The organism is Ruminococcus flavefaciens 007c (assembly GCF_000571935.1).
Classification (GTDB): Bacteria; Bacillota; Clostridia; order Oscillospirales; family Ruminococcaceae; genus Ruminococcus; species Ruminococcus flavefaciens_F.
Genome location: NZ_ATAX01000035.1, coordinates 114,595 through 172,265, shown reverse-complemented (window position 1 = coordinate 172,265; position 57,671 = coordinate 114,595). Strand labels below are relative to the sequence as shown.

The 57,671-nt window shown below is 45.0% G+C and carries 49 protein-coding genes, 1 tRNA gene and 1 pseudogene (2 of these 51 only partly in view); 21 read left to right on the top strand and 30 right to left on the bottom strand.

Annotated features, from left to right (window positions below; translation table 11 throughout):
• Positions 1-143 (top strand): annotated as a pseudogene (locus RF007C_RS18120) (IS3 family transposase) (its annotated part extends 289 nt beyond the left edge of the window); the annotation flags it as partial.
• 333 nt (positions 144-476) lie between these two features.
• Here RF007C_RS18120 and RF007C_RS14690 read toward each other — a convergent pair.
• The gene (locus tag RF007C_RS14690; protein WP_037301105.1) at positions 477-1,259 is read right to left on the bottom strand and encodes a ZIP family metal transporter; all 783 of its coding nucleotides are present in this window, start codon (positions 1,257-1,259) and stop codon (positions 477-479) included.
• A gap of 296 nt (positions 1,260-1,555) precedes the next feature.
• Between RF007C_RS14690 and RF007C_RS14685 the strand changes: the two genes are divergently transcribed.
• Positions 1,556-2,365 (top strand): hypothetical protein, encoded by an 810-nt coding sequence (locus RF007C_RS14685; protein WP_037301104.1) that lies wholly within the window; start codon positions 1,556-1,558, stop codon positions 2,363-2,365.
• Between the two features lie 119 nt (positions 2,366-2,484).
• Here the strand turns inward: RF007C_RS14685 and RF007C_RS14680 are convergent, their stop codons facing one another.
• Complete coding sequence (locus RF007C_RS14680; RefSeq protein WP_037301101.1) at positions 2,485-3,051, bottom strand: haloacid dehalogenase-like hydrolase; 567 nt, start codon at positions 3,049-3,051, stop codon at positions 2,485-2,487.
• A gap of 608 nt (positions 3,052-3,659) precedes the next feature.
• On the opposite strand from RF007C_RS14680, the gene RF007C_RS14675 reads away from it, so the two are divergent.
• On the top strand, positions 3,660-5,966 hold the full coding sequence (locus tag RF007C_RS14675; RefSeq protein ID WP_037301098.1) for an SGNH/GDSL hydrolase family protein: 2,307 nt from the start codon (positions 3,660-3,662) through the stop codon (positions 5,964-5,966).
• A gap of 268 nt (positions 5,967-6,234) precedes the next feature.
• Positions 6,235-7,320, top strand: a complete 1,086-nt coding sequence (locus RF007C_RS14670) for a dockerin type I domain-containing protein (protein ID WP_037301096.1) — start codon at positions 6,235-6,237, stop codon at positions 7,318-7,320.
• Positions 7,321-8,918: 1,598 nt separating this feature from the next.
• On the opposite strand, the gene RF007C_RS14665 is transcribed toward RF007C_RS14670, so the two are convergent.
• From RF007C_RS14665 to RF007C_RS14655, 4 genes are all read right to left on the bottom strand, one after another.
• Positions 8,919-9,992 carry a hypothetical protein gene (locus RF007C_RS14665; RefSeq protein WP_152537179.1) on the bottom strand — a complete coding sequence of 358 codons (1,074 nt, stop codon included), beginning with the start codon at positions 9,990-9,992 and terminating at the stop codon, positions 8,919-8,921.
• A gap of 311 nt (positions 9,993-10,303) precedes the next feature.
• Positions 10,304-10,624: a hypothetical protein gene (locus tag RF007C_RS17335; protein ID WP_152537178.1), complete on the bottom strand. Its 321-nt coding sequence runs from the start codon at positions 10,622-10,624 to the stop codon at positions 10,304-10,306.
• Positions 10,625-10,682: 58 nt separating this feature from the next.
• Positions 10,683-11,900 (bottom strand): leucine-rich repeat protein, encoded by a 1,218-nt coding sequence (locus RF007C_RS17090; RefSeq protein ID WP_082316787.1) that lies wholly within the window; start codon positions 11,898-11,900, stop codon positions 10,683-10,685.
• A 14-nt stretch (positions 11,901-11,914) separates the two neighbouring features.
• Complete coding sequence (locus RF007C_RS14655) at positions 11,915-12,145, bottom strand: hypothetical protein (RefSeq protein ID WP_037301090.1); 231 nt, start codon at positions 12,143-12,145, stop codon at positions 11,915-11,917.
• A 750-nt stretch (positions 12,146-12,895) separates the two neighbouring features.
• Here RF007C_RS14655 and RF007C_RS14645 point away from each other — a divergent pair.
• On the top strand, positions 12,896-14,749 hold the full coding sequence (locus RF007C_RS14645; RefSeq protein ID WP_037301084.1) for a leucine-rich repeat domain-containing protein: 1,854 nt from the start codon (positions 12,896-12,898) through the stop codon (positions 14,747-14,749).
• Positions 14,750-14,955: 206 nt separating this feature from the next.
• On the opposite strand, the gene RF007C_RS14640 is transcribed toward RF007C_RS14645, so the two are convergent.
• From RF007C_RS14640 to RF007C_RS14570, 14 genes are all read right to left on the bottom strand, one after another.
• Positions 14,956-17,148 carry a glycoside hydrolase family 11 protein gene (locus RF007C_RS14640; RefSeq protein WP_037301081.1) on the bottom strand — a complete coding sequence of 731 codons (2,193 nt, stop codon included), beginning with the start codon at positions 17,146-17,148 and terminating at the stop codon, positions 14,956-14,958.
• 651 nt (positions 17,149-17,799) lie between these two features.
• The gene (locus RF007C_RS14635) at positions 17,800-18,894 is read right to left on the bottom strand and encodes an alpha/beta fold hydrolase (RefSeq protein ID WP_037301079.1); all 1,095 of its coding nucleotides are present in this window, start codon (positions 18,892-18,894) and stop codon (positions 17,800-17,802) included.
• Between the two features lie 229 nt (positions 18,895-19,123).
• The gene (locus RF007C_RS14625; protein WP_037301075.1) at positions 19,124-19,588 is read right to left on the bottom strand and encodes a GNAT family N-acetyltransferase; all 465 of its coding nucleotides are present in this window, start codon (positions 19,586-19,588) and stop codon (positions 19,124-19,126) included.
• Between the two features lie 289 nt (positions 19,589-19,877).
• Positions 19,878-19,954 (bottom strand) — tRNA-Met (locus RF007C_RS14620).
• Between the two features lie 107 nt (positions 19,955-20,061).
• Positions 20,062-20,562, bottom strand: a complete 501-nt coding sequence (locus tag RF007C_RS14615) for a GNAT family N-acetyltransferase (RefSeq protein ID WP_051456698.1) — start codon at positions 20,560-20,562, stop codon at positions 20,062-20,064.
• Positions 20,563-20,573: 11 nt separating this feature from the next.
• The gene (locus RF007C_RS14610; protein WP_019680754.1) at positions 20,574-21,008 is read right to left on the bottom strand and encodes a GNAT family N-acetyltransferase; all 435 of its coding nucleotides are present in this window, start codon (positions 21,006-21,008) and stop codon (positions 20,574-20,576) included.
• Between the two features lie 98 nt (positions 21,009-21,106).
• Positions 21,107-21,919, bottom strand: coding sequence for a hypothetical protein (locus RF007C_RS14605; RefSeq protein WP_037301071.1), 813 nt, complete (start codon positions 21,917-21,919; stop codon positions 21,107-21,109).
• A 295-nt stretch (positions 21,920-22,214) separates the two neighbouring features.
• Complete coding sequence (locus RF007C_RS14600; RefSeq protein WP_037301069.1) at positions 22,215-22,895, bottom strand: dockerin type I repeat-containing protein; 681 nt, start codon at positions 22,893-22,895, stop codon at positions 22,215-22,217.
• A 215-nt stretch (positions 22,896-23,110) separates the two neighbouring features.
• On the bottom strand, positions 23,111-23,557 hold the full coding sequence (locus RF007C_RS14595; protein WP_051456697.1) for a GNAT family N-acetyltransferase: 447 nt from the start codon (positions 23,555-23,557) through the stop codon (positions 23,111-23,113).
• The gene (locus tag RF007C_RS14590) at positions 23,557-23,907 is read right to left on the bottom strand and encodes a cupin domain-containing protein (protein WP_019680758.1); all 351 of its coding nucleotides are present in this window, start codon (positions 23,905-23,907) and stop codon (positions 23,557-23,559) included. Before RF007C_RS14590 ends, RF007C_RS14595 begins: the two co-directional genes overlap by 1 nt.
• A gap of 280 nt (positions 23,908-24,187) precedes the next feature.
• Positions 24,188-24,901, bottom strand: a complete 714-nt coding sequence (locus tag RF007C_RS14585; RefSeq protein WP_037301068.1) for an NAD-dependent protein deacylase — start codon at positions 24,899-24,901, stop codon at positions 24,188-24,190.
• A gap of 3 nt (positions 24,902-24,904) precedes the next feature.
• On the bottom strand, positions 24,905-25,300 hold the full coding sequence (locus RF007C_RS14580) for a secondary thiamine-phosphate synthase enzyme YjbQ (RefSeq protein WP_019680760.1): 396 nt from the start codon (positions 25,298-25,300) through the stop codon (positions 24,905-24,907).
• Positions 25,301-25,409: 109 nt separating this feature from the next.
• Entirely contained in the window at positions 25,410-26,045 is a 636-nt protein-coding gene (nth, locus tag RF007C_RS14575) for an endonuclease III (protein WP_037301066.1), read from the bottom strand.
• Positions 26,042-26,401, bottom strand: coding sequence for a hypothetical protein (locus RF007C_RS14570; RefSeq protein WP_019680762.1), 360 nt, complete (start codon positions 26,399-26,401; stop codon positions 26,042-26,044). The genes nth and RF007C_RS14570 overlap by 4 nt, the downstream gene beginning before the upstream one ends.
• A 304-nt stretch (positions 26,402-26,705) precedes the next feature.
• Between RF007C_RS14570 and RF007C_RS14565 the strand changes: the two genes are divergently transcribed.
• On the top strand, positions 26,706-28,937 hold the full coding sequence (locus tag RF007C_RS14565; RefSeq protein WP_037301064.1) for a glycosyl hydrolase: 2,232 nt from the start codon (positions 26,706-26,708) through the stop codon (positions 28,935-28,937).
• Positions 28,938-29,060: 123 nt separating this feature from the next.
• On the opposite strand, the gene RF007C_RS14560 is transcribed toward RF007C_RS14565, so the two are convergent.
• The 5 genes from RF007C_RS14560 to RF007C_RS14540 all read right to left on the bottom strand — a co-directional run bounded on the left by RF007C_RS14560 (position 29,061) and on the right by RF007C_RS14540 (position 33,792).
• Entirely contained in the window at positions 29,061-29,468 is a 408-nt protein-coding gene (locus RF007C_RS14560) for a hypothetical protein (RefSeq protein WP_037301061.1), read from the bottom strand.
• 100 nt (positions 29,469-29,568) lie between these two features.
• Positions 29,569-31,020, bottom strand: a complete 1,452-nt coding sequence (locus RF007C_RS16705) for a hypothetical protein (protein ID WP_051456696.1) — start codon at positions 31,018-31,020, stop codon at positions 29,569-29,571.
• Positions 31,021-31,032: 12 nt separating this feature from the next.
• Positions 31,033-31,596, bottom strand: a complete 564-nt coding sequence (locus RF007C_RS14550; RefSeq protein ID WP_037301132.1) for an RNA polymerase sigma factor — start codon at positions 31,594-31,596, stop codon at positions 31,033-31,035.
• A 155-nt stretch (positions 31,597-31,751) separates the two neighbouring features.
• Positions 31,752-32,348, bottom strand: coding sequence for an AAA family ATPase (locus tag RF007C_RS14545; protein WP_019680767.1), 597 nt, complete (start codon positions 32,346-32,348; stop codon positions 31,752-31,754).
• Positions 32,349-32,439: 91 nt separating this feature from the next.
• Positions 32,440-33,792: an SLC13 family permease gene (locus RF007C_RS14540; RefSeq protein ID WP_019680768.1), complete on the bottom strand. Its 1,353-nt coding sequence runs from the start codon at positions 33,790-33,792 to the stop codon at positions 32,440-32,442.
• A gap of 297 nt (positions 33,793-34,089) precedes the next feature.
• Between RF007C_RS14540 and RF007C_RS14535 the strand changes: the two genes are divergently transcribed.
• Genes RF007C_RS14535 through RF007C_RS14525 form a run of 3 tightly spaced genes read left to right on the top strand, consistent with a single transcriptional unit; the run spans position 34,090 to position 35,830 of the window.
• A complete protein-coding gene (locus tag RF007C_RS14535; RefSeq protein ID WP_037301059.1) occupies positions 34,090-35,028 on the top strand; it encodes a calcium/sodium antiporter in 939 nt (312 codons plus the stop codon).
• Positions 35,029-35,040: 12 nt separating this feature from the next.
• Positions 35,041-35,424 carry a hypothetical protein gene (locus tag RF007C_RS14530; protein WP_037301056.1) on the top strand — a complete coding sequence of 128 codons (384 nt, stop codon included), beginning with the start codon at positions 35,041-35,043 and terminating at the stop codon, positions 35,422-35,424.
• Positions 35,425-35,461: 37 nt separating this feature from the next.
• A complete protein-coding gene (locus RF007C_RS14525) occupies positions 35,462-35,830 on the top strand; it encodes a zinc ribbon domain-containing protein (protein WP_037301053.1) in 369 nt (122 codons plus the stop codon).
• Positions 35,831-35,945: 115 nt separating this feature from the next.
• Here RF007C_RS14525 and RF007C_RS14520 read toward each other — a convergent pair whose 3' ends face one another.
• Both RF007C_RS14520 and RF007C_RS14515 read right to left on the bottom strand, forming a co-directional pair.
• Positions 35,946-38,384: a beta-propeller domain-containing protein gene (locus RF007C_RS14520; RefSeq protein WP_037301051.1), complete on the bottom strand. Its 2,439-nt coding sequence runs from the start codon at positions 38,382-38,384 to the stop codon at positions 35,946-35,948.
• Positions 38,385-38,402: 18 nt separating this feature from the next.
• Positions 38,403-38,912, bottom strand: a complete 510-nt coding sequence (locus RF007C_RS14515; protein ID WP_019680773.1) for an RNA polymerase sigma factor — start codon at positions 38,910-38,912, stop codon at positions 38,403-38,405.
• Between the two features lie 307 nt (positions 38,913-39,219).
• On the opposite strand from RF007C_RS14515, the gene RF007C_RS14510 reads away from it, so the two are divergent.
• Complete coding sequence (locus RF007C_RS14510) at positions 39,220-41,385, top strand: substrate-binding domain-containing protein (RefSeq protein WP_242836312.1); 2,166 nt, start codon at positions 39,220-39,222, stop codon at positions 41,383-41,385.
• 174 nt (positions 41,386-41,559) lie between these two features.
• Here the strand turns inward: RF007C_RS14510 and RF007C_RS14505 are convergent, their stop codons facing one another.
• Both RF007C_RS14505 and RF007C_RS14500 read right to left on the bottom strand, forming a co-directional pair.
• A complete protein-coding gene (locus RF007C_RS14505; RefSeq protein WP_037301048.1) occupies positions 41,560-42,846 on the bottom strand; it encodes a galactokinase in 1,287 nt (428 codons plus the stop codon).
• Between the two features lie 23 nt (positions 42,847-42,869).
• Positions 42,870-43,604, bottom strand: coding sequence for an MBL fold metallo-hydrolase (locus RF007C_RS14500; protein WP_037301045.1), 735 nt, complete (start codon positions 43,602-43,604; stop codon positions 42,870-42,872).
• A gap of 208 nt (positions 43,605-43,812) precedes the next feature.
• On the opposite strand from RF007C_RS14500, the gene RF007C_RS14495 reads away from it, so the two are divergent.
• Positions 43,813-44,832 carry a glycoside hydrolase family 130 protein gene (locus tag RF007C_RS14495; protein WP_037301044.1) on the top strand — a complete coding sequence of 340 codons (1,020 nt, stop codon included), beginning with the start codon at positions 43,813-43,815 and terminating at the stop codon, positions 44,830-44,832.
• Positions 44,833-44,870: 38 nt separating this feature from the next.
• On the opposite strand, the gene RF007C_RS17825 is transcribed toward RF007C_RS14495, so the two are convergent.
• Positions 44,871-46,040 carry a hypothetical protein gene (locus RF007C_RS17825; protein ID WP_037301041.1) on the bottom strand — a complete coding sequence of 390 codons (1,170 nt, stop codon included), beginning with the start codon at positions 46,038-46,040 and terminating at the stop codon, positions 44,871-44,873.
• Between the two features lie 350 nt (positions 46,041-46,390).
• Here RF007C_RS17825 and RF007C_RS14485 point away from each other — a divergent pair, with 350 nt between their 5' ends.
• The 10 genes from RF007C_RS14485 to lysS all read left to right on the top strand — a co-directional run.
• The gene (locus tag RF007C_RS14485) at positions 46,391-47,464 is read left to right on the top strand and encodes a D-alanine--D-alanine ligase family protein (protein WP_037301039.1); all 1,074 of its coding nucleotides are present in this window, start codon (positions 46,391-46,393) and stop codon (positions 47,462-47,464) included.
• A 31-nt stretch (positions 47,465-47,495) separates the two neighbouring features.
• Complete coding sequence (locus tag RF007C_RS14480) at positions 47,496-47,918, top strand: DUF1934 domain-containing protein (protein WP_019680780.1); 423 nt, start codon at positions 47,496-47,498, stop codon at positions 47,916-47,918.
• A gap of 24 nt (positions 47,919-47,942) precedes the next feature.
• Entirely contained in the window at positions 47,943-49,712 is a 1,770-nt protein-coding gene (argS, locus tag RF007C_RS14475; RefSeq protein WP_037301037.1) for an arginine--tRNA ligase, read from the top strand.
• Between the two features lie 243 nt (positions 49,713-49,955).
• A complete protein-coding gene (locus RF007C_RS14470) occupies positions 49,956-51,041 on the top strand; it encodes a helix-turn-helix domain-containing protein (RefSeq protein ID WP_019680782.1) in 1,086 nt (361 codons plus the stop codon).
• A 76-nt stretch (positions 51,042-51,117) separates the two neighbouring features.
• On the top strand, positions 51,118-52,125 hold the full coding sequence (gene ftsE / locus RF007C_RS14465) for a cell division ATP-binding protein FtsE (RefSeq protein WP_037301034.1): 1,008 nt from the start codon (positions 51,118-51,120) through the stop codon (positions 52,123-52,125).
• On the top strand, positions 52,122-53,033 hold the full coding sequence (ftsX, locus tag RF007C_RS14460) for a permease-like cell division protein FtsX (protein WP_019680784.1): 912 nt from the start codon (positions 52,122-52,124) through the stop codon (positions 53,031-53,033). The genes ftsE and ftsX overlap by 4 nt, the downstream gene beginning before the upstream one ends.
• Before the next feature lie 102 nt (positions 53,034-53,135).
• Positions 53,136-54,512: a murein hydrolase activator EnvC family protein gene (locus tag RF007C_RS16700; protein WP_051456694.1), complete on the top strand. Its 1,377-nt coding sequence runs from the start codon at positions 53,136-53,138 to the stop codon at positions 54,510-54,512.
• A gap of 68 nt (positions 54,513-54,580) precedes the next feature.
• Positions 54,581-55,750, top strand: a complete 1,170-nt coding sequence (locus tag RF007C_RS14450) for a S41 family peptidase (RefSeq protein WP_019680787.1) — start codon at positions 54,581-54,583, stop codon at positions 55,748-55,750.
• 500 nt (positions 55,751-56,250) lie between these two features.
• Entirely contained in the window at positions 56,251-56,721 is a 471-nt protein-coding gene (gene greA, locus RF007C_RS14445; protein ID WP_019680788.1) for a transcription elongation factor GreA, read from the top strand.
• 20 nt (positions 56,722-56,741) lie between these two features.
• Positions 56,742-57,671, top strand: partial view of a lysine--tRNA ligase gene (gene lysS, locus RF007C_RS14440; protein WP_037301032.1) — the 5' portion only. It continues 654 nt past the right edge of the window; only the first 930 of its 1,584 coding nucleotides appear in the window; the start codon lies at positions 56,742-56,744; the stop codon falls past the right edge of the window.

Here is a 57,671-nt window from a genome sequence, read left to right as displayed (position 1 = left end):
GGCTGAATGATCAGCATTTCAAAACAAGAGAAGAAGCTAAAAAGGCAGTATTTGAATATATCTGCATATTCTATAATCGTATACGAATTCACGCTTCGAACGATTATATGACACCAGAAGAATACTATTCAATATCTGCATAGAAAGTGGTGATTACGATGCAGAAATAATAAAAAAATATAACTGCTAAAAAATATTGTACATAAAGATTTTTAGTGTTACCGTCGCTGAAAATGAACAGCATCGTCGCAGTAATTGTACATTGACATCATAAAACTTGTATGATACAATAATTATGCTTTACTCACAGGGAGGATAAGGACGAACTGCGCATTGCAGACCTAAACTCTGTTCAGAACTATGCCGCCTGAAATGAAGTCAATATGCAGACAACTAATAGATGACGGCTTACTCGAACCGACCTTGCTGCAAAGCTCAACCGCGCTTTCAATATAAAGTGAGCTTATTCACGTTTTTCATCCCAGAGCAACGTCAAGTGCCATCATTATCGTGAATCCAACTGAAAACATAACTACTCCCATGTTTGAACGCTCGCCCTCATGCATTTCGGGTATAAGCTCCTCAACTACTACATATATCATCGCACCAGCCGCAAAGCTCAGAATATACGGCATTGCAGGTATTATAACTCCTGCAAGGAATACCGTAATGACTGCGGATATGATTTCAACAACACCTGAAAGCACACCGTCAGCAAAGGCTCTGCACTTGCTCTTGTTCTCTGCGTGAAGAGGCATGGAAATAATTGCACCCTCAGGAAAATTCTGTATTGCTATACCCATTGCAAGTGCAAAGGCAGTTCCTGCGGTTATGTCTGCCGAGCCCGAAAGATAGCCTGCATATATAGCTCCCACAGCCATTCCCTCAGGAATATTGTGAAGCGTTACTGCAAGTACAAGCATCGCTGTTTTTGAAAGCTTGCCTGAGCTTATGTCGGCTTTGGCAGCATTGTTGTTTAATCGCGGAATGATATGGTCAAGCAGCATAAGGAACAATATTCCGCCCCAGAATCCTGCCACAACAGGAATGAACGACAATCTCCCCATTTGCTCTGATTGTTCTATGGCCGGAATAATGAGGCTCCATACTGATGCCGCCACCATTACACCGCCTGCAAAGCCAAGAAGGGCTCGCTGTACTCCCCTTCCCAGCTCATGCTTCGTAAAAAACACACAGGCAGCACCTAATGCTGTACCAATAAACGGGACAAGTATCCCTATAACTGCATTTCTTATCATGTATATGTTTCCTTTCCCACCAATTGCAGTAAAACCGGCTGTAAAACAACCGCCTGTTTCATAGTATTGCATTGATATGAAAAAGGTTCATGGACATAATATCGCAGCTGCGCTGTTGTCTGCTCTGCTCTGACTTTTTTGCACACTAAGCCGTCGTAAACGGCGGCTCATGAGATTTTCAGAAATTATTTTTTTAAATTCAGAAATTTATGTCACATTTCATTTTTTCGCTCCGATTAGTATTTATGAACGTTCAATTTAGTTTTGAAACCTATACATATAAAGGAGTAACAATTATGAAAAAGTCAATTATTATCACACTTGCAGTCACACTTTGCGCACTCACATCATGCGGAAAGGACAATGTCTCTTTCCCCGAAGTTGCTACTTCACCAGCCGATAAACCAAACGCAGTAGCTATTTCTGCAGAAATAACAACAGAACTCACCTCTGCTAAACCGTCAGAAACTACTGTCACAAGTGTAACAAATGATACCACTATTGTCTCTGCTGAGACAAATAACAAAGAAGCTCAGGTAACATACACAAATACTGCTCAGCTTGAAAACGAAACTGCTGAGAATAATGCATTTTCCGCAGGAATATCCAACGGAAACGTCTATACCTCAGAATTTGCAGACATAAAGATTACTATACCCGAAAATGTTCATTTCCTGAACAGTGACGATCTTAATACTCACTATATCATGCCCACAAGATTCATGAGCGAAGCAGAAAAAGAGACCTACTTCACAGGCACACTGGACGCTTCTGCCTGCTATGGCGAGGATATGGAAAATGTAAAGTATGTCGATGTATGGTTCTTTAACACAAAACTCAGATCCCCAGAAGCCCCCGATATTACCGCAGCAGAATTCATGCAGCGCAATGAGCTGAGCTTCTCGCCTGATATTGAGGCAACTGATATAAGTGCTCCCGAAACTGTTGAACTCTGCGGCAAGAGCTACATCAAAGCAAGCTACACCGTTTTTGATCAGAATCACATAAACTATGTCAGAAGAATTAATGATGATTACATAATGTCGATCAGAGTATCAGGCTTTACCCCTGAAGATTTTGAAAGCAGACTTGAAGCTGCAAACTGATAACTTCAGTTTTTTACAACACTCCAAATAACTGCAATAAATACTGTAAAAGCAAATAAAACAAGCTCACATAAAATATGAAGGCGGCTCTAAAGCCGCCTTCATTCTATTTCACTAAATTATTTTATTCTGGTGAGCCTGCCTTTTTTTACTATAAATACCCTGTCGGAAATTTCCATAAGTGCCTTGTCATTATAGGAATCGGTGTAGAAGCATTCTATTCGTTTATCCCCATATAATGCCTTATACCCTTTGACCTTGTTTTCACCGAAATTGAGATATCTGACCTTCATTTTTTCAGAGTCTATCCTGCTGCTGATAATATGGTCAGTGTTGATAATACCGCGTATCCCGTTTATCAGAAAATCAGGTCCGGCAGTAATAATAACATCGTCATGACTGATTTTTGCAAGCATTTTTCTGTCCAGCTTGTGACCGTTTTTCCCCCAAAATCCCTCTACTGCCTCATATATCTCATTTTTATCACGAAGGGCATTTCTCATAAAGTCGTTGATAGCGCGAACCATTTTCTCTTTCCTGACAATGCAAAGCTTGTACTTTATGAGATTTATGAATATCTTAGGCAGATACAATATGATCCTCCTGTTATTTTTTATCATAAACAGAGCAAGGTCTACCGCACTCTCTCCGTGATATAGTGTGTTATCAAAATCAAATACCTTCAAGTTTACCTCCACGTGTGGATAAAGAATTTGCGCTCCAGCGAACGAAGTTCTGAGCAATGGCCGCCATAAGGCGATTAGAACAAATATATTATAGCACACATATTCCTATTTGCCAATATGTTTTTTAATTCAGCCTGTCAGATTATGTTGATCAAATACATTATCTTCTTAATTGATATTATCCACCCAATGTGTATTAATTAAATTAAGTGCACTGATAGCCAGTCTTTTTTCAGAAGTTACGAGCAGTTAAGAAATAAATATAACTATACCCAATCTGACCCGAAAATGATATTGTTAGCACGATTTGAATATGGATTTTTTGTTACGAATCCAGCTCGTGCGGTAACAATTTTGATATATTTTTGCATATAACATCAATATATTACCTTTTATCACCAATTATTGCTGTTTGTTGACCAAAAATTGCTCTTTTGTTCACAAACTCTTTACAATTCGCGGTTGATTAGTGTATATTGTTGTCAAAGGCAATTCACAATTATGTTATATTATGCATAATAAAATTATGCATTCTGCCTTGATAAAAACAAAAGACGGGGAAACAAAAAGCACACATTCATTTAATTAATTTTATTTGGGAGGTACTTATGAAAAAGCACTTTATTGTCGGGGAAACAATAAAACGTTTTCTCAGAATCGGCACATCTCTTGCACTTTCGATTTCTACACTAAGCCTGCTTCCCTCTGCACCGAGGCTGAGTTCAGCAGCCGGCACCATCAAGATCATGCCTCTGGGCGATTCTATCACATACGGTATGGCTGACGAGGGCGGCTACAGAAAGTATCTCAGCTACTTTCTGCAGCAAAAGGGCTACACAAATGTTGATCTCGTAGGACCTGAGGGAAAGGACAGCGCTTCCTTCAATTACAACGGTCAGAGTGTCAAGTACGACGACAATCACGCAGGATACAGCGGCTATACCATAACCAACCTGCCGGGCGGCTGGTTCGGTCAGCTCAACGGTATCCTTGAGACAATGCAGGGCGGAGATTATATAAAAAAGTACTCTCCCGATATAATACTTCTTCAGATAGGTACAAACGATGTTTCAAACGGTCATCTTGACGGCTCAGAGGAACGTCTGCACAAGCTTCTTGACTATCTGAGAGAAAATATGCCATCAAACGGAAAGGTTTTCCTTACTACTATCCCAGACCTGGGCAATTCAGGCTGGGGCGGCAATTCAAACGGCGACATTGCGAAATACAACGAGCTCATAAAAAAGGTTGCCAATGATTACAGCAGCAAGAATGTAATTTATGCTGATATCCACAGCGTAATAGACGCTTCAAAGGACCTTGCGGACGGAGTTCACCCCAACGCAGGCGGCTATGAGAAAATGGGTAAATACTGGCTCGAACAGATCGAGGGCTATTTAAAAGCTTCTGATGGTCCGCAGCAGACACAGCCAACTCAGCCGTCACAGGGCAATAGCGGTCCAGAGCTTATTTACGGTGACCTTGACGGAGATAAGACAATAACCTCCTTTGACGCTGTTATCATGCGAAAGGGACTCATAAACGACTTCAAGGATAACAACGTAAAGAAAGCCGCTGATATAGATCAGAACGGCAAGGCAGAGGTAGCGGACCTTGTCCAGCTCCAGAGCTTTATAATCGGTAAGATAAAAGAGTTCACCGTGGCCGAAAAAACTGTCACAGAAAAGCCTGTTTTTGAAAAGAGCTACAACTTCCCTGCTGTAAATCAGCTGAAAAGCTCAAAGGATATTCCAGATCCTTTCATATTTATGGACGGTTCAAAGGTAGAATCCACCGACGACTGGTGGAAGCGTCAGAGCGAGATAAGCTGTATGTATGAGTACTATATGTACGGCAAGTGGATAGACGGCTCTGATGACGAAACCACCTACAGCATAAGCGGCAACAGCATGACCATAAACGTTAAGCGCAAGAGCACAGGTAAGACAGCTTCATTCAAGGCGGTTATAAATCTTCCTAAGAATGTTCGCCATGAGGGCGGAGCTCCTGTTATACTTGGTATGCACAAGGGCATTTCCGAGAGCACAGCTACCTCAAACGGCTATGCTGTTATAACCTACGACAGTGACGGAATGTTCAGCGCTCCTGGAACTGCACAGGATAACAACCAGCACAAGGGTGCTTTCTATGATCTCTATCCTTACGGAAGGAACTGGGACGAGCAGACAGGCGACCTTATGGCGTGGTCATGGGGAATCAGCAGGATACTCGACGCTCTTTACAACGGAGCCGCAAAGGAGCTGAACATCAATCCTGACAGCTCTATCGTTACAGGTGTTTCAAGATACGGTAAAGCAGCTTCTGTATGCGGAGCATTCGATACACGTATCAAGATGTGTGCTCCCTCATGCTCGGGCGCAGGCGGTCTGGCACTGTATCGCTACAGCTCAGTGGGAAAGACCTATGACTTCTCCAGCAAGGGCGGATCTTCATCGTATACATATAAGGAAAATGAGCCTCTCGGAAGCTTACAGGCTTCGGGCGAGCAGGGCTGGTTCAACGGAAGATTCATGGAGTTCAGAAACGCCGAACAGTTCCCAATGGATCAGCATATGCTGGGCGCTCTCTGCTGTGATCCTGACAGGTATCTGTTTATAATCGGCTCATGCGAGAGCGAGGACTGGGTAAATGCTCCGTCAGTATGGATGGCTTACCTCGGTATGAAGCACGTATGGGATTATGTCGGTATCAGCGATCATCTTGCTATAAATATCCATAAATCAGGCCACGCAGTCATAGCAGAGGACGTCGAGAAAATGGTACAGTATTTCGACTATCACGTATACGGAATACAGCCGAAAATGAACCTTGAAGAACTTCAGACATCTGTATTTGCTCTTCCAAAGAATAAAGACTCATTCGCAGATACATTTGCTTCAAAGTGGCTTTACTGATCCATACACATCAATAGCTGATGTTATAATTCTTTTCCGATGTTGATCTGTGCGGCGCATCTGCACATAGCACTGCACAGATTGATATAATTTCTAATATAAATTGTAAGGGACAAATCAGAACAGAAAACGTATCTGAACATTACAACAAGGCAGTCCGTTGGACTGCCTTGTTCTATATATATATTCTTCCATAAAAGGTATTGACGCATTGCAGAAATTATGATAATCTGTTATTACTGAATTGCCGTGTAACAGGAGGTCAATTATGAAAAATAGACTATTGACTCGCTTTATATCATTAATAACAAGTCTTGCACTGGTCTTATCGCTTTATTATTGCTTTCCCGACAGCATCATAAAAGCAAATTCAACAGATCTCACCGAAGCAGAAAGTGTCGCTGATACGTCTGATACGATATCAGATAATCCCTTTGACAAACAGGACGACATGGAAGTCCCCTACGACAGAACTCGCTGGATACAGCCGAAGGATTGGAATACTCCGAAGATAGATCCCAGGGATTATGATGGCGGCATTATGCTCTATTTCGATAAGATAGGACTTGACCCCGAATATGCAAAGGGCAAGGTCCAGCGAGTTTATTTCAGTATTACAGGCGCAACGGAACCGGTCAGCTACATCAAGTTCCACGTTTTTTATGACACTCGTCTGACTGTCAAAGAAAACACAGCAGGTAAGTTCATAACACCAGGCAAAGGATTAAACGGCTTCACTACAGGCTCGGCAAAGATCGAAGACGGACAGCTGGCATTCTATGCATATGCCGAGGATACTCTGCTGAATCACAGCTGTTTATTCACCATTGATTTTATAGTTCCCGAAAATGCTGAGCAGGGTGAAGTCTATCCCATAGGCTTGGCGTATACAGACGACGGCATAGTAGCTGATACCTTTATAAACAGTCATAAGGACGAGGCAGGAAAACTTCAGATGACCTATGTATTCACTAAGGGTATATACAACGGCTACATCAGGATACTTGGCGAGAAAAAAACTACGACAACAACGCCAACCACTACAACTACTGTCACAACAAAGGCTAACCCTGATGAAACTACTGAGTATAAGCTTGGCGACGTAAATAATGACAGGCTGATAAATGCGGTTGACGCTTCTGAGGTCCTGACATACTACACCATGACCTCCACCAATAAGAACGGCGACCTCGATGCGAATCAGAAGCTTGCCGCAGACGTTGACCGCAACGGCAGTATCAATGCTGTGGACGCTTCAAATATTCTGTCCTATTATGCCTATACCTCAACTGAAAAGGAAGGAATAATATCAATGGAAGAATTTATGGGAAAACAGGCTCATAATTCTCCATAAATATAAAAATGCCATAGAGTTTTTAACTCTATGGCATTTGTTTTTTTCGTCAAGGCTAATTACTTGTTACCGTCGGCAGAATTAAGGCTAATTCAGTTCTATTCTTCGCAGAAAAAAGAAAAAGCATACCACTAATGCCACCTGTCAGCGGTGAATGTGGTATGCTTTCTTCATTCTCAAATATTTTTGTTTACCATGGTAAACAAGCATTTTTGTCTATTTTTCGTAATTTTGATTCAATTTGTTAACCTAAGTAAACAAACTCTATAGGAAACCTTCGGGTTCTACACCCAAAACTTTACTGCCGACGACAAAAAAATCTTGGAATTCCGTACTTTTCTCGAAAAATAGCGAAATATCCAAGTAAAACCTGACGACTTACCGCCGACGTACAGCAGCAAAACTACACTCGCCGACGGATTCGCCGACGAACAACAGCCAATGCGAACCTCAAGATCTCCGTGCGACAAAATGTGTGATTTTTGGCGATATAAAAATAAATAACCCCAATGTTCAAGCAAACATTGGGGTGTTTTCTGGTTGCGGCGGCTGGATTTGAACCAACGACCTTCGGGTTATGAGTGTTGAATTTTCAATTTTGCGACTTACAGCTACTATTCACACTTGCCTATATTTAGCCATTTTTCGATAGCAACCGTTCCATGATTTGTATCAAATACATATCTATTTTTAATGCAATAACGGAAATATAACGGAAACGGTTTGATCAATTAAAATTCCTAATGTTACTCGTTTCCTTCACATTATCATTGATACCATTTGGCTCTCACAGTTTCAGCTGTGAGAGCTTTTTTACTCTTTAAAGCGAATGGCCGCCAATGGCGGCCATCATGTTATAACTATCATTTGGTTTGCTCCACGATCTTCGGTACCACAAGCCGACGCTGACGGATTTTCGGCAGTTTCTCATGTTTTAATAGAATCCTGTTTTGCACCTATTTTTCGAGGACTAAAGCTGATTTGACGCTTATTGCCTTTGCAAAAAAATTCTTAAAATTGTAGGAAAAGTGTAGGAAAATATTAGCTCTCACAAATTAATTTGTGAGAGCTATATAATTTAAAAGTGTGGCATATTAGTAATATGATGTGTCCGGAACAACAATGGAAATTTACCCGAAACAGTATGAGATCTATGGAGCATAAAATTGAGCTTACATATTTAATGCAGGTCGGAATATAATAAGGTTAATGATTATAAAGGGACGGCATTACGCCGCCCCATAAGTATTTTTATAATTTACTCTTCTAAAAATCTCTCTATAACGACCATAATCTCCTCAAGCCGATTTTTGCATATACCTTTGATCTTATTCCGATTGCATCATTTATTCCTCATATAGTACCATGTTAATTCTTCTTTCTTGTTTTGCGATTGTGTTTTTATAACCTTGAATCTGTGATAAGCAAGGTTCATTTCGGTTATAGTTTTGTAAAACGTAAATGTCGTAATATCGTATCTTGACGGTTTATACATAGTTCTTTACTGTAAGGCGTGAAGTATTTGACCGTTTCAATTGTATGGAATACTAAATTGCTTCCTGTGTTTATTATACAGGGAGATTGCTTTTTAAGATAAATCATTTGGTAGATATCTTATTAAGCAGCTTGTCTGTATTATCATCAAAAACAAAAACATACTCGCCGCAGGTATCAAAAAAATAACTTCCGTCTTTTTTTATTTCATCAGCTTTTTGCGACTTTATCTCTTTCCAGTTATCTGTTGAATAGGTTATATAATTTCCGCGATAATATGTTATTGCCTTTTTAGTATCAGCGTATATGATCCTTTCGTATTTGCGTGTTTTATGCTGATTTATGATCTTTCCGCTTTTTATGTCTGTTAACACATAGATATCGTATTTATGCAGTTCAAGAGAAGAAATATCAAAATCTTTATGTCCACTTCCCAAAGATAGTTTTTTTGAAGTATCAGTTATGACCAGGCATAAGGCATCATCTTTAATATCAGCATATACAAAATACCCATTAAACATGTCGTAAAGATCAATATGAACTGTATCATTTGACTCAAGGTCGATTATCGTAAAATCAAGTGAAAAATAATCATCATTGTACGCAGCATATTTTTTACTCCTTCCGATATAATTTGAAGAAGTGTAATAGGTATTTTCTTCATCACCCGAAAACAAAAATTTGACATCGGAGTATTCATATTCGGGCAGATCATTATTGATCGTTTTGCCGTTCATATCAAATACAGCGGATTTTACATCATTTCCGTCGTCATATCTGCCATAAACACAATTATTGTCTATTGCAAGCACATTTGCATCAGGCTTATCCAGAATAAAAGGTTTACCCGTTAGAATTCCGTCAGGATCATATTTTGTGATGCTGGTCGACTTGTTAATGTTTACAGCAGTATATATACAGTTCTTTTCCCCTGTAAAAAAGGCCTTTGTATCTGGTTCATCAAATGGTATCAGACATTCATATTTTTGATTTTCGGAAGCTTTATACACACCGTCACTTTTTATATAGTATATCTCACCATTTATTTCAGCTTTTTGCTCCCAAAAACGACTATTGCTAACATCAATACTGTTTTGGGGAGCAAAGCAATGTAATAAGATAAATGTTGCAGAGACAATTGCTATAACTAAAACTAAGAATACTATAAATTTTTTCATAATAATACATGACCTCCAAATAATGCATCATTATCTTCAGTTCTAACTAATTCTTTCAAACTTTTTCTACGCCAACCGTACAAGCTTCCGCTTGCTCTATTAACTCCTACGAATTCAGAAGTTGTGGAATCATAGAAAACAAAAAATGTATGTACCGGTCCTAAAATTTCAATTGTCGAAATTATAGCAAATCCTTTATTATGTTTTATTTCATTTTCTAATGTTGATATATCAGATTTGAAACTGCCATAATCAGTAGAGTTTATGTTATATGCATCTAAACAACGTCTTATTCCATATGGCTTACTGCCTCAACGCCCAGTTTGAATACTCTGGCCAAACATTAAATCACTTAACTCGAATTCTAAAACTAATTTTGAATATTGATTTAAATCATTTGTTATTTTTCCGGAAGAATCCTTTATATCATAACAACCTGCTACTGAAAGCAGATTAAATGTTGCCATTATTTCACAACAAGAATAATCCATTTTTTTACTTGAATTCGCATTTACGAAAATCTTTTTTGGGAAATTACCACCATATTGATCGTAAAGAAGTTTATAGTTGCCGATACAACTACAAGATTCATTTCCTAATTCATTATATATGTTAGAAAACTCATATTTCAACGAACTTTTTTCTTTAACATATCTTAGTTCCTTAAGATTATTGTCAACATATATTTTCTTAGTTCTTTTTCATATATTCTTCCATTGACATAGGAGTTTCTTTTGTAGTCGATACATATGCATAGTACGCAAGAATACTCGATGCGTCAACGGCATTGATATCTCCGTCGTTGTTTACATCTGCTGCAAGCTTCTGCTCTTCATTATATCCGCCTTCTTGATTGGTCGATACACGGGCATAATATGCCAGCACCATGGAAGCATCTACTGCGTTCACATTCCCGTCAAAGTTCACATCTCCCATGTCAGAATCAACGGGTACAAAGATGCGATCGTACTTATTGGCGTAAGCCTCGGCAGTAGAGTCTCTGTATCCCTTGATAATACCTGTATAGGCATAACCAGCACCGTTGGTAAAGGTAGAATTCATGTCGCTTATATCACATTCGGGATTAAGTATGCAGACCTTTTCAAGAGAATTGCAGCTCTGAAAAGCACTCGGTTCTATTTTCTCTACCGATTCGGGTATTGTCACCGATTTCAGTGATCTGAATCCCTCAAAGGCATAGGCTTCTATTATCTTCACTGAATCAGGGATAACGACCTCTGTTACTGACCAATGTCCCCAGCCCTGAAAACATCTCCGACCTATACATTCAACTCCGTCAGGTATGACAAGTTCTTCCGTATCGAATCTTGTAGCAAGAAGAACACCGTTTATTACCACAAAGGGCGACTTCTCAAGCTGCTCCTTCTCCCATTTGGTACCTGAGAAAACACCGCCTTCTATCTTTGTATCTGTTGAGGAGATCGTTATTTCCGCATTACTGCAGGACTTAAAAGCTTCATGTTCGACTACCGTCACAGAAGCGGGTATTACGATAGAAGTGAGAGCGCTGCATTCAGAAAACGCAACAAAGCCAATGGTTTTCAGAGTATCGGGAAGGGTAACGGAAACAAGGTTCTTACAAGTATTAAAATTCTGATCTCCGACTCTTGTTATCCCATTGCTTATAACCACCTTTTTTATAAGATCTCTTTCTTTTACCCACGGAGTATTTTTGAAAGGACCTACATCGCCCATATCTCCCTTGCCTGTGACTACCAGGGTACCGTCACTGTCCAGTTCCCATCTGATATTCTCACCATAGTTGCCGCTGTCAACTATGGTTGCAGCTTCAGCCGAAAGAGTTAAAGGTACTCCAAGCGAAAGCGCTGTCGTTCCCAACGATATTACAGCACACATCAACGCTGCTATTATTCTTTTACAATTCATAGTATACCTCCTGTCTATTCGACATCTAAGAATTTCTCAACAACAGTCATTATCTCCTCAAGGCGCTTACCGCCGATACCCTTTATCTTACTAAGCTCAGCCTCAAGAGCCTGAAGATCTATTGTTTTGCCCTGTTCTCCGAGCAGTTCATCTCCGTACTGAAGAATGAACTTCGTAAGCTCCTCGCGGTTCATTTTCTTGATTTTTCGGTAAGTGTCCCTGTCGATGATCTCTTTCCGTCCCATATATAGCTCCTTTTCGTTTCTTGTAACATATTATACCATATCATCTATACAAAGTAAATGCATTAGAAGAAAGCTCCTCCTTTCGGAGGAGCTTTTGTATTAGGAATTATTTGCTTGGTTCAAGACTGCTTATGATCTTGAGAAGGTATTTCTGTATCATAAACCGCCAAATAATTGTTCCCTCAAAGTCACATAATTCGGAGCAATCAATTTCATCATCTAATACAAAGATCATTTTTCTTGATTCAATCTTTGTCTTTTTATGATTCAAAACTGACCGGTCAAATTCAATCTGAAATGGCCTATTCTGTTCTTGCCCTTTCAAAGCATTAAGCATTAAATCCAAACCGTTTTTGTCAAATATCAAATAAATCGAAGCACGATTAGTCCTTAGAAATTTAATCATGATTAGTCCTCATACCAATGGCACATGAATATTCTTATCCATTTTGAACTCCGACCCTGCTGCATTTTCATAACATTTTTCACATTTGCCCACTTACCATGCCCATACCGCAGTGGTAAGTTGCATTATTTTTGCGGTAAGATGCAATTTTCAGGGGGTAAGTTGCATTGACATATCCTTAAAAATCATGTTATCATTAATATATAATTCAAGCACAAGTTCAATGTTCCTGAAAGTGATCTGTGTGCGCACCGCCTCTGAGGTGAGATGCTGTCAGGTGTAATTTGTGCGGGTTTTTATGAGGGACGAAATTTACTCAAATATAAAAAATCAGGAGGAATACTATGAAACATAGTTTACGCAGATTTATCGCAGTATCCGCAGCAGCGCTCACTATGATCTCAGCACTGCCCGCAAGATACGGAAAAGAAAAAATTATCAGAGCTGTCACAGCATCAGCAGCAAGCAGCAAAGACTCAGGCGTGAAAGGTCTGGCGGTTCAGGTCTCATCAAATGCGACTCTTTACTTTTATTTCAATAAGAACAGCCAAAGCTTTGAGGTTTGCGGCAGTAAGATCACGGGAGATAATGTTTATGTAGAGATCCCTGACACTGTTTCCTACAACGGAAAGAAATATACCGTTACTTCTATCTTTCCTCACGCTTTCGATGATCAGACAAATCTCGGTGAAATAAGAGGCAGCAGTGAACATATAACCTCTATCGGTCAGGGAGCTTTTTATGGCTGCTCTAATCTGAAAGAAGTATACTTCGCAAACGGCGGCGGCTACAGCGCTGTTGAATACATAGGTGCAAGCGCATTTAATGGATGTTCATCACTTAATAATATTATATTTGCAAGCCAGACAGATGAGATAGGTGCTCATGCATTCTGGGATTGTACAAGCCTGATCTCTATTGATCTTTATGATGTTAAAACACTGGGAAATGCAGCATTCTATAACTGTTCAGGTGCCGATAAAATCGATCTTTCCCGTTCTCAGCTGACAAATATACCTAATCATGCTTTCTGGGGCTGTAAAAATGCAAAGGAAGTTCATCTTCCTGAAACTGTCACCGAGATCGGCGTACAGTCTTTCGCGGGCTGCACCAATTTCACCACGGTAAATATCCCCGATAATGTCACAACAATAGGCTCGGCAGCCTTTATGAGCTGCGATTCGCTGAGAAATGTCCTTATGTCGGAGGGTATCATCTATGTAGGCGACCACGCCTTCTTCCTGTGCCCGAATATGAAATACTTCGTCAGCAAGAACCCGAACGCTTTCCTCGGAGACTATTCTGTAGGCTGGCACCTTCTTGATAACGGAAAGCCCGTGACAAATGACGATTTCGTTGTATGGAGCACAGGTAACGGCAGAGTAAAGAAATATGCAGCCAATAACGGACTGACTTATCATAATATCAGTGAGGCAGCCTCTATAGCAACAGAACGATATGCGGATTACAAGTGGCGGACACCGAATGGAACATTTGGAGAATGGTCAGTAAAAGGTTACGATTATTACTTTGATACTGCACACATTCCCTATTCAAACGGCTATCTGGGCAAAAAGAATGAAGGCGTATGCAGCGGTATGGCTACAGTCAGTGCTCTGACATCTCAAGGATATCTTTCGGTATCCGACTTCTCTCCGAGAGGAACCACTATATTATCTATAGGATCAAGTGACATTGATCGCGGTTGTATCCCCGTTTTCACCAGATCATACGTTACAACTGTATGGGCAAATCAGAATCTTTATTCACATGATTATGAAGCAGATTGGGACACAAATCATTTTGGTAAGGAAATGATAAAGTATGCGGAAAATATCACCTACGGAGCGGACACAGCAATATTCAATATAGGATCTACCCGTCAGAAGTCGGGACACTCCATGGTATGTTTTGGTCTGGAGTTCAGGGACTATGCTTCCGACAAGAACAATGCAAGATGGAATGGCTGGGATGCAAGATTTCTGATCTACGACATGAACAACCACAGTTATGATAGTGCTGAATATTTCTACGTCAACTTCACTGACGGAAGCTGGTACAGTTCGTTATTCTCTAAGTATGGATACGATACCACAAAAAACCGTATCAATATGACTCATTCTTATGATAAGATGGTAGCGGCATATAATTACGGCATGACAGCAGATGAATTCTTTGATGCTATAAAACTCAAATAACCCGTAATTTCCCATAATCTCCTATATTAGAAGAATAAGGCTCAGAGTTTGTCTGAGCCTTTCTTCCTGTCATTTGAATGGCGGTCTGTAATTCTTAGATCCGATGTATAAGCCTGAGAATACATATCTTCAGTACTCTCAGAGAAAAAACCTCATAACACCTCACGGCATTATTACTGTTTCCGGTATCATTTACCATATGTATATCAGTTCTTCTGATAGTCGGGCGGATTACTGAATGTCAGCTCATTGATGTCGGCACGCCCCGAGGAATTGAAGGCGTCTATTTCAAATCCTGCCCAGCTGATGATATATTCGTCACTGGTGTACTTGAGCCAGGAGCCTAGAAAATCGATGGGTGAGATATTTCCTTCTATATGGAGGTTTTTGTCAACGGATGAAGCGCCGTCCTTGCGGTAGAAGAATACTGCGGAGGGTGCATCCATAGGACCGTTGTGATCAGTATAATACTCCTTGCCGTTTACGCTTACTGTACCCAGTACACCGTCGTCCAAAGCCTTCTGTATTGATTTGTCGGTTTCGTCGCCTTCTGTCCAGCATTCATATATAACAAAGTTCGTTTCCTGTGTCTTGTCCTTGGAGACGATATTACCGTAAAAGTGCATATCAATGTCGCCGTCATACATGAGATCTGCGGAATAGCGTATATTGCAATCCCTGCAGTCCCTGTCGGCGGCTTCTCCATTATAAAACTCATAGCTGTTGAGTATATACAGCTTGGTGTCATTCCATTCTGCCGAGATAGAGCCGTCCTTTCTGACTATGGCTTTCAGGCTGTCATCGTTTATCTTGCCGCCATTGATTCTGAAGGAGCGCTCTCCGTCGCTTGCTTTCCTTTCGGCGTCTCCTATGATGAGCTCTGCTTCGTTCTGTGAAACAGGTATCTCGTCAATGGTGTGAAGTACAAATCTTGTCAGGAGAACAAGGTCACTTACATTGCTTCTGAGGTCGCCGTTAACATCGCCTTCAACAGATATCACATTATCGTCCATGGCGTTCAGTATAGCTCTGCGGCATACGGGGATATCAAGACTGTTGACTACGCCATCGCCGTTGAGATCGCCGCGCACACCCTTTGCTGCCGAGGCATATTCGGGTTCTCCTGAGGAAATGTAGAAATCATCTATATAGAATCCAACAGTGGAGGAGGGCGTGAAGACGAGCTTGTATTTGTGATATTGGTCAAAATTGATTGTAAAGGGAATATCGGTGATATCTGTCCACTGTCCCGAGTAACACTTCCTTGTGCCAAGTGACGTCTTTTTCATGTAATTCTGCGGAGAATCACTGTATTCCACCAGCTCCACAGTGAAGGACAGATCTGTTCCCGATTCATTGAATATTTTTGCACCTGTGAGATAATCCTTTTGTGCATAATACTTTGATACTGGCAGATCATAGGGGTCTATCTCGTAACAGAAAGCCCCGCTGTTTCCTGTGATTATCTGCATGGAATAATCGCCGCTGTAGGACAGCTCGTCGGTAAGTATTGCCGAGCAGTTTCCTTCGGCTCCTGCCTTGAGATCCTCTGACTCCATATCAAGGGTTATTATGCTGCCGTTGTCGTTGACGGTGAGGGGATCATGCTGCGCATAGGGCTTCTCCTGATCCTCTGGTCCGAAAACGTAATTATTGGATATATCTCTGTATGTATCCATACGCTTCAGCTCCATGGAGCCGCTGCTGTTGTATGCATCGAGCTCGAAATTAATCTCGTAAATGTCTCCGAGAGGGAGGCCTGCTTTGCTCCAGGCTTTGAAATGATCTGCAACGTTTACTTTGCCTGTTACATGATTGATATTTCCTTGATTCAAACGCTTGTCGATGCAGACGCTCCAGTATGAGTCAAAAGCATTCTCGCGGATGCCTTGTCTGTATTTATATATCTGATAGGTCTTGCCATCGATCATAGCGGTGGATAACCTTTGTACGTTTTCTCCTCCTCCTGGCGGCATCCATTCGCCGTATGCTTCAACTATATTAAAGGATATCAGCGGATTTGTGAACCAGCCGCCGATTCCGATATATGTGTTTCCGGTGGTGGTGATATCAGCCTCGTAATATATCTCGTAATCTGCTACCCGATAGGCTTTTATGCCCTTATCTTCATAGCTTATGCCTTTGGTGACCGTCAGGTCGTATTTTGCGTTCCAATCTGTAGTAAAGCCGTTGATTCCACTATTTTCGTAGTTGCACAGGCTTTCTTCCTCGCCCTTGAAGACTCTGTAACTGTAGCCGTCAATCTCTCCGCTGATCTGCTGGCTGTCTGCCATTGCCGTAAGAGGAGCAAGGCTGCTGAAGCTGAGAACTGAAGGAGTTCCCATTATACAGGCAGCTGCTGTCAGTACTGAGATTATACCTTTGATTTTTTTGTTCATTATTCATTCCACCTCTCTGTATTGCTTGATGCTTCTGTCAAGTGAAAAGTAAACACTTTCCATTATAATGATTCTATACTATTTTTTACAACAAAGCAAGTCTAATATTGTTGAATATTGCAAAACAAGCGCTTTTATTGCTGTATGTTTAGTCGACGTGGATGTTACATAGCATTATTATGAAAGAGGAGGTTATACCTGCCGTAGTAGAATTATGTGCTTGTCTATGTTATATATATCCATTTGATCCTAACCGAATATACACTAAGCACTTGCTACGGCAGGTGCTTTTTTCATGCCTTCACGGAAGAAATGAAATCGCATGGCAAACTTCAATCAAGGGCATCATGGTCGAGATCGGCGTTGATACTACCAAGCCATATCAAACCTTTGTTACCAAGACTACCTGCATGGTTCGTAATTGATCGTCATTGGACATAGCTTTTCACCATCATATGAATGAAGAAGTCCCCTCGTGGGGACTTTCTGTATAATTATTTCATAAGTTGTTGCTCTATCAGGTACTAAGATAAATCAGAATTTGCGGGGAGTCCCCGCTGGCAGGATTCTTCCAATGCGCCTCACAGCGCAAAGATCGAATAGGCTCTGCGATAAATCAAATTTTAACTGTTAAAGTATTTTTTCTATTTTCTATTCCGTTTGTTCCTCTATTCTCTCCAGAAAGTCGCTGATGATCTCTGCGACATTATCGGGACGCTGGTCATAAATACAGTGTATCCCCGGCAGCAGCACCAGCTCACAGTTCCCCATTTTGTCAAGATAGGGCTGCAATTCGGTATCACGGAGTTTTTGCAGCATATCCATATCATACCCGGATTCCGGAAACTTAGGCTGTTTCCTCCCCGTGAATTCACATTCCTGCTTATCCCAAGCCAGCATTTCATCTATTTCTTGTCCGGACTGAAATCCCCAACTTGAACAAATATAAACTTTCGGAACATCATTTGGCTTGATCGCATGATATGCAGTATTGCAGATTTCATTCATATGCTCATCTTCGTAGCAAAAAGCATGATTAAATGTATGATGCAGATTCAATGCTTCCGAATACTTTCGCTGTTCATCCGAATAATTCATACCGGGGATTACAGTTTTTAACAGAAACGACTTCGCAAGTCTTACCAGTCCCATCTGATTTGCCGCAATCGCAAACCGATTCTCAAATGCACTGCCATCTTCCAAAGCAATATCAGGGTTATCGCTGAGTTGTGTTCCGGCAAGAAAAATGACACCCTCGATCTCTTCCGGATACTGACTTACCCAATATGTCGCATAAGCACCGCCCAGCGAATGTGGAAGCAGAATGTATGGCGCTTCGATACCGGCATTTTTCAGCGCAGTACGGTAGTGATCCACAACACGCTCCACTGTCTGCGGCTCCTTTGTATCATCGCTGAGTCCATAACCCGCACGGTCAACGATTACGATCCGGTTTTCTTCAGCCAGACCGCCCATGAGGCGCTCCATTCTGACACTGTAATCAAATACGCCTTTGCCCGATAATCCTACGAATGTATGCTTACCGTTTTGAATTCCGAAATCATGTACATTCAGCGAATAATCCCCGACCGAAACAGGATTGTAATACCCTGCTTCGGTCAGCATCTGCTTTTCTTTTGATAACAGGATTCTGTGGATTACAAATGTGATCGCCAGAAACAGAATCATAATACAAGCCATGATCGCAAGTACTTTTTTTACTCTATTTGATTTTTCAGATTTCATCGCTTTATCCTCCAAATTCACACAGAGAATGCTGTTAGGATTTCTTTCAGTTCGTCAAGCTTTTCTCCTGTAAATTCCGATTTATCGCAGTAAAACTGCTTACTATCAATATTATACACTGTTCTGTCGCCCAAAGTCAAGAATACAAATATGAACGAAGAAGTCCCCTCACGGGGACTCTCTGTATCATTTTCCATAAGTTTTGAATCTATCATGGTACTAAGCTAAATCAAAATTTAGAAGTTCCCTTTCTCGTCTTCCTGTAAAAAACAAATCCGTCCTCTTCTTTTATGATTTGATATCCTAATTTTTCGTAAAAAGCGTTTGTCCGTACATTCCAGCTTGGAGTGTCCAGATTAAATTCTTCGGCAAATGGGTAGTACTTTTCTATGCACTCCATTAAATGAGTTCCATAACCTTTTCTATGATAGATGCTGTCAATAAAAATTCTGCCAATGTACACAGTATTTTTTGTTTCGTCCGAGAATATGACGGCTGCTCCCACAATATCTTTTCCTATCATTGCCTGATACAAATACCCCTCTCGAGCCATTTGTTTATGCCATTCTACTGAATCATATTCAGGCGGACAGTCGCCTTTTGTTCCGCCAACATTTACGTATGTTTCAAATGCTCTGACAGACATGTCTACAATTGTTTTTACCTGTTTTTCTTCTGCTATGACAATATTCATTCTACTTCCTCGATCTTCTTACAAATTCCGATTTATGTTAGTTACAATTATAGCACAGCTCTGAGGAAAGGTCAATCGTACTGACTGTATAGTTCATAATTGATCGATATCTGTCATAGCTTTGCACCATCATAACGGAAAAATAACGGAAACGGAGCTTATATCAAGCTCCGTTCAACTTTATTTTTAGTACGCAACATAGTCTTGTTACATGTGACACTATCGCCTCAAACGGCTATTCTAAGCCATAAAGCAAAAGGACTATGTTGAGCAACATAGTCCTTGTTTCTGGTTGCGGCGGCTGGATTTGAACCAACGACCTTCGGGTTATGAGCCCGACGAGCTACCTAGCTGCTCCACACCGCGATAAATAATGCAGGTTCATCTGCGACTATATTAGTATACCACATTTTGAACCTGCTGTCAACAATCAGATAGATATTTTTTTATTTTAACAATCAGACTGACGGAATTCAGCGAACTCGAAGGAACATTTCAATAACACGCCATTTCTCACCGAAGACCTCAAAAACATCAGTTCCACCTGCTTTTCGGAAGCCGGCGGCAGTGTAGCAGTTAAGTGCCGGCTGATTGCTCTCAAAAACTCCGAGTGTGAGCGTCTCCGCTCCCAACTTATTAACGGCATACTCTCTGGCAAGTCCGAGCATTTTCTTTCCCAGACCTTCACTGCGTCTGCTGCTGTCAATGATGACAAATCCAAAGCGGACGGTAGTTTTTTCCGTATCGGTATATCTGAGGATAAGGTGTCCTACAGGGACATTATCGTCATCGACGGCAGTCAGAGGAAAGAACCCGCCTCTTCTGCCGCAATTCCCGTAATTTGAAACTATATCTGCCGCATCTATCGGATAATGGTCATATCTGTCTGCGCACCATTCACGAAACTCTCTTTCGCTTCTTATCCATCTTATGATCGTTTCTGCGTCAGTATTCTGAAATTCCCTTAAAGTCATACACACATTCCTTACAACCATTGTATAAAGGCCGTCTTATCGCTGCTGTTATAGCCTGCATTCTCATAGAATTTAAGTGTTCCTTCCTTCTTGGAGCCTGTGAGGAGCATCATTTTATAGCAATTCTCATTTCTTGCAAGCTCCCGTGCAAAGTCAAGGCAGGCAGTAGCAAAGCCTTTCCTTCGATATTTAGCTGAAGTAACCACATTCTCGATAAAGGCATACGGCCGCTGACCGCGGGTGAGGTTAGGTATTATCACACATACACACGAAGCAGCAATGACTCCGTCAATATCCGCGACTATAATATGGTGATCCTTGTCATTCATTATCCTGTTCCAGACAGCCAATACTCTATCGTCTTTTTCGGGAAAAGGATTATCGTGGAGCTCCATATACAGTTTCATAAGTCCGTCAAAATCAGCATTTGTGATCTCTCTTATCATAGAAATCTCCCCCTTATTAATTATATTATATCATCCTGTGGGGATATGTCAATAAAAAAGCGGACTTTCATAAGAAAGTCCGCGGGGAACGAAACTGATTATTTCATGTTCTCAGCCATATCAACGATCTTGTTGTCAGCTACACCGTTAAAGCGTGAGAAATCATTTACGCGGCCAACGATCCAGTACATGATAACAGTAGCATCGTTGTCTGTGAGCTTTCCGTCGTTGTTGATATCGCCTGCAATCATAGCTCTGAGTGTTTTAACAGACTCATTATTTGCAGATGAATAATCAACAGTCTTAGAGTATTCTGCGATATTTGTGACACCCTTTTTAACGAGCTTCTGAACTTCGAGAGCATCCATGCCTGTGATGCCGTCAGCCTTGAAATCCTTGAAAGATGTTGAATTCAAAGCGCCTGTAACATCGCCAACATTTACAGCAAAGTAGCCAATTCTCTCAGCTGCACTGTCGCCGTTTGTATCCTTAGCCTGAATATCGAGCGCAGTATTGCTTACGAGGTAATCCTCAAACTTTCCGCCATAAGTTGTCTTGGATGTCTCGTTGTAGAGAAGTCCCTTCTTCTTGAACGCCTGAGTGCCGATATCACCGGTGTATCTCTTCCAAACAACATTTATATGATCGTATGTCTGACCGCCGGAACCGTGGATATCATATATCCTGCCAGTGTTGTTTAAGTTCTTTCTTCCAAGCTTAGTAAGACCCTTCTTGGTTGTTACAGTGATGCTTGTTTCTTCAATGTTTGCATTCTCATGCTTTATGAAGTAAGATGTTCTGTAAGTTGTGTACTGTTCGGCTGCATTAGCAGTTAAACTGCCTGCCATGGGGATAGCGCACAATACTGCTGCTGATAATGATGCTGCAATTTTCTTCATAGTGTTTTTCATTTTTTACATATTCCCTTCTGTATTGATTTTCGGAGGATCTTGCCTCCGTAATTATTATACTGCACATTTTCCACTCCTGCTCATTTGTTGCGCCCGGTTAACCGAAGTTTGTAACAAGCTACAATATTTGTGAATATCTTTGTATGATATATGTTTATATAGATTCAATATGTTCAGTAATCGACGCTGATACGTTAATTTGCACATTTTACCGAATTTGAGTAAAAGTCAATATGCACAAAAAGCAGACCTCTGTAGTGAGGTCTGCTTCGTAAAAATTTCTTTTCAGTCAAGATCAGAACTGATAATCAGCAAAGCTGTTGATCGAGCCGAGGAGGTATCTCTGGATAAGCTCTCCGTCATTCTCATCAACCGTGCCGTCGCCATTTGCATCAGCAGCGATGAGATCGATCTCATCTTCATCGAGAACATTGATGAGGTACTGCTGGATAACAACTACATCGTTCATCATTATCACGCCGTCGCCGTTTGCGTCGCCAACGAGGTGAACTCTTTCTTCCATGCTGTCCTCATACTCAGTGTAGAGTGTGCCGTCGCCGAGGTAATAATTGCCGGTAGCTGTAGCATAGAAGTTCCACTTGAACTGAGCGGGAGTTACAGATGCAGGAACATCAAATGTATCGATGCTTACAACGCCATCATATCTTCTGAGAGCAGAAGACTCAGCGCTGAATACCATTCTGCCCTGCTGAGGCATTTTTGCCGAAAAGCTGTTGCAGGGAAGCTGGAATGAAGAATTGCGCAGTGTAACAGAATTCTTTATTGCAGAATTGAAGTATCTGTCAATGTGAAGGAAATAAACTCTGTCACTGCCTCCGTGCATGATAGTCTCGATCTTGTAAGTATTCTTCTGAGTTGCTTTTGCAGCGCTTGATGTAATAGCGTTAACTGTAGGAAGTGCGCATACTACTGCTGCTGAGATTGCTGCTGTGATTCTTTTGATTGACTTTTTCATTGTTAATAATCCCTTTCTGAAAAATCATTATTTGCCGGATCTCCGTCCGACAAGTATATTATACCAGTCATTTATTGCTGCTGCCCATTTGTTGCGCAAGGCTTACAACAATTTGTGGTATATTACAAAAACCAAAGGGATTATTTAATGATATATGACATATATGATATTTATATATCAACGCTGATACGTTAATCTGAGCTATAAAAACGGCTTTATACAAGCTCCTTCACCATAAATACGTCCGCTTTCGCATTGTCATTGTACCTTTCCGTGTTTACAAAGCCGAACTTCTCATAGAGTTTCAGAGCATTCTGATACCTCGACATCGAATCAAGCAAGATTCTCCTATATCCGTTCTTTTTCGCATATTCCACCGCCTCGTTCAGCAGCCTGTAACCCAGCTTCCGCCCCTGATACTCCTCGTACAGATAAAGGCATTTCAACTCACAATTATTGCTGTCCAGTTTTTTCACAGCAACTGTCCCTATTATGTTTTCACCGTCAAAAAGACACAGGAACAGTTCAAAATTCCCTTTTATATCCTTATATTCTGAGTGCCTGCCATCTGGCTCGAAGGGCTTTCCGACCTGTGGGAACACCTCTGCAAGAAAATCCGTCACCTTTTCGCTCATATCTGTCGTAAACGTCCTTATCTCCATTACTTTTCACCGCTTTCTATCCTTTTACCGCCGAAGGCATGGATAGTCCTTGTCCCTGCCCTGCAGCTTCCGCCCTGAAGGGCGCCTCTGGGTATGAAAAGCTCATCACCTGCATGGAGCACTGTAGCTTCGCCGTTTACAGTAACGGTATACTCCCCTTCGATACACACCATGTACTCGTCGTAATCATGGATATGCTCCTTTGAGACCCGGTCAGCATTACAGGTCCAGAAGGCCATCTGACTCCCGTCAGCGGCAGTATAGTAGCAGCCCTCTATATCGGGAGTATTCTGCTGCTCCGCCGGCACCTTATTGGCTTCTCTTTTCATAAAATCCGGGAAATTCCCCATAATCAGCACTTCCTTTATAATAATCTTCTGCTGCAAACAGCAAAGCCCGAAAGCTGTTCTCTGAACTCTTCCGGGCCTTATTTGAACCATTACATCTCAGCTGCTGCAAGGGACAAGCTGCTCATCGCAGAGGTCCTTCCGCATAACGCGGCGCAGCCTCCGTAAGGCTGTATTTGGTTGGAGGCTGCGGATCTTCAGGCGCTTTTGCACCCATACCGCAGCCAGCCGTTAAGAGGGTTGATAAATCGGCTGATGTCATTACGCTGCCAGACACCGCCTCTTAAATCCTTGAAAATACTTCTCCTATCCTTTCACATATGAGAAGCTCGGCGTTCTTATCCATCTGGGTAGGCGCCATATTTATTATCACAAGATGCTCTCCGCGGAAATACCTTATAAGACCTGCGGCAGGGTATACATTCAGCGATGTGCCGCCAATTATGAGAGTATCCGCAGAAGCAATGGCATTGACCGCTCCGCTGACCGTGCTGTCGTCAAGAGCCTCCTCGTAAAGCACCACATCGGGCTTTACTATGCCTCCACACTCGCACTTGGGCACTCCCTCGGAGTCAATTATATACCTGACATCGTAGAATTTTCCGCATTTCGTGCAGTAATTGCGCAGAACACTGCCGTGGAGCTCATAGACCTTCCTGCTGCCTGCTGCCTGATGAAGTCCGTCTATATTCTGAGTGATCACAGCAGAGAGCTTTCCCTCCTTTTCAAGCTGAGCAAGCTTCAGGTGGGCAGCATTTGGCTTTGCGTCAAGGCAGAGCATTTTCGCCCTGTAAAAGCGGTAAAACTCCTCTGTCTTACTCATAAAGAAGGTATGGCTGAGGATAGTCTCGGGAGGGTAATCCCACTGCTGGCTGTAAAGGCCGTCAACGCTTCTGAAATCGGGTATACCGCTTTCCGTAGAGACTCCCGCACCGCCGAAAAATACGATACTATGGGAATTGTTTACTATTTCCGCAAGCTTTTCGATATTGTCCATGGCTCAATCTCCTATAACTTTAACGAAGAATTTTCTTGTTCTCGGGCCGTCAAATTCGCAGAAGTAAATATCCTGCCATGTTCCGAGGAGGAGCTTTCCGCCGGTTATGATAAGAGTCTCGCTGGCGCCCACTGCCGAGGATTTGATATGAGCGTCCGAATTGCCCTCCGCATGGCGGAAGATCTGAAGATCGGGAAAGAATCTGTCCATGCCCTTAATGAAATCGGTCTGTACATCGGGATCTGCGTTCTCGTTTATGGTTATTGCCGCAGTTGTATGCGGACAGAAAACTATACATATACCCTCAAGCACACCGCTTTCCTTTACAGCTTCGCTGACTTCATTTGTTATGTCAACAAGTCCCTCGGCAGGAGTGCTGAGTTTAAAATTAAAAAGCATTTATATCAATCCTTTCATAAAATCAAGATCTGTTTCAGGGCTGAAAGCTTCGGACAGCCTGCGGCACAGCTCAAAGAACATAGTCAAAGTGTCCTGCAGGCTCCATGATCTACGTCCTTTCCGCATAGTATTTGCAGAAGTAATTCAGCGGACATTCTCCGCATTTAGGCTTTCTCGCATTGCATATATCCCGTCCGAATTCCACCGTCCTGTGGCAGAAATCCGAAGACTTTTCCGGAGGGATCAGCTTTGCAAGATCCTTCTCCACCTTTGCGGGCTCCTTGTTTTTAGTGAGTCCGAGACGTCCCGTGATACGTATGCAGTGGGTATCCGTAACGATGGCTGGCTTTCCGAAAACGTCACCCAGCATAAGGTTTGCCGTCTTTCTGCCGATACCCGATAATGTCAGAAGTTCCTCCATAGTATCGGGGACCTCGCCTCCGAAGTCATTGATGAGCTGACCTGCCATCTCCTTCAGGCTCTTTGCCTTGGTATGATAGAAGCCGCAGGGCTTTACGTCCTGTTCCAGTTCCTCAAGATCGGCATTTGCAAAGGCTTCAAGAGTGGGATACTTTTTAAATAGAGTCTTTGTGACGATATTTACCCTTGCGTCTGTACACTGAGCCGCAAGCCTTGCAGCAAACATGAGCTCATAGGGCTTGGAGTAATCAAGGGTACATTCTGCATCGGGATAGAGCTTTTCAAGCTCCTCCGCAGCCAGTGCTGCGATCTCCTTCTTTGTCATTCGGAAGTCTCCTTCAGTTTTTTCTGCTTTTCGAGAATATCGTCATACACTCTGTACATCTTCTGGACCGTGTTTTCCAGGAAATAGTAATGCTTGATGTAAAACATGAGCAGGACCAGTATCATGGTCACGAGAATGAGTACGGGTATATTAGATGTAAACACCAATACGGCTATGAATATCGCAAGTATCAGTGCGAACATCATGGTCACCAGAAAATGAACTATCCTTTCATGCTGCATAAAAGCTATCTTATCTTTATGCTCCGCCATGATCTCGCCGAGCTCCTCTGCTCCCGTACACTTTTCGAGCCGTTCCTGAACGTATTTCATATAATTAGTAAGATATTCGGTCATTTTCTCACTCTCCATGAACAAAGTAAACGAAACTCTAAAGAAATTATACACCTTTTTGTTTATATTGTCAACATATAACCTGTGAATGAGATGTAAATATTGATTTTGGCTTTAAGAATTATTATTTAAGCTGAATTTAAGTCAATTTTGAGCTTTTTGCTGTAAAGCAGCAGCCGTTCATTGTGCGTACATACGAAATTTTATGCATAAATGGAAACTTTTTGTTACGATCATTGATTTTAGCTAAAAATAGCACTATAATTAAAGTACAGGAAAGCTTTGTTCAAAAAGGAGGATATTAAGTATGAAAACAGAAATGATAAAAAAAGCGGGCGCTGCACTGATGTCTGCTGCAATGGCCATCAACGGTGCATTATACAGCGCTTCATACGTAACTGCTGCTGACGCTCCGGTAAAGGTGGAATTTGAGAGCGCAAAGATCTCAGGGGATGTCACTGTTGAGAAGGACTCTTCCGCCAGCGGCGGTTCGGCTCTTAAAATGACTGACAGCGGAACCATAGAGCTGACAGTAAAGGTCGACCAGTCGGGGCCCTACAAGCTGACATTCTATGCTTACGGCATAGGCAGCGACAAACAGCAGAATCTCTCGGTAAACGGCACATCACAGGGTGCCATAGGCATCCCTCAGGGAACGGAGTATACAGCCATAGCTGTGCCTGCTGTCATGCTGAAGGCAGGAGACAATAATATCGTCATCGAGAAATCCTGGGGCTGGTCTCAGTTCGATTACCTTACCGCAGAGCCTATGGACGCCGTAAAGGTCAAAGCAAAGCAGATAAAACCCTGCGATCAGCTGGCCACGGTGGAGACTCAGAGCCTTATGGCTTACCTCTCCGAGGTTTACGGCAAGCACATAATCTCCGGACAGCAGGAGATATATAGCGGCGGACCTCACGGCCTTGAGACCGAATTCGAGTACCTCAAGAACACAACAGGTCACTATCCGGCTATCCGGGGCTTTGACTACGGCAACTTCTGCTGCCCTCTCTACGGCAGCGACGACGGCTCCACAGACCGTATCATCGACTGGGTAAAGAATAAGGGCGGTATCGCCACAGCTTCCTATCATCTCAATGTTCCCAAGCAGTTTGCAAACTACACTATAGGCACAAAGATGGACTGGTCACAGACCACATATACAGCCAAGGATACAGATTTCTCTCCCTCAAAGGCCGCAACGGAAGGCACCAAGGAGAATGAATATTACCTCTCCACGCTGAAAACTCTCGCCAAGGAGTTCAATAAGCTTGAGGCACAGGGTATACCCGTTATCTGGAGACCTCTCCACGAGGCAGAAGGCGGCGGCGGTGAGAATGGCTCATGGTTCTGGTGGGGCAGAGAAGGCTCCGCAGCCTATAAGAAGCTCTGGATATACACATACAATACCCTCACGAATGATCTCAACTGCCACAACCTTATATGGGAGTGGAACAGCTATAACTTTGATACCTCAAAGGACTGGTACCCCGGCGATTCTTACGTTGACATCATCGGCTACGACAAGTACAGCTGCACCGACTGGTCAACAGGCAGCGCAAGGTACTACCACAATGACAGTCCCTTTGCTTCCACATTCTACGGTATCATGGATAAATACGACAGTGCAAAGATGATCTCCCTTGCCGAGAACGACTGCTTCTCGACTCCCGAAAAAATGCAGGAGGAGGGCGCTGCATGGCTTTACTTCTGCACATGGTACGACGGAGGCTCGGATACTACAGACTTCCTGTCAAATCCCACCTTCAACACCAAGGAGGACACTATCGCCATGTATCAGAGCGACTACTGCATAACTCTTGACGAGCTCCCTGCAAACCTCTATCAGCGCGATGACGTTACTCCTCCCGATCCTTCCAAGACAACAACCACTACAACGACTACCACCGATCCCAATTTGACTACCACCACAACGGCTTATAAGTTTGAGATACAGAAGAAATCCGTAACTATTCCCGACAAGCCCGCACTTGCAATAGGCAAGGAGATGCAGATCAGCATCACAGGCGCTCCAAACGCTTCTTTGGGCGGTGCAGTAGGCTTCGGTACAACTGCAGACGACTGGAAGAACATAGAGTGGAAGGGCACCGCCGACAAGGACGGAAAGCTTACGGTACACGTTGATCTCAATGAAATGCCCGACAACTTCAAGACCTGCGAGGTACAGGTATGGTGGTCCAATACATGGGACGCTGCTTCCGAAAAGGCTATAGATCAGCCCTATACTATCGACAGCTGCGAGTTCCATTACCTTATGGGCGGAGCTCTCGAACCCCTCTGGGGCGACGCAAACTGCGACGGCACAGTTGACCTTGCAGACGCTATACTCATAATGCAGGCTCTTGCAAATCCCGATAAGTACGGCGAGAACGGAAGCGACAAGCATCATCTTACCGAAACAGGCAAGTTACAGGCAGACGTTGACACCAATACCAAAGGACTGACGGGAGACGACGCTGTACTTATACAGGAATACCTCCTGAAGAAGGTCACGACCCTCTCTCCCTTTGAAAAATGAGCAGTCTGAACACAGATGATAATCCCCCCATCATCGGTCAGTAACCATATAGAAAATCAGCCCCGAAGTGATACAGTATCGCTTCGGGGCGTTTTCTTTGTTTTTGTTTGGTGATCTGATTCATTATATACGCTTAAATGAGTCAAACCATTTTTCGATATAATTATTTTGTTCTTTCGTATCGGGAAAAGAAGTCATATCACAATGATCCCAGATATTAACTATATCCTTTGTCAACGCCTGCTTTCCCAATTCCACAAGGTATATCCTAGAAGTATATGACATCATCCCGGATTGATTTGCATTTATAAGTGAACCATTGCATTTTAATCCAAAACCAATTTTCAGCAGCTCATCTCTTAGTTTTTGATAAGCCGCAAGATAACTATCTGCTTTTTCTGTTATAGTGTTTTTTCCGACTGAGATTTCAAGGATAATATCATCGGATGTATCGCCTTCGTCGGCATAAACCGTACCTTTTATTTCGGAAGCACTATTCATATCATACAGTATGACATCATATTTCTCCACATTATCACCTCTGAATAACAATTTGAGTCAGTAACAATTATAGCACAGCCTTATCACAGTGTCAACAGTCCCCGAAGTGCTTCTGCGGCATTGCAGCTTTTCAATTCACACTTTCCGTAAATGTATCTATGACAGTTTTTCCGTCTGCCTCATAGACCTTCAGGACCTTCGGCTCGTATCTGCCTTCTCTTTTTGCCTTTTCGTACTCAAGAGCCTCCTCGGGATTCCTGATACCGTCATCAAAGAGCTCGCTTTTATAGACATAACCCTCATTGCCGTTATCTCCGATAACAGCTATGAGTTCGGGCATATCTTCGGGATAAGCAGCGTCGCTGTCCTTTCCGTAGGTCTGACCGTTTTCATTGGTAGAGTATTTAAGCTTTCCGGACTCGGCAACAGAGGTCATATCCTTATCGATGTACAGGATAGCCCTCACCTTTTTTGCCTCATCGTCAAAGGCTATCTCATGGACTGTCATATACGAGGTACATTCTCCGCTGCTGTTATTGCCGATATATTTAAGAATAGTTCCCGTAGCACTGTCAACATAGAACTCAAAGTCCGAAACTCCCAGCTTTTCACCGTAGTCTCCGCCGAGACTTCCCTTTATCACAACACATTCCCTGCCGATATAATCCTCTGTGCCCTCAATGTGCCATCCGTCAAGGTCTGAGAGAAAGCCGAATATCATTTCCTGATTGCAAAGGCAGTCATGAGCATAGCGGACATTCGTGCTGTCCTGCCTGTATGCCCAGTGATCCGTTTTTGCTTCATCGATGATATGTCTTTCACTATCGGGGATATCAAAAACTTCTTCTGCTCTTTTTTTAACGCTGCCCGTACCGTAACCATAAGGATAATCATGCTTCTTTGTTATGAAATCATAAGTATGAATGTTCTCGCCGTCGCTGTACTCCAGGAAGTTGCTGATCGTATCCCCCTCAGCCGACTCCTCGAGCAGAGAGATCACCACATGGCTGTAGGAGCGGCCAGAGATAAGATCAGTCTGGAATTCCACTTCATTTACGGTGCCGAACTTATTATCCGACTCGGTCAGCTTTCCCGAAGCCCTGTCGTAATAGTCTATACAGTTGAGCATTTTGAAATAAACGCCCTTCTGAGTGGACATATCGTATTCCTTCAGGTCTTTTCCGTGCTTCTGCAGCGCTTCCGAGGAGGCCTCTGTCACGTTCTCTGAAGTGACCTCCTCAGCAGCCGAAGTCACAGTGACTGTCTCTGTATTCACATTGTCAGCGGGAGAAATATTCTTGTCCTGTCCGCGCAAAACATGGAGAGCAGCTGCTGTTCCGAAAAACAGCATGGCAGCTGCCGAGACTATGCTCGCAGCAATTTTCCACTTAGGCCTGCGGTACTGCTCAACACCGCTTACCTGTGCCTCACCGTCACGCAGCTCCGCAGCTCCGCAACGCTCCAACAGCCTGCCGCAGAGCTTTTCCTGCTCTCTGCCGTCAAGAGCGCGATAATCCGCGGCAAGCCTTTCAACGGTCTGCTTGTCCGCATTATCAAATAAACTAAGATCAGGTTTTTTCATAATGACCTCCGTTCAGATGGTTATATCCTTATCGTCAAGAAGCTTCCGCAGCTTTTTCAGTGCTCTGCTGCTGCGGACTCTTATCATCATAGGCGAGAGCTGTACCATTTCCGCAATATCGGCAGCCTTCTGCCCATAGAAGAACTTCTGCATAATTATAGTGGAATCAGGCTCGCCGAGACTGCTGATGAGATCAAGGAGCATATGTCTCCTTTCATTGTTCTCGGCGTTATCCGTAATATCCTCGTCAGAGGGTATCGCCGCCGAAAGCTCGTCGCTCAGCTGTACGCATCGGTTCTTTCTGCACAGACTGCGGTACATATTTGCCGCTCTCCTGTAAGCAACAGTGCCTATAAATCCCTTTATATCCTCGGAAGAAGCAGCGCTCTCATCGTACGAGGAAAAGACCTCATAGAATACCTCAATAACGCAGTCCCCGACGTCCTCACGGGTGCCGCAGCAGCGCAGGCGGTTGAACACTATGGTATAGACGTAGTTGACGTACTCGTCATACAGCGCCCGAACAGCGCTGTTCCTGTCTTTTTCCAGCAGCAGTCTGTATTCGCTGTGAGTCATCTGCTCCCTCCTTTCTGTGATATGGATCCATTCATATACATATTCACCGGAGCTGTCATAAACGTTGCACATCTGCATAAATATTTATCATTTAACTATATTCACCGCAATATAAAATCAGGCGGATACCTCACTGTGAAGTATCCGCCGTAGTATTATCCATTGTTTATTCTAGCGTTTATGTACTCCTCAAGAAGATCTACGGTCTTGTCAATACCGAGTCTGGAGCTGTTTATGCTGAGATCATAGAGTCTTGAATCACCCCAGTGACCTTCGCAGTGATAATTGTGATAACGCTTTCTCTTGCGGTCTTTTTTATCTATGAAAGCCTTTGCCTTGTCCTCCGAAAGATCGTAGATAGCCATGACTCTCTTTATCTTTTCGCTCATATCTCCGAGAATGAAGAGCGAAACGAGGCATTTGAAATCACGGAGCTTTGTTTCCGAGCAGCGTCCAACAACTACGAAGGACTCACCGCTGAGAGCTTTTTCCCTGAGAAAGCTGAACTGCATCTCGGCGATATTGTCCTCGATGGAGTTGCTGTAACCGTTGACTCTGCGGGAGAGAATGTGGTTCTTGGGCTTTTCGTTGTATTTCTCGATCTCTTCAGGAGTCAGACCTGTCTTGTCAGCGATCTCCGTAATGAGATGACGGTCATATATAGGGATATTGAAACGCTTTGCGAGCTGCTCGGCAATAGCCTTGCCGCCGCTTCCGAATTCACGACCTACTGAAATAATGACCTGTGGCATAAGTATTCCTCCTTATATAATATCTGTTTGGATTATTATATCACAAACGTGACCGTAAAGCAATAAATACGGAAGATTTTTCTGCAGCGCATCAGAGATAGCGCACGAAGAGGTAAACCGTTGAGATTGTAAGGACAATTACAGTTGCAGGAGCAAGCTTCTTGCAGTATTTGCCCCAGCCGATAGGATAGCCGTTCTTCTGTGCCACCGATGTGCCCACAACGTTTGCGGAGGCTCCGATAGGAGTAGCGCTGCCGCCGATGTCGGTACCCATAGCCAGTGACCATGCCAGAGTAGAGATCGGTACGCCCGATGTCTCCGCAAGGCTCTGTATAACAGGCACCATTGTAGCTGCAAAGGGAATATTGTCCACGAAGGCGCTGGCGATAGCTGATACCCAGAGGATAATAGCGATCATGAGCATTACATTTCCGCCGCTGATGTCGCCTATGAAGTTTGCGATAAGCTTGAGTATGCCTGTTTCTTCAAGTCCGCTTACGACTATGAAAAGTCCGATAAAGAACAGAAGTGTCTTGTAGTCCACCTTCTTGATGAGCTCGAGAGCGTGCTTGCCGAAGGCGATAAGAGTTACAGCTGCAATGAAGATACCTATGCTTGCAACTGTAAGATGTGTTGTAGCATGAGTAACAAGAAGTATTACAGCCATAGCAAAGATGATGCAGCTGATAATGAAGTCCTTCTTGTTTGTGATAGCCTCCGAGGGCTTGGGGAACTTGCTCATATCAACAGGCTCGTGCTTGCCTCCTGTGATCTCCTTGCGGAATGCAAAGTAAAGGAAGAGGACAGATACGAGCAGTGATATAGCCGCACAGAGTCCTGTATTGGAAAGGAAATCAAAGAAGGAGAATCCCAGGGATGTACCCACGATGATATTCGGAGGATCTCCGCACATCGTAGCCGAACCGCCAAGGTTTGCGCAGAATACCTCTGAGAGTATCATAGGCACGGGATTGAATTTGAGAAGTGAAGCCAGCTCTATCGTAACAGCTGCCAGGAACATGATAACGGTTATACTGTCGATGAACATTGAAAGTACAGCCGACATCACCATGAAAGTGATGAATATAGGCACTGTTTTGCATTTTACCATGTAAGCTATCTTCATGCAGAGCCATCTGAAGAAGCCCGCCTTGGCCATGCCTTCCACCATGACCATCATTCCTGCGATGAACAGGATAGTTGCCCAGTTTATACCCTTGCTCTCACTTTCCGTGACCTGATACCAGAAATCCTTGGTAATAAAGCTCCTGATCGCAAGAGTGTCCATAATTGCGCTGCCGCTGCGCATACATATACCGAATACCACCACAAGCGTAAGAATACCGCTGCCGATGGTGACTATATGACGTTCTATCTTGTCCAGGACTATCATAACGAACATCCCTATGAAGATAACAACGGCAAATATCTGTGCTGCTGCCATATATTAACCTCCAAAAAAGCAAAATTTGCTTTCTTATTTAAATAAGAAAACGCACTATTCCGAATTATAGCACAATTAAAAGCCTAATTCAAGGCAAAAATTGATTTTTTTCCGTTCTTGTTAATTTTTGGTCAATCTGTTCCCATTTGTCAAATAAGTGTTAATTTTTTAGTAAGACTGTCAAGAGGTATTGCAAAACTCAGAAATATATGGTATAATAATATATGCTGTAAGACTAAAGAACTTATATGAGGTTCATGTGAACCTATAATTCAAGTTTCGGAAAGAAAGGGTTATATGCTTAAATACATACTGCTCGTAGCAGGCTTCGTCCTGCTTATCAAGGGTGCCGACTTCTTCGTTGACGGCAGTTCGGCCGTCGCCAAACGTCTTAAGGTTCCCTCACTCATCATAGGAATGACCATCGTCGCCATGGGCACCAGCCTCCCCGAGACCTCGGTAAGCGTCAGTGCCTCGGTGCTGGGCAAGAACGACCTTGCCATAAGCAACGCCGTGGGCTCCAATATATTCAATCTCATGGTGGTGTGCGGAGTCTGTGCGCTGCTGTGTCCCATGGTCATAAGCAAAGTCACTCTGAGAAAGGATCTTCCCTTCTCCGTAGGTGCCGCAGGCGTTCTTCTCGGACTTGGCGCATTCACAGGTATAGTACAGCGCTGGGGCGGAGCTGTACTGCTTGCGCTTTTTATCGTATTCCTTTATATGATGATAAGCTCGGCAAAAAAAGCCCGCGCCTCGGGAGAGCTTTCCGAAGAGGATGAATATAAGATAATGCCCGTGTGGAAATGTCTGCTCTGCATTACCGGCGGAGCCGCTGCCATTGCTTTAGGTGGAAAAATTGTAGTGGACAGTGCTTCGGATATTGCCCGCGCCTTCGGTATGTCGGACAACCTCATCGGCATGACCATAGTTGCCCTGGGAACCAGTCTTCCCGAGCTTGTGACCTCCATAGTCGCCGCAAGAAAGGGCGAAGTGGACATGGCACTCGGAAACGTAGTAGGCTCCAATATATTCAATATACTCTTCGTTCTCGGCATAGCAGCAACTATATCGCCCATAGCCTTCACTATGAAAAACACGGTAGACGCAACAGTCCTCATAGCCATGAGCCTTCTGGTGCTTCTGCTCTGTCTGCCTAAAAAGAAACTGCTCCGCTGGCACGGAGCTCTCATGCTTGCGGTATACGCAGGCTATACAGCTTATATCTTTGTCAGATAAGGGGGATTTACTATGAAATGTGAGACCTGCGGCTCAAAGCTCAGCGGAATGCAGCCTAACTGCCCTTTCTGCGGTACTCCGGATCCGCAATTTGTCAGGAGATACGGTGCTTATCCGCCGCCACCGTCGCAGCGTAATATACCGCCTCAGAACATTTACCGTCCTCCCTATCAGCCCATTATGCCCACTTACAGCAAGGAGAACGAGCCCGCTGAGGCAGCTATCATCATATTCTCGATTATCTGCCCGCTGGTAGGCTTTATTTACGGACTTATAAGCCTCAGCCACGGCGAAATACGTGCGGGCAAAACATATCTGGCAGTTTCGGCTATTACATTCGCAGCATTCATACTTTTTATCGTCCTGATAGCCTTTATGGCAGCCGCACTGACCTGAGACGACTATAAACAACATATAACAGGAGGATATAAATATGACTTGTCCCCACTGCGGAGCATCTGTTTCCAATCACGAGAGACAGTGCCCTTACTGCAATTCATTCCTTGAGACCAAAACAGATGACATTCCCAACTCGGCTTTCGAGGCAAGAGGACAGCAGACAAGACCGATGTTTCAGGCTCAGGGACCTGACACACCGCAGCCGTTACTTATCGTACTATCACTGATGATACCTTTTTTCGGCATCATACTCGGTGTAATTCACACATCAGGAGGCCACCCGAAAAGCGGAAAGCTGTATATAATACTTGGCGCGCTTTCATTTTTCCTGATATCCTGCGGTACCTTCCTGCTGCCGCTAGCGTTTTCGGCATTTTCCGTATTTTCAGCATTCAAATCATAACAAAGAGCCCCGTTTTCACATGAACGGTCCTGATAAAGAAGCATATAGCAATACAGAAAGCCCCTTCTTCCGAAGGGGCTTTGTCAATAACTGTTATAAATACCTTATCAGCTCATCAGAATTCGAGCTCGTCAGTGATCTCGATAGTGTTGATATCAGCCGCTACGAACTTATTTCCCGAGAGCGCATATACATAGTCGCCTATATAAAGAGCTCTGTTGAAGCCTCTGTCGATCCTGTAGTCATCAAAGTCATTCTCTGCTGAAATATCGCCCTTATGAACGAATTTTCCGTCCTCAAAGCTGAAGAACTGATACTGAGTATATGAGGTATAGCCGTATCCATCACTGTAAGGATCAAAATCATTCTTTTCAATATATAGCGGGACACCGATAAGGTTCTTTTCGGGAGCTATCAGGAGACACTTTCTCTGGCTTACAGCATCTGAACTGTAGAATACACTTACATTGGTATCATCGCCGTAATCATTATTCCAGGTATAGACATCGGCAGCCTTTAAGTTATTGGGATCCGAGTTGTCGAACATGGTCATTCTCAGACCTGTAAGCCTGCCGTTGTCGTCAGCGTCCTGACCGAAGCCGAAGAGGAGCCCATCTCCCCAGCTCTGCATATAAGTGCTGAAGCCGTTGATCTTGAACTCGTCAAGCACCTGAGGAGATGCGGGATCACTGAGATCAACTGCATAGAGAGGATCTGTCTGACGGAAGGTAACTACATAGGCCATATTTCCGCTGAAGCTTGCAGACCTGAGCTGCTCGTCCTCGCCGAGACCTTCCACCTTGCCGACAAGCTCCATATCCATATTGAGAACATAGACTCTGCTATCGGTCTTCATGCTGCGATAGGTATAATATCCGTCCCCTCTGTTTGTGAATACTCTGTCCAGAAAGTCTTCGATGCCGCTCTGCTCATCGGAATACTTGTGGTAATCCTTCTCAACCGCGGTATAGGTAGCAGCCACGCGGAAGTAGCCGTCGTATTCGCTCATGGAGAACTGATCCTTAACGCTGCCATTGATATTGCAGCCTGCCTCGGGAACAATATCTCCGCCTTTTATGGAGATACGTGTGATATCTGTTGTATTGGAACCATCGTATTTTTCGGCTGCTGTATAGAGATTATCGGCGGAGCAGTAGATACTTCCCGAATAACCTGCCAGCGTCTTTATGTCATGAGCCTTGGGAGCGCCCGACTCGTTCAGGTCAAGGCTGCCTATAACTGAGTATGAGAGCCATTCTGTCGAGCCGAAGCCGTCCTCGGGAAGGAGTATATCCTCGGGCTCCACAACATCGTAACAGCCGCCTATTCCGCAGCTGGGCACGTACCTGTTGGTATTGGAGCTCCTCTTTATCTCATCGAATCTGACGGTGCTGGTATTTGTTATAAGGAGCATATAACCGTCAGGTGATATCCTGACATCGCTGAAGCTTCCGTCCTGCTGATATACGTCTATGAGCTGAGGATCATCGCCTGTGGAATAGAATGCAACAACAGTGCGCCGCTCATAATATCTTGAGTCGCTGTCATTTATATCATAGTATTTCATACCGCTGTCGCAGCTGCATATTACAGCTATCATATCATTATAGATATACATATCCTCGGCAGTTAACTCACTTCCGGCATTATCTTCAACGGCATCGATGATATCTATGGATCTGCTGGCTGTGAATTTTCCGTCCTTAACGTCGGCTATACGGAGCTTCGGAACATAGTTATAGCCGTTTTCAAGCATATTTGAAAGATAGTAGATATGCTTCCCGTCGGTCTTTACAATATCGGATTCGAGAACATCCTGTTCCTGATGGTATGTGTCGGAATATTCGGGATCCTTCTCCTGATCGGGCTCTGTCTCGGGCTCAGCAGTTGTCGGTTCTTCAGTTACTGTAACGGATTCTGTGGGATCCTCTGCGGGATCGTCAGCGGGCTGAGGTTCGATCTCGGGAATGTTGGGCTCGTTATTAATGTTATCGCTCTTAAAGCCGTTCATCTCTTCGGCAGCAACAGTAGGAGCCTGAACATAATTCTTTGCCTCATCTGCTTCTTCGACATAACCCCCTTCTTCATCAGTGATCGCGCTGACCGTATCCTCCACAGCATATTTCTTGTTATTTATTCCGAAGAAGCCTTTGGTACTTTTCCTGCGTTCCTTTTCAGCCTTTTTTGAAGCCTTTTCAAACAGCGTATAGACCTGATCGTAGTCCTTTGCGCCGCTCATATAGCTTTGCTGCTTCCTGAGCACCTCATTTCCCGACTCTTCATCAGCGGCAGATGTGGTGCCTTTGGAGACATTTTCATTGAATCCGGATGTACTTTCTTTATCAAACTTTCCATTGTTCAGTCCGTAAGCAGCCGTTCCGCCGATGACAGCACAGGCTGCCGCAGCAGCTGCGATACGGTTGGTTACGGCAATACCGTTTCTCTTTTTCTGAGGGGCTTTTTCATCAAGCATCTTCTTTATATTCTCGGGCTTGAGCCTCTCCGGAACAGGCTCTGAATTGAGCTGCTCTCTGAGCTTATCGTCATTGTTCATAATTATTCTCCTTTCGGTTCATATTTCAGGAGTTAATTCCAGTCTTAATCTTTCCTTTATCCTTGTGAGCTTTGAGCGCACAGCGCCGGGCTTCATACCGCATATATCGGAGATCTCTCCGCTGGTATAGCCTCCAAGCACCGACATTGACAACATCAGGCGAGACTCGGGATCGAGCCTGGCCACTGCTTCTCTCAGCTCTACGGATTCAAAGCTGAAGCTGTCAGTAAGACTGCTGTTTTCATTAAGTTCCTCGGAAGGCTCGAAATACGAGCGCTGCTTCCTCTTGATCCTTACAGCGAGTATAGACATTATCCAGCTCCGGAATTTTTCGGGGCTGCGCAGTTTTTTTATTGAGCAGAACGCGTCCAGTACGGTGTCGCTGACGGTATCGGCAGCATCGTCGGGACTGCGCAGACTGTACAGCGCTATATGATAAAGGTCTTCATATACAGTGGAGTATAGTCTTGCAAAAGCTTCCGTATCACCTTCACGGGCGAGTCTGACGTCTGCTGAAAAGTCGTTCATGCGAATCCCTCCTTTGAATTCGAATTCATAACATAAGTGTCATAAAAGCGGCAGATTGCTGCACAAAGCACAAAAAATCAGCAATTTGCACAACTTCCGTTTCCTCTGATTGTACGTTATACCGGTATAAAAATATTAAACCGTCAAAAATGCAGTTTTGGTGGAAAAAACGCAGAAAAGTTCATTGACAATTTTGAATAATTAATGTATAATGAAGTTAACTTCTACTGATATATCCGATTTACAGGCTTTTTCACTATAGACGCTGCCGCCTTTTCGGAATATCGGTAACACAGGGGTGGGAAACTTGATCAAGAAAAAAAGAATGATCTTCGGCGTTGTGACAGCAGAAGCAAACAGTATCGAACAGCGTCAGATCATAAAAGGGATCGCAAGATTCGATCAGTGCGTAGGCATAGACACCATCATTTTTTCCAACAACTACAATCCCAATGTAAAGGAAAAGGAGCTCTTCTGTGAAAACAAGATCTACGACCTCATTCTCTCGGACGAGATAGACGGTCTGATCGTTACTTCGGAATCCTTCGTAAACGAAGAGCTCAGAAAAAATATCGCCGATTACATCTCACGGAAAACTATTCCCGTAGTAATCGCGGGGACCTATCTCCCCGAAATGGATCTGCCGAACTGTACCTTCATCAATACCAGTGATGAAAACGACATTGAGGATCTTACGGATCACCTCATCGAAAAGCACGGATTCTCAGAAATAGACATAATTACAGGCCCTGCCACAATCGAAGCTTCAAATCTGCGTGTCAACGGATACCGCAGGTCACTGGAGAAGCACGGTCTGGAATATGACGAAAAACGAGTGATCTACGGCAACTTCTGGATGAATTCGGGCGAAGAGCTGGCAGAGCGCTACCACAAGGGCGAGCTGAAGCTCCCCCAGGCTGTTGTCTGCACCAATGACTATATGGCTTACGGTCTTATCGACCGTTTTGACGAGCTGGGCATAAAGGTCCCCGATGACGTCACCGTTGTGGGCTATGAATTTGTCGGCGACCGCTTCATGCACACGCCAATACTCACTACATACAGGCGTAACCGCGAAAGCATAGGCGAGGACGCCGCAAATATGGTATACAGCCGCTTAAAGAACAGGGAATTTCTCTTCTCTCCCCCTCAGGGCGAGATAATCTGCGGCACCAGCTGCACCTGCGGCATCGACAGAGATATGTATACCCAGGAGCTGAAAAGCGCAAGGATGAAAAGAGAATACGACAACTGGAACCTCTTCAATCCCCTTGACCAGAAGCTCACGGAATGCAGGACTCTCAATGATTTCATTGATATATGCGGTACCTTCCACTGGCAGGTCAGGGGCATACAGAGCTTCTATCTCTGCCTTTACAAGAACTGGTACGACAGCGATGCCGAGCTGGCGGATATTCTCTCCTGTCAGAGCATGGTGAGCTGGGATGACAGATCGCCATTTGATATGCAGAAGTACAACTTCGCAGCTCTTCTTTCCAGAAATTTCGAGCCTGCGGTATACTACTTCAATCCGCTGTTCTTCAATGACAGGCTCTTCGGTCATCTCATACTGAAGTATCACGATCCCGATACCTATGATGATATTTACCGCAACTGGCTCAAATCCGTCTCAAACGGTCTTGAGTTCCTGCGCATGAAGAACGATATACAGTACCTTACCCAGTGCCAGAACCTTTCCGACCTCCGTGATACCCTCACGGGTATGTACAATGATACGGGCATGAGAAAGGCTTACCACACCCTCGACATCGAAAACCAGCAGTGCTGTCTGGTTATGATGAGGATAGGCATATCCAATGCAGGCTTCTATGAGCTCAGCGGTAAGATACCAGCCATAACAGACGCAGCCGAGGCTGTTACGCAGTTCTGCGGAAGCAGCGACATCTGCGGCAGGATAAACGACAATACCTTCGCCTGCATAATACAGGGCGAAACCGATATCGTTCTGCTGGAAAACAGGCTCAATTCCATTATGCTGCAGCATAATATCTACATAGACCAGTACGGGCTGGACTCCTTCGTATGCGCAGCAGTAGAGTGCAGCGAAAAATCCTATACCAAGCTCACGGGACTGTGCTCGGATATACTTGCTGACCGCCAGCGCGAAAAAATGGAGATGCGTATGCGTCCTCACTACGAGGATATGCTGAATATACGCAGCTATATCTACAGCAACCCACAGGACAGCTTTGAGTCCGAGAAGCTCCAGAAGCTCTATCCCTACAGTGCAGGACACCTCCGCGAGGTATACAAGAAATGCTTCGGCGTCAGCATACACAAGGACTGCATCAATGCCCGCATGGCAAAGGCTACCTACTGCCTGACCGTTACTCCCCTGAGTATGGCCGAAATAGCCGAGCAGTGCGGATATGTTGACAGCAAATACTTTCTTCGCCAGTTCCTGGCTACTGTGGGAGTCACTCCCAACCAGTACCGTAATATGGCAAAATAAAAAGCTGCTTCGGGCGGCCGGGTCAGTTACGCACAGAGGAACATACCGTTTGTTCCTTTGGACGTAACGTACCTGAGCCGCCCTTGTTTATTGAGTACAAAGCAAGGCACCTGTATTTGTATGTTATCACAGTACAGGTGCTGCTTTTTTGTCTTGTCAGCTGTTCGGTATACATTATAATAACAGCTCATAGCCTCCCACAGGACGCACCGTCAGCACGTAACAGCAGCCTTCGCCGAATATGCGCTCCATTTCCGCAGCATAGTCCACTGCAAGATAGCCGGGCACAAAAGCCTGTATCGTCCCTGCGAAGCCCCCTCCGTGAACGCGGACGGCTCCGCTGCCTCCAAGGAAACGCTTGCTGAGCATTATGCCTAGCATGAGAGGCTGATCCTCGGGCTTTCTCACGGTATACAGGTTTTGCAGCAGTTCCGCCGAGGAAATGCCCGATTCCTCCACCAGCCCGAAAAACCGCTCTGTATCGCCATCCGAAAGGGCTCTTGTCTCCTCGGCAGCCCTGACATTTTCAGCGAAGAAATGCGCAGCACGGAGCAGTGCCCTGTCCGTGCAGGTGTTCCGCAGCTGAGGGATAAGCCTGTAAAACTCCTCCTCGTCAGCCTCCCTGAGACAGCTTGCTCCCATAGCGTCGGCGACCTGCTGCATATCTGCCGAAACAGCGCTGTAATCCTCGGAAAGATCTGCATGACTGCCCTTTGTATCGGTTATGCAGACCGAGTAGCCTTCCTTATCGAAATCAAAGTCCACAGAGGTTACGACAGGAGCCGAAGGATCCGCAAAATCCACAGCTACAAAGCCTCCTGCGGCACAGACCATCTGATCCATAAGTCCGCAGGCCTTGCCGAAATACACATTCTCCGCGAACTTGCCTATCGCCGCCAGTTCTGCGGAAGAAGCCCTGCCCTCATTATACTTCTCGTTGATGATAAAGGCTATGAGTACCTCAAATGCCGCCGATGAGGACAGACCGCTGCCGCTTTTCACTTCTGAGGTGACATATGCGTCAAAACCGCCGATATTAACTCCCATTTCCGTGAATTTTGCGGCTATACCGCGTATAAGCGCAGCTGAAGTTCCCTTCTCGGCGTCATTGACCTCAAGGGCACCGAGATCGATCTCGTCGGTCATATAGCCTTCCGATTTTATGCGGATAACTCCGTCATCCCTGAAAGATACTACAGCTATCATATCAAGGCTGACAGCTGCAGCAAGAACGCAGCCGTGCTGATGATCGGTGTGATTTCCGCCTATTTCCGTCCTTCCCGGAGCGGAATATACGTGTATCTCCTCACAAAGGGGACAGAACCGTGAAAATCCCTCTGCGGCACTGAGATAACGCGCTCTTGATCTCAATACCGCTCTGTCCGACGCTCCGTAGAGCCTTCGCAGCTGATCGTCAAATCTTCCCTCCGAGATACCGCTTATCAATCCGTGAATATCCATAAATCCGCCTCCTTTTTAAGTCATCATTTAAGCTTGCGCTGCCTGCTCATAAGCAGATATTTTCTTATAACAGGTCTTGCGTCCTTCATTCTCAGCGGCAGTCCGTGACCGGTGGCCAGCCATTCAGGCGAAATGTCCAGTATCCTTTCAAGGGAACGCTCCATTGCTGCAGGAGAGGCCGCATGAGGTGTAATATCGGGCTTGCCCCATATAGCCGTAAAGGCATCACCGCAGTAGAGAACGCCCTCGGACAGTACCCCTACCGAGCCGAGAGTGTGCCCGGGGAGAGGAACAGCCTCCGCATTGAAGCCCAGCTCCCTGAGTATGCCTGTATTTCCGCTGCTGAGGTATATGTCGGGAACGTAGGGACGCGTGCTGAAAAGATTCATTCTGCCCATGAAGTTCTGCTGTGCGTTGCGTGCCCTGTATCTTGGGGAGGTAGCCTTGACGGGTTGTCTGCCGTAGTGTCCGATCAGTTCTCTGTCCCGTTCTCCGAGAAGTATCTCAGCTCCGGTATCGCGTCGCAGCCTGACGGCGTTGCCGTCGTGATCCACATGGGCATGGGTAAGGAGGATGTAGCGTATATCGTAGTCACTGAGGTACTCGGCCAGCCGTCTGCGCATAAACGGAAGTCCCGTATCTATGAGCATATCGCCGTTTCTGCCGCGGAGCACATAACAGGTCAGCGGATCGCCGATGTAAGTGCAGAAGTAGTGTATATTGCCGTATCTTTTGTTTTGTTCTGTGATTATCCTCATTTTCTTCCCTCCGTTTTTATTTCATTATACACCCCCGCAGACGCCTCAGTCTATAACTTTATGTAAACTTTGATATGTAGAATATCACCGTAAAAAATAGTGCATTTTCACGAAAATATGCGATTTTTTATTTAGCTATTGACTGACGGCTGAAATTACTGTATAATTTAATTAATCCATAAACTAAATTTTAATCAAGGAGTATATTATGGCGGATATTAAAATAATCGGCAGCAGTCTTGCTGCCATACCATGGCAGGACAAGCCTGCAAACTGCCCGGCTCCCGTGTGGAGATACAGTGAAAACCCCATAATCGGCAGAAATCCGCTCCCGGACGTAGCAAGGATATTCAACAGTGCCGTAATGCCTTACGGCGACGGCTTCATAGGAGTTTTCCGCGGCGAACAGCGCAACGGTATACCGAATATTTACCTTGGCAGAAGCAGCGACGCCCTGCACTGGGAGTTTGAGCCCGAAAAGATACTCTTCACAGACGAAAACGGCAAGCCCTTCATGCCTCTGTACGCTTACGATCCGAGGCTTGTAAAGGTGGAAGATACATACTACATAATGTGGTGTCAGGACGCATTCGGTCCTACCATCGGCGTTGCGAAAACCACGGATTTCAAGCACTTTCAGCGCCTGGAAAATCCTTACCTTCCCTATAATCGCAATGCCGTCCTCTTCCCGAGGAAGATAAACGGCAATTACGTCATGCTGTCCCGTCCCTGCGACAACGGACACACGGCCTTCGGCGACATATTCCTTTCGGAAAGTCCTGATATGTTATTCTGGGGACGCCACCGCCATGTAATGGGAAAGTCCGACAACTGGTGGGAAAACCTCAAGATAGGCGGCGGAGCTGCGCCCATAGAAACGAACAAGGGCTGGCTGCTTTTCTACCACGGAGTAGTCAACACCTGCAACGGCTATGTTTACAGCATAGGTGCAGCCATACTTGACATTGACGAACCTTCACGGGTGATCCACCGCTGCGAAAACTATATCCTCGCCCCCGAGGAATGGTACGAGGAACGCGGCTTCGTTCCCAACGTTTGCTTCCCCTGTGCAGCTCTCACCGACGCCGATACAGGACGTATCGCCATATATTACGGCTGTGCCGACAGCTATGTGGGAGTCGCATTCACAACAATAGACGAGCTTTACGAGTACATACTCGCCCATGACAAGCTCTGGGAGGGCGACGATACTCCCGGCAGAAGATAAGAAAAGAGCCTTCGGGATACTCCGGAGGCTCTTTGTTTTCAGCGGTAACGGCTGCCGTTATTGTAGTTGTTCATACCATAGCCGTTGGTGCCGTTATTGTAATTATTGGGATAGTTATTGGGCTGGCCGTTGTAATTGTTCGGATAATTGCCGCCTGCGGGACGGTTATTATAGCCGTTGGGATAATTATACGGCATATTTCCGTAATTGCCTCCATAGCCGCCGAAGGCCTTCTTCTTGTCTTTGCTTCTGCATACAAGCACCATGATAAGCGTCATTATCGCACCAAATATTGCAGTATAAAGTATAACGCCCTTATAGAAGCAGAACCTCTGAACAGTTACCTGCGCCTTGCCCTCCTTAACCTCAACATGCTTTGAAGTAATGGTCGCAAGACCGTAGCTGCGTTCCGTGAGACTCTGGTCATTCTGTGAAAAGTCTGCCTTTTCCATGTATTTCTTTGCAATCCTGTCAGACTTTCGCTCACCGAGGTAGGCGTCCTTCATCTTCTTATAGACGCTGTAGCCTGAATTTTCCTTGTCTTTTTTATAAGAGCCCTCTTCGTTGTAGAGATAGACATTATCTCCCTTTACGATCTCTCCGCTGCAGGGACAATCGAATTTTTTTATCTCATTCCCGCCTGCATCGAGAACAGTAAATGATGCGGGATGTACAATAAAGCTGCTGTCAACGGAATATGAATCCATCCTTATCCTCACATCGTCGTTTTTTTCCAGAATATCATATAACTCCGATGCACAGTCAAGCTTGATCAGCTCATTTATATCCAGAACACCGCAGCTGTGTCTGAAATAATCAAGTTTTTCACCCTTATCCTCATATACAACGGAAAAAATTCCCTCGGATAAACCATTGGTGCCCTTTTCGTCCCAGAAAATATTTGATATGTCCACATTAAAATTCAGGAACATGAAGGTGAAATAGAATTTGGCATCATTCCTCAGCCGCTCACTGCTCAGCAAAGAACGGGTGGACAGTCCGCTGAGACCGTTGAGCTTGTGTTCTTCATCGACCTCCTGCAGAACAGGATGTATCATCATCTCTTCTTTCATCGAGTAGCCTGTCATAGATCCTTCCAGTATTCCGACACCAACATTTTTTACGATGAGTGTTCCCACAAGATTCACCATAAAGAGTATCACTGCCATAAGAATAAGCCAGATAAGAGTTCTTTTAAGTATTTTCATAGCATCAAATCTCCTTTTAGGTCTCCCCATAATATCATAGAGTTTATTATATATTATTTTCTCTGTAAAGTCAATATTTTTATTTTCGGTTCTCTGAACTCAGAGCTTTCCTTCGTCATTTTTACTAAGGGGTATTCCGTCAAATTGATGAAAACCTCAAAAATTTGTTGTGAATATGCACAAAAACTAAAGTTGAAAATTGTCCGCTATGTGCTATCCTTGCGAATTTTGCTGTGTTATTCTTCATTTCCGCAAAAAATACTTGCAGTTTTTTGTGTAATATGATAAAATATAGTGATACTGGAAAATGACAATAAAAAATAAAGGATACTATTTAAAAGGAGAAACATATGGCAAAGATAAAAGCTGCCGTTATTTTTGGCGGAACTGCCCGTGAGCATCAGCTCTCACTGGCCTCTGCCGCCGAAGTGATAAGCAGCATACCAAGAAATAAATATGAGGTGATCTGCATAGGCGTCACCAGAAAGGGACGCTGGCTGTACTTCCCCGGAGATGTGGAGGATATCGCCAACGGCACCTGGGATCAGGATCCCGACTGCACCTCTGCTATCATTTCGCCCGATCCGCTGCACAGAGGCCTCATCACCATTGAGAACGGAGAGATCTCACTGAGAAAGATAGATGTGGTACTTCCCCTCCTCGTCGGAAAAAGAAGCGGCGACGGAACCGTTCAGGGACTTCTCGATCTTTCGGGCATCCCCTATGTCGGAAGCGGAGTCCTGGCTTCGGCTTCATGTGCCGATAAATCCCATACTCACATGGTAATGGACGATTACGATATAAAGACCGCCGAATGGAGAGTCATCACCCAGCGCGAGATCAATCGTATAAACGAAAGATGCGTTGAGATCGCCGATGAGCTTGGATTCCCCCTGGTGGTAAAGCCCGCAAACAGCGGAAGCAACGCCGGAGTCAGCATAGCTGACAACGCAGAACAGTTCCTCACCGCAGTAAAGGTAGCTTTTTCAAACGATAACAAGGTAATAGTTGAGAAATACGTCAGAGCCCGCAAGCTGGAAGCTGCGGTATTCGGCTACGAATCCCCCGTATGCTCCGCTATCGGCGAGATAAAGAACTCCTTTGCTCCATATGATCCCAATAACTTCAACGTCAGCACAGGAGACGACCTGATAATTCCTGCGGATATATCCAGAGAGGAAGCAGAAAAAGCCTCTCAGACCGCCGTCAAGGCCTTCAAGGCACTGGGCTGCCGCGGACTTGCAAGAGTTGACCTCTTCCTCACAGAGGACGGTGAGCTCCTGCTCAACAAGATAGGCACTACCCCCGGCCTGAGACGTAACAGCGTATTCTCCAGACTCATGGAGGATCTGGGGCTCTCCCACGAAGAGCTCATAGACAAGCTCCTCGAACAGGCTATGGACAATGCAGACAGGACATACTGAGTCTGCAAAAACGTAAATTAAGGAGACTGCTTTGAAAAATAACGTTTTGATCTCACTTACGAGTATCCAGTGGCAGGAGGACGAAAAGAACGAGACCGAGCTCCTCACGAAAGCCCGCCATATCCGTGAAAACGGCTGGGACATAATTTCCTATGAGGATACATCGGCAACAGGCTTTGAAGGCTCCGTTACCACCATAAAGGTGGATGACTGCCGCAACGCCTCCATCACCCGTGAAGGCACTGCAAATTCTGTCCTCTCCCTCGAGATAGGACGCAAGCATTTCTGCCAGTACGGTACTCCCTACGGCAACCTTCAGATCGGCGTATACACTCACGCTATCGAGAATACCTTAGCCGAAAACGGAAGGCTCTACCTTAAATATACTCTCGACCTCAATTCCTCGTATCTTTCGGATAACGAGATAATCATGACAGTACAGGCTCAGAACTGAGCCGTAAAAGAAAGGATAGATAAAATGTCAGATCTTATCAATTCTGCTTCCCTCCGACTCCGTGAGATCATCATGGACGCCCTCGGAGTTCTGGTGGCAGAGCAGGAGATACCCGCAGTACCGCTGCCGAGTTTCAACATCGAGATCCCTGCGGACAAGTCCCACGGTGATTTCGCCGCAAATACCGCTATGGTATGCGCAAAGGCTCTGAAGATGCCTCCGAGAAAGATCGCCGAGCTCATCTGCGATAAGCTCAGCCTTGAAGGCACTATCTTCGAAAAGGCAGAAGTAGCCGGCCCAGGATTCCTCAACTTCTTCCTCAGCAGGAAGTGGTTCTCGGACGTAGTAAAGAACGTCCTCGATGAAGGCGGCGACTACGGAAAGACCCAGCTCGGTAAGGGCAAGAAGGTCCTCGTTGAGTTCGTTTCCGCAAACCCCACAGGTCCCATGCACATAGGCAACGCAAGAGGCGGCGCTATCGGAGACTGTCTCGCCAGCGTGCTCCAGTGGGCAGGCTATCACGCCGAGCGTGAATTCTACGTCAATGACGCAGGAAACCAGATTGAAAAGTTCGGAAAGTCACTTGAGCTCAGATATATGCAGCTCTGCTCCGACAAGGGACAGGAGCTCATCGCTCAGTACAAGGACGATACTGACAAGCTCTGCTCCGTTATCTATGAGGGCAGCGGAGAAGACGGAGAGTTCGCTATGCCCGAGGACGTTTACCTCGGCACGGACATAATCGAACACGCCAAGAACTTCTACGATATAAACGGCAAGGCTATGGAAAACGTTTCAGGCGAGGAACGCCGCAAGGCTCTCGTTGACTACGCTCTTCCGATAAATATAGCAGGTCTTGAACGCGACCTGAAGAAGTACCGCATAGTTTACGATAACTGGTTCCGCGAGAGCACAGTCCACGAGAAGAACGAGACAAAGCTGGTAGTGGACAAGCTCATGGAGGCAGATAAGGCCTACGAGCAGGACGGCGCTATCTGGTTCAGGGCTACAGATTACGGTATGGATAAGGACTTCGTGCTCAGGCGCAGCAACGGTCTTTACACATATATAGTTCCCGATATCGCTTACCACTACAACAAGCTGGTCACACGTAACTTTGACAAAGCCATCAACGTACTCGGTGCAGACCACCACGGCTACGTTCCGAGACTGAAGGCCGCTCTCAACGCTCTCGGCGTTGATGAAACAAAGCTGGATGTAGTCCTCATGCAGATGGTAAGACTTGTCCGCAACGGCGAGACCGTAAAGCTCTCAAAGAGAAGCGGCAAGGCTATCACACTGGTAACTCTCCTTGATGAGATACCAATAGACGCTGCACGTTTCTTCTTCAATCTCCGCGAGGCAAATTCACAGTTTGAATTCGATCTCGGTCTGGCAATCGAAAAGACCTCCCAGAATCCTGTATACTACGTTCAGTATGCACACGCAAGAATATGCAGTATGCTCAGGACTCTGGCAGACGAGGGCATCAATATCCCCTCCTCCGCAGACTTTGATCTTCTGTCCGACGCACGCGAGATCGAGCTGATCCGCCACCTTGCTTCTCTCCCCGGAGAGATCGACCAGGCAGCAAAGACCTACGATCCAGCAAAGATCACAAAGTATGCCATTGATCTTGCAACTCTTTTCCACCGTTTCTATGACGCCTGCAGCGTAAAGAACGCAGAAAGCGAGGAACTCAGGAATGCCCGTATCCTCCTCTGTGTGGCAGTACGCCAGACTCTCAGGAATGTACTCGAGATACTCAACATCGATCGTCCCGAGAAAATGTAATTTTCTTACCGTAAAAATTACGGTTTGGTTACAAAAAAATTCACCGCTATGGTGAAAATAGACAAAATTCAACATATAAGCAAGTCATGTTTGTGAGCCTTCAGACGAAAGTTAACAGTTTGTTAACAAATTGACGCCGAAAATGTGTTACAATTTGTAATATGTTGAGGAGAGATTTACTCTCCCGACTCTCTCTGAAGGTCCGCTCAAAATAAGATCTTATTAAGAGAAAGGATGTAAACCATGTCCAACAGATTATTTCAGGGTTTAGTTCATCAGATGCGCGATTCTATCGACGCAACCATCGGTGTAGTTGATGAGACTGCTACAATCATCGCCTGCAGTGACCTGACTCGTGTAGGTACTACCAACGAGTTCGTTTCCCTCGATCTCAGCGATTCACACGACATATTTATCCGTGACGGCTTCACATACAAGCCCTTCGGCTCAAGAGTAAAGCCCGATTACGCTGTATTCGTTGAGGGCGTTGACGACGCTGCTGCAAAGTATGCAAGCATCCTCGCTATCGCACTTTCCAATATCAAGCAGTACTACGATGAGAAGTACGACAGAAACAACTTCATCAAGAACGTTATACTCGACAACGTTCTCCCCGGAGATATTGTCATCAAGGCAAGAGAGCTCCACTTCAACGCTGAGATCAGCCGCGCTGTATTCCTCATAAGGATCATCTCCGCTAACGATATTTCAGCTTATGATGTTATCCAGAACCTCTTCCCTGATAAGAACAAGGACTTCGTCTTCAATATCACAGAGACAGATATAGTTCTCGTAAAGGAGCTCAAGAGCGCTGTTGATTCAAAGGATCTCGAAAAGCTCGCACGTTCCATCGCTGATACTCTCAGCAGTGAGTTCTATACAAGAGTCAATGTTGGTATCGGTACAGCCGTAGTTGGCGTTAAGGATCTGGCACGTTCCTTCAAGGAAGCTCAGATGGCTCTTGAGGTCGGCAAGGTATTCGATACGGACAAGGTTATCGTAAGCTACGACAATCTCGGTATAGCACGTCTTATCTACCACCTCCCCACTACTCTCTGTGAGACCTTCCTCCACGAGGTATTCAAGGTAGGAAGTATCGAGTCACTCGACCACGAAACTCTCTTCACTATCCAGAAATTCTTTGAGAATAACCTGAACGTATCAGAGACTTCCAGAAAGCTCTTCGTTCACAGAAATACTCTCGTTTACAGACTCGAAAAAATCAAAAAGCTTACAGGTCTTGATCTCCGTGAGTTCGATCACGCTATCATATTCAAGATCGCTCTTATGGTAAAGAAGTACCTGTCTGCTAACCCTGTCAAGTTCTGATAGCGCCCCCGCGGCATTATAAGGACTTCGGGGCGGTATATATCCGCCCTTTACAGATTAAGGTAGGTGTAACCCATTGGTAGAACTTAAAAACGTATCCGTGACCTACTCCAGCGGCGTTGACGCACTCAATAACGTCAGCCTGAAGATCAACGACGGCGATTTTGCCTTCGTGGTAGGTTCATCAGGTGCGGGAAAAAGTACTATGATCAAGCTTCTGCTCAAGGAGATAGACGCGACCAGCGGTGTTGTTACCGTTAACGGCTATAACCTGAACAAGCTTAAAAAAAGAAAGATACCTGAATTCCGCCGTACTCTCGGCTTTGTATTCCAGGACTTCAGACTTATACCGTCAATGACAGTATACGAAAATATCGCTTTCGTTCTCAGAGTTATTGACGCCCCCATAAAGTACATACGCAAAAGAGTCCCCTACGTTATCAGTCTGGTAGGACTCCACGCTAAAACAAATTCTTACCCCGATGAACTCTCAGGCGGTGAAAAGCAGCGTGTAGCCATTGCAAGAGCACTGGTAAACGATCCTCAGCTGATAATCGCCGACGAGCCTACAGGTAATATCGATCCCGAGCTCTCATACGAGATAGTCGAGCTCCTCAAGGGCATAAACGACCAGGGTACTACGATACTCATGGTCACCCACGAGCACGACCTCGTAAGACACTTCGGCGGACGTATAATCAATATAACCGAAGGAGAGATCGTATTCGACGAGGTCATCGCAGGTACAGGCGACGAGCTTCTGGCAGATATGGACACCGAGGTGCCCACGGAAGCAATGGCTGCTGCTATCAGCGACGCCGAGCGCATAAACGATCACGACGATGAGGATGTCAATACCGAAGAGGCTATCAACCTCCCCATTGAAAATATGACCGCAGATGATATTATCTCAGCTATCGGAGGAGTCCCCGAGGGAAACAGCTCCGAGGAGCCCGAGCTCATGCAGAAGCTGGCAGATAATATAGATGTGAATATCACAGAGGGCTCTCCCGTTTCAGCAGCAGAAACTCCCGAGGAACTGCTGGCTGCACTGACCGAGAAAACCGAGGGAGGTGCAGAATGAAAATAAGCGGTATCAAATACCTGGCCAATCAGGGCGTGGAAAATATATGGAAGAACAAAATGATGGCCTTCGCTACCTTCTGCGTACTGCTCATATCCCTTCTTCTCGTGGGAATCGCAGGTCTGTTCTATATCAACCTCAATTCCATGATAAAGGGTCTTGGCAGCCAGAACGAGGTGGTAGTCATTATGAATGTCGGCACCACCGAGGAGCAGAACTCCGCAGCAGAAGCCGCTATCAACGAGCTTCCCAATATCGACAAGGTTACCTTCATCTCCAAGGAGGACGCTCTTGCAAGACAGAAAGCCAATCTCCCCAATGCAGAGAAGATCTTCGATGAGTATATCGGCAGCGACGCAAGCTTTATGCCTGACGGTTTCAGCGTTACCGTCAAGGATACCGATAAGATCTCGGACACCACAGCTCAGATAAGCTCACTGGCCAATATCCAGAGCGCATCGGCTTCTCCGCAGGTGGCAGAGTTCCTCAGAGAGCTCAGAAAGGTCGTATCCCTTATCGCAGGCGCTGTTATTATAGCTCTTGCAGTCGTTTCAATGATAATCATCTCCAATACCACAAAGGCAAGCGTTTTTGCCCGCCGTGAGGAGATACAGATAATGAAGTATGTCGGCGCTACAAATGCCTTCATCCGTATGCCCTTCTTCGTTGAGGGTATGGTTACAGGTCTCTTCGCAGGCGCAGGCGCTTACTTCATAACATGGGCAATATACCGCTCGGCATATAATATGATAACAGAGCAGGGTATGCTCATGAACACCTTTGGTGTAAAGAGCCTTATCCCCTTTGAGGATATAAGACTTCCCCTTGCACTGGCATATCTCATCTTCGGTGCTCTCATCGGAGCTCTGGGCAGTGTAATAAGCACGAGAAAGCATATAGACGTATAATAATGTTCGTTCAAGAACAGTGTGAATTTTTTATGAAAGGAGTGTGCATTCGGACAGCAATACCCACGTCCGATACGCAGCTTGATTATGGAAAAGCTACATATGTTTAAGAAGGTCATCTCTTTTGTGACCTGTTCAGTGATCACTTTCGCACTTATCTCAAATTATCCTGCCGGTTCAGGCAGAAATATCAACAAGGCTTCCGCTATGACCATTGCAGAGATGCAGGAAGAGATCAACGTCAACAAAGCTAAGATCAGTGATCTTCAGACACAGCTCGACGCTCTTGCAGGCAATAAAGCCGAGGAGCAGCAGTATCAGTCGATACTCAACGACCAGATCGACATTATCCAGGAAAATATCTCACTCCTCAACAAGGAGCTTGAAAATATCAATGCCGATATCGAATCCACAAAGAACAATATCGCAGGTCTCGATCAGGCTATCGTAGATCAGCAGGAAGAGATCGACAGTAACGTAGAACTCTTCAAGAAGCGCCTCTGCGCTATGTACGTTACTGGAAACGATAACCTCGCTACCGTTATGGTAGGTACGGCAAGCTTCTACGATATGCTGTCAAGAGTTGAGATGGTAAACCGCATCGCTTCATACGATGAGGAGCTTATCAATGATATACTCAGCGACATCGACAAGATGGAGCAGTCCAAGAAGGATCTGGAGTCCGAAAAGCTCACCCTCGAAATGAAGATGGAGGAGCAGACAAAGCGTAAAGAGGAAAAGGCTGCCGAAATGGAAGTACTTAACAATCAGTACTCCAAGACTCAGGCCGAGATCGACCGTATAGCCCAGGAAGAGGCTTATACAGCAGAGCAGATGGCTGAACTGGAAGCTATGAACGCTGAGTTCGACGCCGAGATATCGGCTGAGATCGCCCGTCAGGCCGCAGCTGCTCAGGCTGCATACGAGGCCGAACAGCAAAGACTTGCTCAGGAAAGAGCCGCTGCTCAGGCTGCTGCCGCACAGCAGGCTGCACAGAGCGGTCAGTCATATACCCCCACATATCAGGAACCCGCTTATATCCCCTCACCTTCCGCTTCGGGCTTCTCATGGCCCGCTCCCGGATTCTGCTATATCTCCAGCGGCTACGGTCCCAGATGGGGAACCTTCCACAGAGGTATAGACGTAGGTGACGCAGGTATCCACGGCGGTGCTGCCTGTGCTGCACAGTCAGGTACAGTAATTACAGTAAATAACAACTGCGTTCACGACTACCCCAAGGATTACAGCTGCGGCTGCGGCGGCGGTTACGGTAACTATGTTGTTATCTCCCACGACGGAACATACTCGACACTTTACGGACATCTTGCTTCAGCAGCTGTATCCGTTGGTCAGTACGTTCAGCAGGGACAGGTAATAGGCTATATCGGTTCCACAGGCTGGTCAACAGGCGCTCACCTCCACTTTGAGGTCCGCGTAAACGGTTCAGCCGTAGATCCTATGGGCTACGTTAGTCCGTAAAACAATCAAACACAGTATTTGGGCAGTTCTATCAACTGCCCGAATTTTTGTCAGAAAGCGATGATAATATGAATAAGAAAATCAGTCTTGGTCTGGCGCTGAGCCTAATCGCTATCGCTTCCGCAGTCACATTTATCCTCACTTCCTTTTTCTCGCTGCAAAGCTTCAATAAAAAGGTCGTGGACGTAAACGAAAAGAGCAAGAAGTATAATTCTCTTCAGACTCTTGATACCTTCGTCCGCGAAAACTACCTGGGAGACATAGACGAAAACGAACTCAGCGACGGTATCCTCAAGGGATATATCTCGGGACTTGACGATAAATACTCAAAATACCTCTCGGAAGATGAGTACCTCACTGAGCAGAGCGAGGACGAAGGACAGCTTGTGGGTCTCGGTCTTACCCTTGATGAGGACGAAAGCGGATATATCCGCATCGCCGAGATCATGGAGGATTCTCCCGTAGAAGAAGCCGGTCTCCGCAAGGGCGATATTATCACTATTATTGACGGTGTCGATGTTCTTGTGGCAGGCTTTGACGAGTCCGTGGAGGCTATGCGCGGTACGGAAGGCTCGGAGATAAACCTCACTGTGCGCAGAGGCGGTATAGACAAGGATTATACCTTTACAAGACGCTCCATAGAAATGATCACTGTCAGCGGTGAGATGATCAACGAGTCCGTCGGATATATAAATATAAAGGGCTTCAAGAAGAATACTCCCCAGCAGTTCATAGAAACTCTCGAAAGACTTACCTCAAACGGTGCAAAGGCTATCGTTTTCGACGTTCGCGACAACGGCGGCGGTATAGTGGAATCCCTTTCGGAGTGCCTCGATCCCCTTCTTCCCGAGGGAGTTATCGCAACAGCTGAGTATAAGGACGGCCACAGCGAGACTCTTGTATACTCCGACGAAACAAAGCTGGATATTCCTATGGTAGTACTCGTAAACGGCAAGACCGCCAGTGCTGCCGAGCTCTTTGCAGCTGCACTCCGCGATTACGCAAAGGCTCCGCTGGTAGGCGAAAAGACCTATGGCAAGGGCGTTATGCAGCAGACTACCGAATTCGGCAATAACGGCGCGGTAGTCCTCACAGTGGCTAAGTACAAGACAGAGCTCTCGGAATGCTACGACGGCGTGGGACTGGTTCCCGATCATCCCGTTGAAAATACCGACGAAAACATCGACGAACAGCGTGCACAGGCCATAGATGTGGCTATGAGCTTACTGGAACAGTAATACCTCAGGAGACAGGAAACTGTCTCCTTTTTTATGCCCTTCTGTAAATGTGGCAAAAAACGATGAAATTCAACGGAAAACCATTGAATTTCAAAAATTATATTTTCATCTTTGTAGCTATGCACAATTGCAGATGTGCTTTTTTGTCTGAACTGTATAATGAGCAGCACAGCAGATGCTGTACTGTTCAGCTGCCGGCAAAAAACACATCAAGGACGTCCCCTCTGCTCCTATCCGCATATGATAAACAGCTATTCCGGACTCAAAGAGCTATTGACTTTTTCCGCGTAATATAGTATAATAGTTTGTAATGCTATTTATTAATGTCTGCTCTTTGTCTGTCCTTTAGGACAGAATGAGCTTGACATAAAGAAATGTGATACACAAATTCTCTTACATATAAAAGAATTTGCGCTCCCTGAACGCAGTTCAGGGTAATAACCGCCTGACGGCGGTTATTGATTACACATTTATTATCAAATATTAAGGAGTGCATTGATATGGCTACAAAGAAGATGTCCAGAGAAAGCTACGAAAAGCTCGTTGCTGAACTCGATGACCTTAAGATCAATAAACGTAAGGAAGTTGCCGAAAGACTTAAAGTTGCCCGTTCCTACGGAGACCTCTCCGAGAACGCCGAGTACGATGAGGCAAAAAACGAACAGGCTATCCTCGAAGCTCAGATCAACGAACTTCAGTATACTATTGATAACGCTGAGATAGTTGATGACGATAATATCTCCGTTGATGAGATCGGTATGAGCTCAAAGATCACTATCAAGCGCCTGGATACAGGCAAGACAGAGACCTTTACCATCGTCGGAACCAACCACGCAAACGTTAAAGAGGGCCTTATCTCAGACGAGTCTCCTATCGGCAAGGCTGCTATGAAAAAGAGAGTCGGCGATACATTCATCGTTGAAGCTCCCGCAGGCGAGCTGAAGTTCGAGGTCGTTGAGATCTCAAAGTAATCTCTGAAAGGACATATAAAATGAGCGAAAATCAGGTAAACAGCCCTGTTCAGGCAGAAGAAGAGCCTGTACAGGATATTAATATACTCAAGAAGGACAGACTCGACAAGCTCGCCGATCTCCGCGAGCTGGGACACGATCCCTTCGTTATCACCAAGTTCGATGTAACAGGCCACGCTGCCGATTACAAAAAGGAGTATGAGGCCAAGGAGGCCGAGATACTTGCTGCTGTGGGCGATGATGAGGAGAAGAAGGCTGCCGAGCTGGAAAAGCTCAATGAGAATATCATCCGTATCGCAGGCCGTATCATGAGCTGGAGAGATATGGGTAAGGCTAACTTCATCGACGTCCGCGACAAATCCGACCGTATCCAGGTCTATGTTCGTTCCAACGATGTCGGCGCAGACCTCTTCAAGGAATTCAAGAAGAAGTGGGATATCGGCGATATCATCGGTGTTGAGGGCTATGTATTCAGAACACGCAAGGGCGAGATCTCTATCCACGCCAAGAATATCACCCTCCTTACAAAGTCTCTGCTCCCTCTTCCCGAGAAGTGGCACGGACTCAAGGACACAGATACAAGATACCGTCAGCGTTACCTCGACCTCGTTATCAATCCCGAGGTAAAGGATACCTTCATAAAGCGCTCCATGATAATCTCTTCCATCAGACGTTACCTCGATGATCAGGGCTTCATGGAAGTAGAGACTCCCATGCTTGTCTCAAACGCAGGCGGCGCCGCTGCAAGACCTTTTGAAACTCATTACAACGCTCTCGACGAAGACGTTAAGCTCCGTATCAGCCTCGAGCTCTACCTCAAGAGACTTATCGTCGGCGGTCTGGAGAGAGTTTACGAAATAGGCAGAGTTTTCAGAAATGAGGGCGTTGACACCCGTCATAACCCCGAATTCACACTTATGGAGCTCTACCAGGCTTATACAGACTACTAC

Excerpts from the sequence above, each read along its gene's own strand:
- RF007C_RS14610 (WP_019680754.1), bottom strand. The coding sequence starts at position 21,008 with ATGATAAGAGAGATCACAAATGCTGATTTTGACGGACTTATGAAACTG.
- RF007C_RS14550 (WP_037301132.1), bottom strand. The coding sequence starts at position 31,596 with ATGACTCACAGCGAATACAGACTGCTGCTGGAAAAAGACAGGAACAGC.
- RF007C_RS14535 (WP_037301059.1), top strand. The coding sequence starts at position 34,090 with ATGCTTAAATACATACTGCTCGTAGCAGGCTTCGTCCTGCTTATCAAG.
- argS (WP_037301037.1), top strand. The coding sequence starts at position 47,943 with ATGTCAGATCTTATCAATTCTGCTTCCCTCCGACTCCGTGAGATCATC.
- RF007C_RS14670 (WP_037301096.1), top strand. The coding sequence starts at position 6,235 with ATGAAAAATAGACTATTGACTCGCTTTATATCATTAATAACAAGTCTT.
- RF007C_RS14595 (WP_051456697.1), bottom strand. The coding sequence starts at position 23,557 with ATGGAGATAAGGACGTTTACGACAGATATGAGCGAAAAGGTGACGGAT.
- RF007C_RS14500 (WP_037301045.1), bottom strand. The coding sequence starts at position 43,604 with ATGAGGATAATCACAGAACAAAACAAAAGATACGGCAATATACACTAC.
- RF007C_RS14625 (WP_037301075.1), bottom strand. The coding sequence starts at position 19,588 with ATGAATATTGTCATAGCAGAAGAAAAACAGGTAAAAACAATTGTAGAC.
- RF007C_RS14635 (WP_037301079.1), bottom strand. The coding sequence starts at position 18,894 with ATGAAATCTGAAAAATCAAATAGAGTAAAAAAAGTACTTGCGATCATG.
- RF007C_RS14615 (WP_051456698.1), bottom strand. The coding sequence starts at position 20,562 with ATGACTTTAAGGGAATTTCAGAATACTGACGCAGAAACGATCATAAGA.
- RF007C_RS14565 (WP_037301064.1), top strand. The coding sequence starts at position 26,706 with ATGAAAACAGAAATGATAAAAAAAGCGGGCGCTGCACTGATGTCTGCT.
- RF007C_RS14495 (WP_037301044.1), top strand. The coding sequence starts at position 43,813 with ATGGCGGATATTAAAATAATCGGCAGCAGTCTTGCTGCCATACCATGG.
- RF007C_RS14640 (WP_037301081.1), bottom strand. The coding sequence starts at position 17,148 with ATGAACAAAAAAATCAAAGGTATAATCTCAGTACTGACAGCAGCTGCC.
- RF007C_RS14485 (WP_037301039.1), top strand. The coding sequence starts at position 46,391 with ATGGCAAAGATAAAAGCTGCCGTTATTTTTGGCGGAACTGCCCGTGAG.
- RF007C_RS14675 (WP_037301098.1), top strand. The coding sequence starts at position 3,660 with ATGAAAAAGCACTTTATTGTCGGGGAAACAATAAAACGTTTTCTCAGA.
- RF007C_RS14545 (WP_019680767.1), bottom strand. The coding sequence starts at position 32,348 with ATGCCACAGGTCATTATTTCAGTAGGTCGTGAATTCGGAAGCGGCGGC.
- RF007C_RS14520 (WP_037301051.1), bottom strand. The coding sequence starts at position 38,384 with ATGAACAATGACGATAAGCTCAGAGAGCAGCTCAATTCAGAGCCTGTT.
- RF007C_RS14530 (WP_037301056.1), top strand. The coding sequence starts at position 35,041 with ATGAAATGTGAGACCTGCGGCTCAAAGCTCAGCGGAATGCAGCCTAAC.
- RF007C_RS16700 (WP_051456694.1), top strand. The coding sequence starts at position 53,136 with ATGTTTAAGAAGGTCATCTCTTTTGTGACCTGTTCAGTGATCACTTTC.
- RF007C_RS14540 (WP_019680768.1), bottom strand. The coding sequence starts at position 33,792 with ATGGCAGCAGCACAGATATTTGCCGTTGTTATCTTCATAGGGATGTTC.
- RF007C_RS14645 (WP_037301084.1), top strand. The coding sequence starts at position 12,896 with ATGAAACATAGTTTACGCAGATTTATCGCAGTATCCGCAGCAGCGCTC.
- RF007C_RS14515 (WP_019680773.1), bottom strand. The coding sequence starts at position 38,912 with ATGAACGACTTTTCAGCAGACGTCAGACTCGCCCGTGAAGGTGATACG.
- RF007C_RS14580 (WP_019680760.1), bottom strand. The coding sequence starts at position 25,300 with ATGCTTTTTAATTTTAAACTCAGCACTCCTGCCGAGGGACTTGTTGAC.
- RF007C_RS14525 (WP_037301053.1), top strand. The coding sequence starts at position 35,462 with ATGACTTGTCCCCACTGCGGAGCATCTGTTTCCAATCACGAGAGACAG.
- RF007C_RS14505 (WP_037301048.1), bottom strand. The coding sequence starts at position 42,846 with ATGGATATTCACGGATTGATAAGCGGTATCTCGGAGGGAAGATTTGAC.
- RF007C_RS17090 (WP_082316787.1), bottom strand. The coding sequence starts at position 11,900 with ATGAATTGTAAAAGAATAATAGCAGCGTTGATGTGTGCTGTAATATCG.
- RF007C_RS14470 (WP_019680782.1), top strand. The coding sequence starts at position 49,956 with ATGTCCAACAGATTATTTCAGGGTTTAGTTCATCAGATGCGCGATTCT.
- greA (WP_019680788.1), top strand. The coding sequence starts at position 56,251 with ATGGCTACAAAGAAGATGTCCAGAGAAAGCTACGAAAAGCTCGTTGCT.
- ftsX (WP_019680784.1), top strand. The coding sequence starts at position 52,122 with ATGAAAATAAGCGGTATCAAATACCTGGCCAATCAGGGCGTGGAAAAT.
- RF007C_RS16705 (WP_051456696.1), bottom strand. The coding sequence starts at position 31,020 with ATGAAAAAACCTGATCTTAGTTTATTTGATAATGCGGACAAGCAGACC.
- RF007C_RS14655 (WP_037301090.1), bottom strand. The coding sequence starts at position 12,145 with ATGGGACGGAAAGAGATCATCGACAGGGACACTTACCGAAAAATCAAG.
- RF007C_RS14570 (WP_019680762.1), bottom strand. The coding sequence starts at position 26,401 with ATGACCGAATATCTTACTAATTATATGAAATACGTTCAGGAACGGCTC.
- RF007C_RS17825 (WP_037301041.1), bottom strand. The coding sequence starts at position 46,040 with ATGAAAATACTTAAAAGAACTCTTATCTGGCTTATTCTTATGGCAGTG.
- RF007C_RS14665 (WP_152537179.1), bottom strand. The coding sequence starts at position 9,992 with ATGAAAAAATTTATAGTATTCTTAGTTTTAGTTATAGCAATTGTCTCT.
- RF007C_RS14585 (WP_037301068.1), bottom strand. The coding sequence starts at position 24,901 with ATGGACAATATCGAAAAGCTTGCGGAAATAGTAAACAATTCCCATAGT.
- RF007C_RS14600 (WP_037301069.1), bottom strand. The coding sequence starts at position 22,895 with ATGAAAAAGTCAATCAAAAGAATCACAGCAGCAATCTCAGCAGCAGTA.
- RF007C_RS14605 (WP_037301071.1), bottom strand. The coding sequence starts at position 21,919 with ATGAAAAACACTATGAAGAAAATTGCAGCATCATTATCAGCAGCAGTA.
- RF007C_RS14590 (WP_019680758.1), bottom strand. The coding sequence starts at position 23,907 with ATGGGGAATTTCCCGGATTTTATGAAAAGAGAAGCCAATAAGGTGCCG.
- RF007C_RS14685 (WP_037301104.1), top strand. The coding sequence starts at position 1,556 with ATGAAAAAGTCAATTATTATCACACTTGCAGTCACACTTTGCGCACTC.
- RF007C_RS14690 (WP_037301105.1), bottom strand. The coding sequence starts at position 1,259 with ATGATAAGAAATGCAGTTATAGGGATACTTGTCCCGTTTATTGGTACA.
- RF007C_RS14450 (WP_019680787.1), top strand. The coding sequence starts at position 54,581 with ATGAATAAGAAAATCAGTCTTGGTCTGGCGCTGAGCCTAATCGCTATC.
- nth (WP_037301066.1), bottom strand. The coding sequence starts at position 26,045 with ATGACAAAGAAGGAGATCGCAGCACTGGCTGCGGAGGAGCTTGAAAAG.